This is a genomic window from Streptomyces niphimycinicus, assembly GCF_018883605.1.
Lineage (GTDB): Bacteria > Actinomycetota > Actinomycetes > Streptomycetales > Streptomycetaceae > Streptomyces > Streptomyces niphimycinicus.
On the sequence record NZ_JAHLEM010000070.1, the window covers coordinates 1 to 54248 of the forward strand.

The 54248-nt window shown below is 69.4% G+C and carries 60 protein-coding genes and 2 pseudogenes (1 of these 62 running past the window's edge); 34 read left to right on the forward strand and 28 right to left on the reverse strand.

The features are described from left to right. A partial coding sequence (locus KN815_RS08555; protein WP_216341146.1) for an electron transfer flavoprotein subunit alpha/FixB family protein occupies positions 1 to 199 on the forward strand: 199 nt, incomplete at its 5' end. 158 nt (positions 200 to 357) lie between these two features. Beyond that, positions 358 to 1026: a class I SAM-dependent methyltransferase gene (locus KN815_RS08560; protein WP_216341147.1), complete on the forward strand. Its 669-nt coding sequence runs from the start codon at positions 358 to 360 to the stop codon at positions 1024 to 1026. Positions 1027 to 1035: 9 nt separating this feature from the next. On the opposite strand, the gene KN815_RS08565 is transcribed toward KN815_RS08560, so the two are convergent. Beyond that, positions 1036 to 1992: an alpha/beta fold hydrolase gene (locus KN815_RS08565; protein ID WP_216341148.1), complete on the reverse strand. Its 957-nt coding sequence runs from the start codon at positions 1990 to 1992 to the stop codon at positions 1036 to 1038. 223 nt (positions 1993 to 2215) lie between these two features. On the opposite strand from KN815_RS08565, the gene KN815_RS08570 reads away from it, so the two are divergent. Then, positions 2216 to 3514 (forward strand): methyltransferase domain-containing protein, encoded by a 1299-nt coding sequence (locus tag KN815_RS08570; RefSeq protein ID WP_216341149.1) that lies wholly within the window; start codon positions 2216 to 2218, stop codon positions 3512 to 3514. Positions 3515 to 3816: 302 nt separating this feature from the next. After that, entirely contained in the window at positions 3817 to 4785 is a 969-nt protein-coding gene (locus tag KN815_RS08575; RefSeq protein ID WP_216341150.1) for an SMP-30/gluconolactonase/LRE family protein, read from the forward strand. Between the two features lie 78 nt (positions 4786 to 4863). Here KN815_RS08575 and KN815_RS08580 read toward each other — a convergent pair whose 3' ends face one another. After that, positions 4864 to 5778: an NADP-dependent oxidoreductase gene (locus KN815_RS08580; RefSeq protein ID WP_216341151.1), complete on the reverse strand. Its 915-nt coding sequence runs from the start codon at positions 5776 to 5778 to the stop codon at positions 4864 to 4866. Positions 5779 to 6132: 354 nt separating this feature from the next. Between KN815_RS08580 and KN815_RS08585 the strand changes: the two genes are divergently transcribed. Next, a complete protein-coding gene (locus tag KN815_RS08585; protein ID WP_216341152.1) occupies positions 6133 to 6984 on the forward strand; it encodes a helix-turn-helix domain-containing protein in 852 nt (283 codons plus the stop codon). Between the two features lie 47 nt (positions 6985 to 7031). Here the strand turns inward: KN815_RS08585 and KN815_RS08590 are convergent, their stop codons facing one another. Next, positions 7032 to 7721, reverse strand: a complete 690-nt coding sequence (locus tag KN815_RS08590; RefSeq protein ID WP_253208835.1) for a TetR/AcrR family transcriptional regulator C-terminal domain-containing protein — start codon at positions 7719 to 7721, stop codon at positions 7032 to 7034. Positions 7722 to 7826: 105 nt separating this feature from the next. Here KN815_RS08590 and KN815_RS08595 point away from each other — a divergent pair, with 105 nt between their 5' ends. After that, on the forward strand, positions 7827 to 9299 hold the full coding sequence (locus KN815_RS08595; RefSeq protein WP_216341153.1) for an FAD-dependent monooxygenase: 1473 nt from the start codon (positions 7827 to 7829) through the stop codon (positions 9297 to 9299). 27 nt (positions 9300 to 9326) lie between these two features. Here KN815_RS08595 and KN815_RS08600 read toward each other — a convergent pair whose 3' ends face one another. The 4 genes from KN815_RS08600 to KN815_RS08615 form a co-directional block, all read right to left on the reverse strand. Beyond that, positions 9327 to 10160: an alpha/beta fold hydrolase gene (locus KN815_RS08600; protein ID WP_216341154.1), complete on the reverse strand. Its 834-nt coding sequence runs from the start codon at positions 10158 to 10160 to the stop codon at positions 9327 to 9329. 141 nt (positions 10161 to 10301) lie between these two features. Continuing rightward, positions 10302 to 11099 carry a maleylpyruvate isomerase family mycothiol-dependent enzyme gene (locus KN815_RS08605; protein WP_216341155.1) on the reverse strand — a complete coding sequence of 266 codons (798 nt, stop codon included), beginning with the start codon at positions 11097 to 11099 and terminating at the stop codon, positions 10302 to 10304. A 102-nt stretch (positions 11100 to 11201) separates the two neighbouring features. Further along, complete coding sequence (locus KN815_RS08610; protein WP_216341156.1) at positions 11202 to 12584, reverse strand: NADP-dependent succinic semialdehyde dehydrogenase; 1383 nt, start codon at positions 12582 to 12584, stop codon at positions 11202 to 11204. Between the two features lie 105 nt (positions 12585 to 12689). Beyond that, positions 12690 to 13427, reverse strand: a complete 738-nt coding sequence (locus tag KN815_RS08615) for an SDR family NAD(P)-dependent oxidoreductase (RefSeq protein ID WP_216341202.1) — start codon at positions 13425 to 13427, stop codon at positions 12690 to 12692. A 92-nt stretch (positions 13428 to 13519) separates the two neighbouring features. Between KN815_RS08615 and KN815_RS08620 the strand changes: the two genes are divergently transcribed. Together KN815_RS08620 and tatA are read left to right on the forward strand one after the other, a co-directional pair. Beyond that, positions 13520 to 14359, forward strand: coding sequence for a LysR family transcriptional regulator (locus KN815_RS08620; RefSeq protein ID WP_216341157.1), 840 nt, complete (start codon positions 13520 to 13522; stop codon positions 14357 to 14359). A gap of 207 nt (positions 14360 to 14566) precedes the next feature. After that, positions 14567 to 14830, forward strand: a complete 264-nt coding sequence (gene tatA / locus KN815_RS08625; RefSeq protein WP_216341158.1) for a Sec-independent protein translocase subunit TatA — start codon at positions 14567 to 14569, stop codon at positions 14828 to 14830. On the opposite strand, the gene KN815_RS08630 is transcribed toward tatA, so the two are convergent. Together KN815_RS08630 and KN815_RS08635 are read right to left on the reverse strand one after the other, a co-directional pair. Next, positions 14769 to 15716, reverse strand: a complete 948-nt coding sequence (locus KN815_RS08630) for an ion transporter (protein WP_216341159.1) — start codon at positions 15714 to 15716, stop codon at positions 14769 to 14771. The two genes, tatA and KN815_RS08630, sit on opposite strands and share 62 nt — an antisense overlap. Before the next feature lie 55 nt (positions 15717 to 15771). Continuing rightward, positions 15772 to 16458 (reverse strand): AAA family ATPase, encoded by a 687-nt coding sequence (locus tag KN815_RS08635; RefSeq protein WP_216341160.1) that lies wholly within the window; start codon positions 16456 to 16458, stop codon positions 15772 to 15774. Positions 16459 to 16805: 347 nt separating this feature from the next. Between KN815_RS08635 and KN815_RS50145 the strand changes: the two are divergent. Further along, positions 16806 to 17258 (forward strand): annotated as a pseudogene (locus tag KN815_RS50145) (tellurite resistance TerB family protein); the annotation flags it as partial. Between the two features lie 54 nt (positions 17259 to 17312). Further along, positions 17313 to 17699 (forward strand): ArsR/SmtB family transcription factor, encoded by a 387-nt coding sequence (locus KN815_RS50150; protein ID WP_253208841.1) that lies wholly within the window; start codon positions 17313 to 17315, stop codon positions 17697 to 17699. Positions 17700 to 17788: 89 nt separating this feature from the next. Here the strand turns inward: KN815_RS50150 and KN815_RS08645 are convergent, their stop codons facing one another. Continuing rightward, the gene (locus KN815_RS08645; RefSeq protein WP_216341162.1) at positions 17789 to 18211 is read right to left on the reverse strand and encodes a RidA family protein; all 423 of its coding nucleotides are present in this window, start codon (positions 18209 to 18211) and stop codon (positions 17789 to 17791) included. Between the two features lie 48 nt (positions 18212 to 18259). After that, complete coding sequence (locus KN815_RS08650) at positions 18260 to 18934, reverse strand: HD domain-containing protein (RefSeq protein ID WP_216341163.1); 675 nt, start codon at positions 18932 to 18934, stop codon at positions 18260 to 18262. A gap of 71 nt (positions 18935 to 19005) precedes the next feature. Between KN815_RS08650 and KN815_RS08655 the strand changes: the two genes are divergently transcribed. Continuing rightward, a complete protein-coding gene (locus KN815_RS08655) occupies positions 19006 to 19986 on the forward strand; it encodes a GlxA family transcriptional regulator (protein ID WP_216341164.1) in 981 nt (326 codons plus the stop codon). 48 nt (positions 19987 to 20034) lie between these two features. Here KN815_RS08655 and KN815_RS08660 read toward each other — a convergent pair whose 3' ends face one another. Continuing rightward, entirely contained in the window at positions 20035 to 20508 is a 474-nt protein-coding gene (locus KN815_RS08660) for an Lrp/AsnC family transcriptional regulator (RefSeq protein ID WP_216341165.1), read from the reverse strand. Positions 20509 to 20614: 106 nt separating this feature from the next. Here KN815_RS08660 and KN815_RS08665 point away from each other — a divergent pair, with 106 nt between their 5' ends. Both KN815_RS08665 and KN815_RS08670 read left to right on the forward strand, forming a co-directional pair. Continuing rightward, entirely contained in the window at positions 20615 to 21646 is a 1032-nt protein-coding gene (locus tag KN815_RS08665) for a Glu/Leu/Phe/Val dehydrogenase dimerization domain-containing protein (protein WP_253208836.1), read from the forward strand. 526 nt (positions 21647 to 22172) lie between these two features. Beyond that, positions 22173 to 22466, forward strand: coding sequence for an ImmA/IrrE family metallo-endopeptidase (locus KN815_RS08670; protein WP_216341167.1), 294 nt, complete (start codon positions 22173 to 22175; stop codon positions 22464 to 22466). Positions 22467 to 22483: 17 nt separating this feature from the next. On the opposite strand, the pseudogene KN815_RS08675 reads toward KN815_RS08670, so the two are convergent. Beyond that, positions 22484 to 23063: pseudogene (locus tag KN815_RS08675) on the reverse strand (transposase family protein). Positions 23064 to 23192: 129 nt separating this feature from the next. Between KN815_RS08675 and KN815_RS08680 the strand changes: the two are divergent. Then, complete coding sequence (locus KN815_RS08680; protein ID WP_216341168.1) at positions 23193 to 23744, forward strand: AAA family ATPase; 552 nt, start codon at positions 23193 to 23195, stop codon at positions 23742 to 23744. A 263-nt stretch (positions 23745 to 24007) separates the two neighbouring features. Here the strand turns inward: KN815_RS08680 and KN815_RS08685 are convergent, their stop codons facing one another. The 3 genes from KN815_RS08685 to KN815_RS08695 form a co-directional block, all read right to left on the reverse strand. After that, positions 24008 to 24466, reverse strand: coding sequence for a hypothetical protein (locus KN815_RS08685; protein WP_253208837.1), 459 nt, complete (start codon positions 24464 to 24466; stop codon positions 24008 to 24010). 170 nt (positions 24467 to 24636) lie between these two features. Next, the gene (locus KN815_RS08690; RefSeq protein ID WP_216341169.1) at positions 24637 to 25212 is read right to left on the reverse strand and encodes an HD domain-containing protein; all 576 of its coding nucleotides are present in this window, start codon (positions 25210 to 25212) and stop codon (positions 24637 to 24639) included. Positions 25213 to 25234: 22 nt separating this feature from the next. Beyond that, positions 25235 to 26380, reverse strand: coding sequence for a helix-turn-helix domain-containing protein (locus KN815_RS08695; protein WP_216341170.1), 1146 nt, complete (start codon positions 26378 to 26380; stop codon positions 25235 to 25237). A gap of 530 nt (positions 26381 to 26910) precedes the next feature. Between KN815_RS08695 and KN815_RS08700 the strand changes: the two genes are divergently transcribed. Genes KN815_RS08700 through KN815_RS08725 form a run of 6 tightly spaced genes read left to right on the forward strand, consistent with a single transcriptional unit; the run spans position 26911 to position 31679 of the window. Next, positions 26911 to 27936, forward strand: coding sequence for a thymidylate synthase (locus tag KN815_RS08700; protein WP_216341171.1), 1026 nt, complete (start codon positions 26911 to 26913; stop codon positions 27934 to 27936). Then, positions 27933 to 28496 carry a nucleoside-diphosphate kinase gene (locus KN815_RS08705; protein ID WP_253208838.1) on the forward strand — a complete coding sequence of 188 codons (564 nt, stop codon included), beginning with the start codon at positions 27933 to 27935 and terminating at the stop codon, positions 28494 to 28496. Before KN815_RS08700 ends, KN815_RS08705 begins: the two co-directional genes overlap by 4 nt. A gap of 27 nt (positions 28497 to 28523) precedes the next feature. Next, positions 28524 to 29708: a radical SAM protein gene (locus KN815_RS08710; protein ID WP_216341173.1), complete on the forward strand. Its 1185-nt coding sequence runs from the start codon at positions 28524 to 28526 to the stop codon at positions 29706 to 29708. Next, complete coding sequence (locus KN815_RS08715; RefSeq protein ID WP_216341174.1) at positions 29705 to 30307, forward strand: 3'-5' exonuclease; 603 nt, start codon at positions 29705 to 29707, stop codon at positions 30305 to 30307. The genes KN815_RS08710 and KN815_RS08715 overlap by 4 nt, the downstream gene beginning before the upstream one ends. After that, entirely contained in the window at positions 30304 to 30900 is a 597-nt protein-coding gene (locus KN815_RS08720; RefSeq protein ID WP_253208839.1) for an AAA family ATPase, read from the forward strand. Before KN815_RS08715 ends, KN815_RS08720 begins: the two co-directional genes overlap by 4 nt. Continuing rightward, positions 30897 to 31679 (forward strand): aldo/keto reductase, encoded by a 783-nt coding sequence (locus KN815_RS08725; RefSeq protein WP_253208840.1) that lies wholly within the window; start codon positions 30897 to 30899, stop codon positions 31677 to 31679. Before KN815_RS08720 ends, KN815_RS08725 begins: the two co-directional genes overlap by 4 nt. Before the next feature lie 569 nt (positions 31680 to 32248). Here KN815_RS08725 and KN815_RS08730 read toward each other — a convergent pair. Both KN815_RS08730 and KN815_RS08735 read right to left on the reverse strand, forming a co-directional pair. Next, complete coding sequence (locus KN815_RS08730; protein WP_216341176.1) at positions 32249 to 32890, reverse strand: hypothetical protein; 642 nt, start codon at positions 32888 to 32890, stop codon at positions 32249 to 32251. Further along, positions 32883 to 33101 (reverse strand): hypothetical protein, encoded by a 219-nt coding sequence (locus KN815_RS08735; protein ID WP_216341177.1) that lies wholly within the window; start codon positions 33099 to 33101, stop codon positions 32883 to 32885. Before KN815_RS08735 ends, KN815_RS08730 begins: the two co-directional genes overlap by 8 nt. 50 nt (positions 33102 to 33151) lie before the next feature. On the opposite strand from KN815_RS08735, the gene KN815_RS08740 reads away from it, so the two are divergent. Continuing rightward, entirely contained in the window at positions 33152 to 33772 is a 621-nt protein-coding gene (locus KN815_RS08740) for a flavin reductase family protein (protein ID WP_216341178.1), read from the forward strand. A 40-nt stretch (positions 33773 to 33812) separates the two neighbouring features. Then, the gene (locus tag KN815_RS08745; protein WP_216341179.1) at positions 33813 to 34460 is read left to right on the forward strand and encodes an HAD family hydrolase; all 648 of its coding nucleotides are present in this window, start codon (positions 33813 to 33815) and stop codon (positions 34458 to 34460) included. Positions 34461 to 34722: 262 nt separating this feature from the next. Here KN815_RS08745 and KN815_RS08750 read toward each other — a convergent pair whose 3' ends face one another. Continuing rightward, positions 34723 to 35595, reverse strand: coding sequence for an undecaprenyl-diphosphate phosphatase (locus tag KN815_RS08750; RefSeq protein WP_216341180.1), 873 nt, complete (start codon positions 35593 to 35595; stop codon positions 34723 to 34725). A 355-nt stretch (positions 35596 to 35950) separates the two neighbouring features. Here KN815_RS08750 and KN815_RS08755 point away from each other — a divergent pair, with 355 nt between their 5' ends. Beyond that, positions 35951 to 37471, forward strand: a complete 1521-nt coding sequence (locus tag KN815_RS08755) for an MFS transporter (protein ID WP_216341181.1) — start codon at positions 35951 to 35953, stop codon at positions 37469 to 37471. A 30-nt stretch (positions 37472 to 37501) separates the two neighbouring features. Here the strand turns inward: KN815_RS08755 and KN815_RS08760 are convergent, their stop codons facing one another. Next, a complete protein-coding gene (locus tag KN815_RS08760) occupies positions 37502 to 38260 on the reverse strand; it encodes a TVP38/TMEM64 family protein (RefSeq protein WP_216341182.1) in 759 nt (252 codons plus the stop codon). Between the two features lie 387 nt (positions 38261 to 38647). Here KN815_RS08760 and KN815_RS08765 point away from each other — a divergent pair, with 387 nt between their 5' ends. From KN815_RS08765 to KN815_RS08775, 3 genes are all read left to right on the forward strand, one after another. Further along, positions 38648 to 38800: a hypothetical protein gene (locus tag KN815_RS08765; RefSeq protein WP_216341183.1), complete on the forward strand. Its 153-nt coding sequence runs from the start codon at positions 38648 to 38650 to the stop codon at positions 38798 to 38800. Between the two features lie 97 nt (positions 38801 to 38897). Beyond that, positions 38898 to 40079 carry an elongation factor Tu gene (gene tuf / locus KN815_RS08770; protein WP_216341184.1) on the forward strand — a complete coding sequence of 394 codons (1182 nt, stop codon included), beginning with the start codon at positions 38898 to 38900 and terminating at the stop codon, positions 40077 to 40079. A gap of 108 nt (positions 40080 to 40187) precedes the next feature. Next, positions 40188 to 41033 (forward strand): spermidine synthase, encoded by an 846-nt coding sequence (locus KN815_RS08775; RefSeq protein WP_216341185.1) that lies wholly within the window; start codon positions 40188 to 40190, stop codon positions 41031 to 41033. Here KN815_RS08775 and KN815_RS08780 read toward each other — a convergent pair. Continuing rightward, positions 41020 to 42321 (reverse strand): MFS transporter, encoded by a 1302-nt coding sequence (locus KN815_RS08780; RefSeq protein ID WP_216341186.1) that lies wholly within the window; start codon positions 42319 to 42321, stop codon positions 41020 to 41022. The two genes, KN815_RS08775 and KN815_RS08780, sit on opposite strands and share 14 nt — an antisense overlap. Positions 42322 to 42408: 87 nt before the next feature. Continuing rightward, complete coding sequence (locus KN815_RS08785; protein WP_216341187.1) at positions 42409 to 43599, reverse strand: DUF8017 domain-containing protein; 1191 nt, start codon at positions 43597 to 43599, stop codon at positions 42409 to 42411. 118 nt (positions 43600 to 43717) lie between these two features. Here KN815_RS08785 and KN815_RS08790 point away from each other — a divergent pair, with 118 nt between their 5' ends. The 4 genes from KN815_RS08790 to KN815_RS08805 all read left to right on the forward strand — a co-directional run bounded on the left by KN815_RS08790 (position 43718) and on the right by KN815_RS08805 (position 46389). After that, a complete protein-coding gene (locus tag KN815_RS08790) occupies positions 43718 to 44170 on the forward strand; it encodes a DUF4442 domain-containing protein (RefSeq protein WP_216341188.1) in 453 nt (150 codons plus the stop codon). A 150-nt stretch (positions 44171 to 44320) separates the two neighbouring features. Further along, on the forward strand, positions 44321 to 44992 hold the full coding sequence (locus tag KN815_RS08795) for a DedA family protein (RefSeq protein ID WP_216341189.1): 672 nt from the start codon (positions 44321 to 44323) through the stop codon (positions 44990 to 44992). Between the two features lie 165 nt (positions 44993 to 45157). After that, on the forward strand, positions 45158 to 45673 hold the full coding sequence (locus KN815_RS08800) for a gamma carbonic anhydrase family protein (RefSeq protein ID WP_216341204.1): 516 nt from the start codon (positions 45158 to 45160) through the stop codon (positions 45671 to 45673). Positions 45674 to 45696: 23 nt separating this feature from the next. Beyond that, positions 45697 to 46389: a GAF and ANTAR domain-containing protein gene (locus tag KN815_RS08805; protein WP_216341190.1), complete on the forward strand. Its 693-nt coding sequence runs from the start codon at positions 45697 to 45699 to the stop codon at positions 46387 to 46389. Between the two features lie 224 nt (positions 46390 to 46613). On the opposite strand, the gene KN815_RS08810 is transcribed toward KN815_RS08805, so the two are convergent. From KN815_RS08810 to KN815_RS08830, 5 genes are all read right to left on the reverse strand, one after another. Continuing rightward, positions 46614 to 46898 (reverse strand): glutaredoxin domain-containing protein, encoded by a 285-nt coding sequence (locus KN815_RS08810; RefSeq protein ID WP_216341191.1) that lies wholly within the window; start codon positions 46896 to 46898, stop codon positions 46614 to 46616. Further along, entirely contained in the window at positions 46885 to 47778 is an 894-nt protein-coding gene (locus tag KN815_RS08815; RefSeq protein WP_216341192.1) for a cytochrome c oxidase assembly protein, read from the reverse strand. The genes KN815_RS08810 and KN815_RS08815 overlap by 14 nt, the downstream gene beginning before the upstream one ends. Next, positions 47778 to 48332 carry a DUF2243 domain-containing protein gene (locus KN815_RS08820; protein WP_216341193.1) on the reverse strand — a complete coding sequence of 185 codons (555 nt, stop codon included), beginning with the start codon at positions 48330 to 48332 and terminating at the stop codon, positions 47778 to 47780. Before KN815_RS08820 ends, KN815_RS08815 begins: the two co-directional genes overlap by 1 nt. A gap of 394 nt (positions 48333 to 48726) precedes the next feature. After that, on the reverse strand, positions 48727 to 49500 hold the full coding sequence (locus tag KN815_RS08825; protein WP_216341194.1) for a VOC family protein: 774 nt from the start codon (positions 49498 to 49500) through the stop codon (positions 48727 to 48729). 228 nt (positions 49501 to 49728) lie between these two features. Continuing rightward, positions 49729 to 50595, reverse strand: a complete 867-nt coding sequence (locus KN815_RS08830) for an EamA family transporter (protein WP_216341195.1) — start codon at positions 50593 to 50595, stop codon at positions 49729 to 49731. 99 nt (positions 50596 to 50694) lie between these two features. Here KN815_RS08830 and KN815_RS08835 point away from each other — a divergent pair, with 99 nt between their 5' ends. Both KN815_RS08835 and KN815_RS08840 read left to right on the forward strand, forming a co-directional pair. Further along, positions 50695 to 51267: a helix-turn-helix domain-containing protein gene (locus KN815_RS08835; RefSeq protein ID WP_216341196.1), complete on the forward strand. Its 573-nt coding sequence runs from the start codon at positions 50695 to 50697 to the stop codon at positions 51265 to 51267. A gap of 46 nt (positions 51268 to 51313) precedes the next feature. After that, positions 51314 to 51886 carry a YbaK/EbsC family protein gene (locus KN815_RS08840; RefSeq protein WP_216341197.1) on the forward strand — a complete coding sequence of 191 codons (573 nt, stop codon included), beginning with the start codon at positions 51314 to 51316 and terminating at the stop codon, positions 51884 to 51886. Positions 51887 to 51959: 73 nt separating this feature from the next. Here KN815_RS08840 and KN815_RS08845 read toward each other — a convergent pair whose 3' ends face one another. Then, the gene (locus KN815_RS08845) at positions 51960 to 53141 is read right to left on the reverse strand and encodes a helix-turn-helix domain-containing protein (protein WP_216341198.1); all 1182 of its coding nucleotides are present in this window, start codon (positions 53139 to 53141) and stop codon (positions 51960 to 51962) included. Between the two features lie 143 nt (positions 53142 to 53284). Between KN815_RS08845 and KN815_RS08850 the strand changes: the two genes are divergently transcribed. Beyond that, the gene (locus KN815_RS08850; RefSeq protein WP_216341199.1) at positions 53285 to 53704 is read left to right on the forward strand and encodes a recombinase family protein; all 420 of its coding nucleotides are present in this window, start codon (positions 53285 to 53287) and stop codon (positions 53702 to 53704) included. Positions 53705 to 53948: 244 nt separating this feature from the next. Further along, positions 53949 to 54248 carry the 5' portion of a glycine-rich domain-containing protein gene (locus KN815_RS08855; RefSeq protein WP_216341200.1) on the forward strand. The gene runs 162 nt beyond the window's last position, so only the first 300 of its 462 coding nucleotides appear in the window; its start codon is at positions 53949 to 53951; the stop codon falls past the right edge of the window.

Here is a 54248-nt window from a genome sequence, read left to right on the forward strand (position 1 = left end):
TTCGCCGCAGTTGTACGTGGCGGCGGGTATCTCGGGTGCGATCCAGCATCGGGCCGGTATGCAGACCTCGAAGACGATTGTGGCGGTCAACAAGGACGCCGAGGCTCCGATCTTCGATCTGGTCGACTATGGCGTGGTCGGTGACCTCTTCGAGGTCGTCCCGCAGTTGACCGAGGAGGTCAAGACCCGCAAGGGCTGATGCCGGACCGGCGGCCCCTTGCGCGGGGACTGGCACCGAACCGGACATCACGTCGTCCACAGTCGAGCCGACGACGCCGGAGTCGAGACCGGCAGCCAGGGACGAGCCGGGCCGGGAATCCGGGGGCAGGAGGCCGCCGAGGAACATATTGTTGGCCGATGCGCGCACACCGTATAGACAGCCCAGCCGATCTCGATGTGGTCCGTGAGTCCTATGACCGGGTGGCCGACAACTACGCCCACATGGTGGTGACGACGGGAATCGGCGACATCCGTCGCCATCCCTGGCTCAAGGCATCCATCGACGCCTTCGCCGACACCGTGGGCGACCTCGGGCCGGTCCTCGACGTCGGCTGCGGACCCGGAACGGTGACCGCCTACCTCGCCGAACGCGGACTCGACGTGTCCGGGGTCGATCTCTCCCCCCGCATGATCGAAAACGCGCGCCGTCTTCATCCGCGATGCCGCTTCAGCGTCGCCTCCGCCACCGACCTCGACCTCGCGGAGGCGTCCCTCGGCGGCGTACTCGGGTGGTGGTCGCTGTTCAACCTCCCTCGCGACGTCCTTCCCCAGGTCCTCGCCCTGTTCGTGCGCGCCCTGAAGCCAGGAGGACACTTCATCACCGGGACACACGTCGGCGACGAGGACCTGATGCGCACCGAGGCTTACGGAGGTGTGCCCGTGAACTGGACGACACACAAGTGGCGGCCCGAACAATTCGTCGACCTGATCGAGCAGGCCGGCCTGCACCCGGTCGCCGAACTTCGGCTCCCCGCGGATGAGCACACCGGGCCCGGCGTGGTCATCATGGCCAAGCGCCCCGCCTGAGGACCGGGCTCATGAGCGGGCCGTGAGGAATTCGATGAGCGCGGCATTCACCTCTGCCGGGCGTTCCTGCTGCGTCCAGTGTCCGCAGCCCGCCAGTTCGAGCGGCTCGCGCCGCAGGCTGGGCATCAGATCGGGCAGGCTCGCGATGAGTTCGGGCGTGCCGGGGAAAGCGGGAACGGGGTCGCGGTCGCCGTAGATGTACAGCGCGGGCACGGTGATGACGGCGCCTTGCCACGGCGCCGTCAGTTCCCAGTTGCGGTCGAGGTTGCGATACCAGTTGAGGGCTCCGGTGAACCCCTTGGAGAAGCTCTCGGTGAGCGTGTCGAGGTCGTCCTCGGTGAACCACCGCGGCAGTACGTCGGGGTCCGGCATGGTCGCCAGCCAGCCCCGCTCGGGGTCGACCAGCGGCAGCTCGACCGTGCCGGGAGCGTCGCCGGAAATCGCGTAGAAGATCTTCCGCAGCGAGGTGCGGGTGTCCCTCGCGAACTCGGCGTCGGCGACACCGGGGCGGTTGAAGTAGTTCCAGTAGAAGCGGCCACCGAACCTCTTCTCCATGGCGGCCAGCGGAGGCTGCGCACCGCGGAAGGGAGGTGGCACGCTCAGACCGGCCACCCCGAGCACCATGTCCGGCCGTAGCAGCGCGGTGTTCCACGCGACCGGCGCGCCCCAGTCGTGCCCGACCACATACGCCTTGTCCTCGCCCAGCGCCCGGATCAGGCCGACGACGTCGCCGACCAGATGGAGGATGCTGTACGCGTCGACGTCGTCGGGACGGTCGCTGCCCCCGTATCCACGCTGGTCGGGGGCGACGACCCGGAAGCCCGCCTCGACCAGGGGGCCGAACTGGTGGTGCCAGGAGTGCCAGGACTCGGGAAAGCCGTGCAGAAGCAGGACCAGGGGGCCTTCGCCCTCCTCGGCGATGTGCAGCCGGATCCCGTTCGTGTCGACCATACGATGCTCAACCATGTACACGAGCGTACGCGCCATGATCGTCGGCAACCGCTCACCATCGAAACGGGTCAGCCATACCCGCAGTTGCGAGGCAAAGGGCTTGCTTTATGTGGCATGAGCTGGTCCAGCAGCCAATCGGGCTGGCATCTGCATGTGCACCGGACGCGGGTTCGGGTACGGTCACCCGGGGAGGCGGTTGCCCGGGTGGACGGCGGCCGCCCCGGATGAGTGGAGCGTGATGAGTCCGGCGCGGGTCGCGGGTGTCCTGGTCGTGGAGCACATGCCGCACGAGGGCACGTACGCCCTGGGTACGGCGCTGGCGGCGGCCGGGCTTCCGGCGCGGGTGTGCCGGACGTGGGCGGGGGATCCGGTGCCGGACACGCCGGCCGATGCGGTCGCCCTGGTGGTGATGGGCGGGCCGATGGCGGCGTACGAGGACTTTCCCAGTCGTACGCGGGAGTTGGCGCTGTTGCGCGCCGCGCTCGATGCCGAGGTGCCGGTGCTCGGCGTGTGTCTGGGTGCCCAACTGCTGGCCGTGGCGGCGGGCGGCATGGGCCGTGCCGGTACCGCTGGTCCGCAAATCGGCTGGGGCGGGATACGGATGTCTCCGGCCGCGCACACCGACCCGCTCTTCACCGGCGTGCCCGAGCGGCTCCGCGTCCTGCATTGGCATGGCGACACCATGGACCTGCCGTCCGGTGCCACCCTGCTGGCCTCCTGCGACCGCTATCCGGTCCAGGCGTTCCGGATCGGCGGCTCGGCCTGGGGTCTTCAGTTCCACCTGGAAGTGGACGCGACGGCGGTCGGCGCCTTCGCCGAGGCGTTCCCGGACGAAGCGGCCCTCGCACCGGATCTCGTCGAGTCCGCCCCCGTTGAGCTGGCCGCCCTGGCACCACACCGTGACGGCGTGTTCCGCCGCTTCGCCGCCCTTGTCGCGGAGCGGGCGGCACTGACCGCGACCCGTACCTTCTTCACACCCCGCGCCGCCGTATGGGAAGAGCGATTCACCGCCCAAGGCCCGGTCTACGCGGCGGCCGTCTCCCGGATGGGGCTGCGTCCGGGGCAGTGCGCGCTGGACGTGGGCTGCGGCAGCGGCCGGGCGCTGCCCGCACTGCGTGCCGAGGTCGGTGAGGACGGTGTCGTTCTCGGCGTGGACGTCACCCCGGCGATGCTCACTGCCACCGCGAAGGAAGGCCGCGCCGGCCTCGCCCGGCTGCTGCTGGCCGATGCCTGCCGACTGCCGTTGCCGGCCGGGGCGGTGGACGGCATCTTCAGCGCGGGCCTGGTCAACCATGTGCCCGACCCGGCGGCGGCCCTGCGGGAGTGGGCCAGGGTCACCGCCCCCGGCGGTGTCCTGCTGCTCTTCCACCCCTCCGGCCGCGCCGAACGCGCCGCCCGCCACGGCCGTCCCCTCGACCCGGACGACCCGCTGGCCGAGGAGAACCTGCGCCCCGATCTCAGCGCGGCGGGCTGGGCGCCCACCTGCTACGAGGACGCGCCCCACCACTTCCTGGCCCGCGCCGTGCGCATCGGCTGACGGCCGCCGCGCCCTCCCGCGCTGTGCCCACCGCGGCTTTCATTCGAAGCGACCTCATGACCGGGGATGTAGGGGAAGGTCCACGGGGAACGGGCCCTTGCACCGGGGTGACGACGGCGCGCGATCCGGGCGACCGCAAGGGACCCGCGTTCCGCGTCGCCCGGGAGATCGAGAAGGGCAGCCTGCGTGGTCCTGCGATTCCGGGGATAAGCCGGGTACTGGTTGAGCCCCGCGGGTGCGCTGATGCTTCTTCCCACAGGCCGGCCCGCCTGTGAAGAAGCGCATCACCTTCGGAGGCGATCATGCCGAAACACCTTCTCTTCCACCTGGCGGCGACCACTGCCGGCGCCGTGATCGGACTTACCGCGGTCTCGTCAACGGCGGAAGCGGCCGCGCCGCCCCTCTCGCACCCGCGGATCGTCGCCCACTTCGACCGTCCGGCCGGGCAGGTGGCGGAGAGCGTCAGCGTGCGGCCGGACGGGTCGGCGGATGTCGGCCTCATCCTGTCCCGGCAGGTGGCTCACGTCGCGCTGGACGGACGTGTTGAGGTACTGGCGACCATGCCGCTCCCCGCGGATGGGGGCGTGAACACCCCCGGGCCCGGATCCGCCTCGGTGACGGGGATCGAACGAACGGGAGATGGAACCCTCTACTTCCTGTATTCGGCAGGGGACGAACACCTCACCGGTCTATGGAAACTGCGCCCGGGAGACAAGCCGGAGCGCGTCGCCGCCCTGCCGGCGTCGAGCTTCCTCAACGGACTTGCCAGGGACGACCGTACGGGGAACTTCTACCTCACCGACTCCACCCAGGGCGGAGTGTGGCAGGTCGGACCGCACGGCGGAACTGCCAAGCTCTGGGCCGCGGGGGAGGATCTCGCCCCGACTCACTTCTTCGGCGCCAACGGCGTGAAGGTGCACAACGGAGCTGTCTGGGTCTCCAACATCGATCGAGGAACAATCCTTCGGATACCGCTGACGGACAAGGGAACCGCGGGTCCCCATCAGGTCATGGCATCCGGACTCGACAGCGTCGATGATTTCGCCTTCACCGGCCGCGGTGATCAGCTACTGGCCGCACTCAATATCCCGAGCGAGCTGCTCCTCATCACTCCGGGCAAGCCCGACCGTACCGTCCTCGATGAGAGCGACGGTCTGGAGAACACCACATCGGTGGCGGTCGACGGCGATACGGTCTACGTCGCCAGCGGTGCGCTCACCACAGGCGGTGATGCGAATCTTCTGACGGCCCATCTCGGCCACCACGACTGACGACGGCTGAACAATGAGGTGGAGGGGCGCTGATCGCCCTGGCCGAGGCGGGAGTTGAGCGGGCGGTGCCCGGTCGGGTCAGGTTCGGGTGAGCACGATCTTCCTTCCGCCGGCCTGCCCGGCGACCACCCGGGCGAACGCGGCCGGTCCCTCACTCAGCGGCAGCGGTTCCGGTGCGAGTTTCAAGGTTCCCGCGGCGACCCGCTCCGCCAGATGGGCGAGCTGTGCGGCGTCGGGCTCGACGTAGAGGTCCCAACTCGTGATGCCTCGTTCCTCCGGAGGCGCGTCCGAGGTCAGGGAGCACAGTCGCCCGCCGTCCCGCACCAAGGGCAGGGCGTCGCCCGCCGTGCTGGTGGCGATGGTGAGGGCGGCGTGGAACCCGCCGCGTACCTTGGCCGACCAGTTCGGATCGTGGTAGTCGACGACCTCGGTCGCTCCCAGACCGAGCAGGCGCTCCGCGGCGGCACTGGAGGCGGTCGCGGTCACCTCGAAGCCCTCGGCCGCGGCGAGCTGGATGGCCAGGGCTCCGGTGGCCCCGCCTCCGTTGGTGATCAGGAGCCGCTGTCCTCGGCTGAGGTCCAGCTTCTCCAGGGCCTGCAACGCGGTGAGTCCGTTGACCGGCAGTGCCGCCGCCTGCACGGCGTCCAGCCCGGGTGGGCAGGCTGCCGTGTGATCCGCGGTGATCAGAACGCGTTCGGCCCAGAAGCCGCTTCCCCCGGGCAGTGGGGCCTCATGTGCGAGTACCCGATCGCCTACGGCCAACCCGGTGACACCCGCGCCCACGGCCAGCACCTCGCCCGCGCCCTCCACTCCCAGCGCCGCCGGTGGGCGCAACCCCACATCCCACCCGGCGCCGTTCAGCAGTTCGTCCCACGGGCCGACCCCGGCCGCCTCAACCGCCACCAGGATCTGACCGGGCCCGGGAGATGACGGTTCGGGCAATTCCAGCAGGGCGACTTCCTTCTCGGCCCCGGAAACTCCGCACGCCTTCACAGCAGATCTTGTCCTCTCACAAAGTCCGGCCGACCGGGAGGTATCGGCCGGAAACCCGAAGCAGGCACCAGTGTCGCCCTCGGGATCCCCTACAGAGGTCGCTTGTGGTCTCAGCCGCGTTGGTGTCGAGCCTATGCGGCCAGTGAGCCGGACATGTGGTCCATTTGAAGAGTGACCAACTGGGCCAATCGTGGAATCGATCGGCACCTGGACCTTGGGTCGGGCCGGGGCGTACGACACGGCGATCGGCGCCGATCCACCTCATCGTGTCAGCCGTTGTAAGGCGACCCAGCGGCTTTATCCCAGGAACGGCAGTACCATGCTACCGACCGCGGGGTCGGCAACAATGGGAACATGAGTCGTCCCGAGAACTCGCTGGGGAACGCGCTGCGTACCTGGCGTGCCCGAATCACGACGGAAGACGTGGGACTGCCGGCCACCCGCCGGCGACGCACCGCCGGCTTGCGCCGCGAGGAGCTTGCCCATCTGGCGGGAATATCCACGGATTACCTTCTCCGTCTTGAACAGGGCCGGTCCCAGCGCCCATCCCGCGACGTCGTGGCCTCACTCGCCCGCGCGCTGCGCCTCAGTACGGATGAAACCTGCCATCTGCACCTGGTGGCCAGGCTCCTTCCGCCGACGCCTCCCGAAATCCCGCAACTGATGCCGCCTGGTCTACAACGGCTCGTGAGCCGCTGGGGAAACATTCCGGTGGGAGTGTTCTCCGCCTCGTGGACCCTGCTGACATGGACATCCATGTGGACGGCGTTGCTGGGGGACCCGTCCCTTCGATCGCCGGAAGAACGAAACCTGGTGCGCGCGGTGTTCAACGAGCCATCGGACACGGGTCATCCGCTCTTTCCCGCCGAGCAGGGCACCGCGGAATTCAAAGCCGCTCTCGTCGTAGACCTTCGGATAACGCATGGAGCATATCCTCATGATGAGGACTTCAGAGTTCTGATCGATGAGGTCATGAGTAACAGCGAAGAGTTCCGGACCCTGTGGAGCACCCCAGCACTCGGCTCCCGCCTGGGCGGCCACAAACGCCTGCGGCATCCCCTTGTGGGGGAGATAAGTCTCGACAACGATGTGCTGAAGATGCCGGACCACGATATGCGGGTCGTCACCTACACGGCAGAGCCGGGCACGTCGGACGAGGAAAAACTGGAGTACTTGCGCATCGCCGCCGCCCGGGCCATCGTCTGACGGCAGGACGAATTTCGCGGTCTGCGGGAACGGAGTCGCGGGGCACCTCAGCCGGTCCCGCCAGGTCCGGACCGCGCATCGCGGGTGTCTTCGTCCGGTCCGCCCGCTGGTGTGGAAGCAGCGCTCTGGCCGGCCGGTCCCTCGGTTCGGGGAAGGCCGGTGATGATCAGGTCGAGGGCGAATTCGAAGCGTTGGTCGAAGTTGTCAGGGCCGACGTAGGGCAGGGCCGCGGTCAGGGCCGGGTAGGTGCCGGCCGGGACTTGGTCCGGGGGGAGGGCCGGTGCGGTCTCCTGGGCGGCCTGTTGTTCCTGGGTGAGGCCAAGGGTCAGGTAGAAGATCGACCAGTGGGTCCACGCGGCTGTGCATGGTGGATGGCCGGCCGCCAGCAAGGTGGCGATCACGGTGTCGGCGTAGCGCAGCGTGTGGGGCTCGGCGGCGAAGACGCCCGCGACCATCCTGGCGGCATCGCGGTGGGAGAGCAGCGCCGCGCGGCAGCGGCGGCTCAGCTCTTTGAGGCGGTCGGGGAACGCCTCGGGCAGCGGCTCGTCGAGACAGTGCGCGAGGAGTTCGTCGGCGGCCAGTTCGAGGAGGCGGCCCTTGCTGGAGGCGTGCCAGCGGACGGTGTTGTGTTGTACGCCGAGCCGGGCCGCGACGGTGCGCATGGTCACCCCGCCCAGTCCGTGTTCGTCGAGGACCGCCAGCGTGGCGGCGACGATCTCGTCCCGTGTCGTGCCCATCCGATGCGCCTTTCCGGTCGGCTTCCCCGCACCTGTTGTCCAGTGGACAATTCTAGGGCATGCTCACTCTTGTCCAACGGACAACAGTGAGAGGAAGTGGTTGTCATGCTCGACGTGCTCATCGCTGGGGCCGGCCCGGTGGGACTCTGGCTCGCCGCGGAGTTGCGCCTGCGCGGAGTGGAAGTGACCGTCGTGGAACGCCGCGCGGCACCGGACGGACGGTCGCGCGCGGTCGGCATGCAAGCAGGCACGCTGGACACCTTCGCCACCCGCGGACTCGCGGAGCGGTTCATCGAACGCGGCACGCCGGTGCCGACCGGCCACTTCGGCGCGGCCACCACCCGGCTGGACTTCTCCACGGTCGGGGCGGTGCACCCGTACATGCTGGCGCTCGGTCAGGCCGTCACCGAACAGCTCCTGGAGGAGCACGCGGTCTCCGTGGGCGCCCAGGTGCTGCGCCGGGAGGAAGTCGTCTCGCTCACCCAGGGGCCGGACGCCGTCGAGGTGGTGATCCGGGCCGGCGGCACCCACCGGACCGTGCGGGCCCGCTGGGTAGTGGGCTGCGACGGCACCCGCAGCGCGGTGCGCCAGGCGGCCGGCATCGACTTTCCCGGTCAGGACACCACGCTGACCGGGTGGCTCGCCGACGTCGAACTCGACGATCCGCCCACCGCGCCGCTCGCCGCCACCGGGCCGGCCGGTTCGTTCCTGGCGGCCCCGATCGGCGACGGTGTCCACCGGCTGGCGGGCCTGTCCACGGCCACCATGCACCGCGACACCGGCGATCCGCTGACCCTGGAGGAGGTGCGCGAGCAGACCCGCGCACTGCTGGGACGGGAGCTGGGCATCCGCAACCCCCGGTGGCTGTCGCGCTACGGCAATGCCACCCGCCAGGCCGCACGGTACCGGGCCGGACGGGTGCTGCTGGCCGGGGACGCGGCCCACATGTTCTTCCCGGCCGGTGGCCAGGGCATGAACGTCGGTATCCAGGACGCCACCAACCTGGGCTGGAAGCTCGCCGCAACCCTCCAGGGCCGGGCGCCCGACGGACTGCTCGACAGCTACGACACGGAGCGTCGGCCGGCCGCCCGCGCCGTCATCGACAACACCCGCGCGCAGCTCGCCCTGTTCGCCGCGGCGAGCCCGGAGCAGATCGCGCTGCGCGAGGTGTGGTCCGCCGCGCTGGCCGAACCGGAGACCAACCGCCTGTGGGCCCGCCGGATCGCCGGCTTCGGCGATCCGCTCACCGCCGACACCGCACCCGGCACGCACCCGCTGAACGGCACCCGCCTGGCCGGCCTCGTCCTGGACACGCCACAGGCACCCACCGCCCACCCCTTGATGCACCACGGCCGGCCATTGCTGCTGGACCTCGGCGGGACGCGGACGCCGTGCCCCGCGAGTGATCTGGAACAGCGGGCAGCCACCGTCAACACCGAAGCGGCGGACCCGATTTGGCGGGACGTCACCGCCGTCCTGATCCGGCCGGACGCCCGGATCGCCTGGGCCGGCACCGACACCGACCCGCGGCGCCGGGCCGCGGACTGCCGCACCACCCTGCACACCCTGTGCCGCTGAGCGCGCTCGGTGGCACAGGACGCGCGATCAGCCCGCCGTGACCGTCACCGCCTTCATGAAATCGTCCGCGACCTGCGCGGCCCACTCCGGGTTCTCGAATGGCGGGTAGTGCCCGATGTCAGGCACCCTCAGCAGCCGCGCCACCGAGCCCATCTCTGCGACCGTGTCATCGACCAGCTCATCCTGTACGAGGAAGTCGTCGGTGCCCTGCACGATCAGGACCGGGCATCGCACATCGCCGAGCCGACCACGCAGATCGTGGGAGGCCCACGCCTGGCCATCGAGCGTCCCCGCCTGTTGGGAGGTGCTGCGCTGTAGCCACCTCAGCTCAATTTCCTGCTCTGAGGTCAGCTTCTTGCTCGCCGAAGCCACCGCCGCATGCTCGAGGTGATCGGTCCAGCCGGCATCGGGCGCGGCCGTCCGACCTGCCAACAACGCGGCGGCCTCGGCCGACAGCGGTGTCCACGACGCTGCCTGCATCGAGATGACACCTCGATAGCGCTCACCGTGGTGAGCGGCGAGATCCAGTGCCGTCAGTCCCCCCACGGAGGCGCCGAGTACGAAGGGCGACTCTCCGCTCAGAACCGTCTTCACGAATGCGTCCACGAATTCTGCATGGTCATGTATGGACGTGCCGGGCTTCCACTGCGCGGGGTAGGAACGGCAGTGCCCGGGAAGATCGGGCGCGATCGCGCGATATCCGCGCTCGGCAAGCAGCGGCAGTAGATGTCTGTAGACCCTGGAGTCCGTGGCTCCCGGGTGAATCAACACGATCGGGGTGTCTTCCCCGGCCTCGTCGAAATAGGTGCGCGCGCCATTGACCGTGACATAGCGGCCCGTGATCGGTTCGAAGTTCGTCATTAGTTCAACTCCTTGCTCGGCCACGCGCAGGGAAGAAATCCCACCATGACACGTTAACCGGGCGGTAAGATATCACAGCACTATATCTGAGATCTCAGACGTGCCTCGACGACGAAGAGGTGCGGGCAATCGGCTCAGCGTCTAGATGATGTTGAGGCGGTCGAGGAACGGTGTCGCGGCGGATATGTCCCCCGTGATGTGGCAGTGGTCGCGCCAGGGATTGCGGGTGGTGGCCCAGGCGATGAAGTCGAGGGCCGTGCTGTGGGCCTGGGTGGTGGCGTCCGCGCCGGGTGCCACGGTCAGATCCCCGTCCGGCCCGGTCGCGGGGAGGATGGTGACGGTGGTGGCGCCCGGCCCGGTCAGATCGAGGACGAGGGGTTGGCTGACGGCGGCGGTGAGTTCGGGCCCCTGCATCTGGGGGAGGCCCGCGAGCATGAAGCCGATGGCGGGGGCGACCTGGTCGTCGGTCGGTTCGGGCAGGGTGAGGGGGAGCGGTCCGCCGGGGGCGAGCATGTCGTCGCGCAGGTGGCAGAAGACGTTGAACGCCATGGTGTTCGCGAGGAGATGGCGCGGATACGTCCCGAGTCCGGGCACCTCGACGGGCTCGTCGGCGCGGGGCGGTTCCTGGGCCGCTTCCAGGAGGTCCAGTTGCCGGGGGGTGCTGTGCCGCCACTCGTCGAGGACTTCGGTATGGCTCCGGCCACGGGGTTCGTCGACGCGCAGATCGTGGTAGCGCTCGCGGTTCTTCGGCAGGGAGGGGTCGGGTGGCGGCGGGTCCACCGCCTCGGAGGCGAGGGCCGCGAGGTGGGCCACCACGTCGATGACGCGCCAGCCGGCGCACGCGGACGGCAGCTCCCACTGCCCGTCGTCCACCTGGGGGACGATCTCGGCCAGTTGCGCCGTGCTCGAACGCGCGGCGGCGAGGCCGGCACGGGTCATCGTTCCTCCCTCGCCCTTCTCGAACCTCTCGCCGCTCTCAAATCTCTCGACTCGAAGGGGCGGTCCGGTCGGGGCGTGGCTTGGCGGGACGGGCGCCAGGGGTCAGGCGTCCTGGCCGATCCAGACGGTCTTGGCGTTCATGAACTCCCGCATGCCGAGGTCCGACAGTTCGCGTCCGTAGCCGCTGCGCTTGACGCCGCCGAAGGGGATCTCGGGGTAGCTGGTCGTGTTGCCGTTCACGAAGGCCATGCCCGACTGCACATCGCGGACGAACAGTTCGCGTTCGGCCTCGTCCTCGGTCCACAGGTTCGATCCGAGGCCGTACGGGTGCCCGTTGGCCTCGCCCAGGGCGTCCTCCAGTGAGGGGACCGCCCACACCTGCGCCACGGGGCCGAAGACCTCCTCGTGGTACATCCGCATCTGCGGTGTGACGCCGGTCAGCACGGTGGGCGGGTAGAACCAGCCGGGCCCGTCCGGGCGTTCGCCGCCCAGCAGCACCGTCGCGCCCTTGCCGACGGCATCGTCGACGTAACCCGCCACATCCTGCCGGCCGGACTCGGTGGCCAGCGGCCCGACATCGGTGGCCTCGTCCATCGGGTCACCCACCACCAGCGCCCCCATCTTCGCCACGAACATCTCGATGAAGGAGTCGGCGATGTCCTGGTGCACGTAGAACCGCTTGGCGTTGATGCACGACTGCCCGTTGTTCAGACACCGCGCCTTCACCGCGACATCGGTGGCCCGCTCCAGATCCGTGGAGGGCATGACGATGAACGGATCGGAGCCGCCGAGTTCGAGGACCACCTTCTTGATCTCATTGCCCGCGATGGTCGCCACCGACCGCCCTGCCGGTTCACTGCCGGTCAGCGTCGCGGCCGCCACCCGCGGGTCGCGCAGCACCTGCTCCACCCTCCCCGAGGAGATCAGCAGAGTCTGGAACACATCCTGGGGGAATCCGGCGTCACGGAAGAGTTCCTCCAGGTACAAGGCGCACTGCGGTACGTTCGAGGCGTGCTTGAGCAGGCCCACGTTCCCCGCCATCAGCGCGGGCGCGGCGAACCGCATGGCCTGCCACAACGGCAGATTCCACGGCATCACCGCGAGCACCACACCGATCGGCTGGTGTGAGACGAACGTCTGCTTCGCGCCCACGCGCCCGGCGTCGGCGTCCATGTCCCGCAGGAACGCGGGGCCCTCGGCGGCGTAGAAGCGGAGCCCGTGGACGCACTTGGCCACTTCCTCCTCCGCCGCCCGGAACGTCTTGCCCATCTCCGTGGTGATCATCCGGCTGACGCTCTCGATCTCCTTCTCCAGGCGTTCGGCCGCATGCTGTAGCCATGCCGCCCGTTCCTCGACGCTCGTCAGCCGGTACGAGGCGGCCGCGGCCGCCGCCCGGGCGAGCTTGTCCTCCAGTTCCTCCGGAGTCAGCTCTTCGTACCTCCTGAGGACCTCACCTGTCACAGGACTCGTCGTCGCAATAGCCATAATTCGACGGTAGGACGGTGGAATAGGGCTCGCAAATTCACCCATTTGCCTCAGATGGGATGCGAGGTGGCGGCCACCCCACCCGTCGCCGTGAACCTGGGCACATCACCAGGGCACCACTCCGTTGTCGTCGAAGAGCTGACCGGTGGGGCCGTCGTCGGGCAGCGCGGCCAGCCGGATGGCGATCGCCGCGCCCTGCTCAGCGGTCTGGGTGCCGCTGAACCCGTTGAGGTCGGTGGCCACGTAGCCGGGGCAGGCGTTGTTGATCAAGATATTGGTGCCGCTCAGCTCCTTGGCGTACTGGATGGTGACGGCGTTGAGGTAGGTCTTCGTCGGCGCGTAGCCCCCGCTGATCCCTCCGAGGTCGACGCCGGGCGTGGTCTGGAGGGCCAGCGAGCCGACATGGCTGGACTGATTGACGATCCGCGGGTGCGCCGAGTGGCGCAGCAGCGGCAGCATCGCGTTGGTGACCCGGATGACGCCGAAGACATTGGTCTCCACCAGCCGCCGCACGGTCTCCAGGTCGACGGTGGTCGGCTCCTGCGGCCAATCGCCCGCGATTCCGGCGTTGTTGACCAGCACATCAAGGCGTCCCGCCCGCTCCTCGATCAGCCGCGCCGCGCCGGTCACGCTCGCGTCGTCGGTGACATCCAAGGGCACGCCGAACGCGTCGGCACCCGCCGCGCGCAGTGCGGCCACGGCGTCCACCCTGCGTTGCTCGTCCCGCACGCCGACACCGACACTCCAGCCCAATGCGCCCAGCCCGGCCGCGATCGCGTACCCGATTCCCTTGTTCGCGCCGGTGACCAGCGCGATGGTCTTCTCGCTCATGACAGCGAGCATGGCCGCGCTTCGACCGGGCACCAACACCGTCTCGGTCATGCAGCGATACCCGGGCGGCATCGATCGAACTCCACCGGAGTTACGGTGCGTGGATGGAGATACGCGAGCTGCGGTACTTCGTCGCCATCGCCGAGGAACTGCACTTCGGCAAGGCCGCCGAACGGTTGGAGATAGCCCAGCCGCCCCTGTCCCGCGCCATCGCCGGGCTCGAACGACAGCTCGGGGTCACACTTCTGGAGCGCACCAGCCGCAAGGTCACGCTCACCGAGGCCGGGGCGGTGCTGCTGTCCGAGGGGCGCGCGATCCTCGGCGCGGTGGCCGCGGCCGAGCGGCGTACCCAGCAGGCCGCGCAAAGGTGCTCCCGCCTTGTCCTCGCCGTGAAATCCGGCACCGCCGGTGAATTGCTGGCCAAACTCCTCGACGCCTATCGCGCGGAGCCCGGCGCGGCCACCGTCGACCTGTTGCTCTGCGAAGCGCATCAGCAACAGAGACTGCTGCGGAATGGGCAAGCCGATGTGGCTCTGCTGCACTTGCCATTCGATTCGGTGGCCGGACTCGACACCGAAATTCTGCATACCGAGCGACAGGTGGCGATCGTGCCCGCCTCTCATTCACTCGCCGGGCGCGCACAGCTCCGGATGGTCGAGGTCACCGAATTGCCGGAACTTCCGATGGCTCGCTGGCCCGGTCCCGATGGCACCTATCCGCAGGGACCGGGGGCAGAGGTACGGAACCTGACACAGCTCTTCCAACTGATCGCGCTCGGCCGTGGCACCGTGATCATCCCCGAGTCCGCCGGTACCGACCTGCGCCGGGATCTCGCCGCCGTGCCGGTCCTGGATGCTCCGCCGGTGACCACGGTGATCGCTTGGCCCGCGCAGAGCCGGCTTCGCGCGGTCGCCGACCTGATCCGCGTAGCGACCAGTCTGTAACCGGCTGTTCATGCCGTCCGAGTTGCTCCGCGGCGCGACCGAAGCGGAGGGTCTGGGCGACGGCCAGGAAGTAGCGGGCCTGGCGGACCTCGATCGTCTGTCGCTCCAAGTCGCTCAGCATTCCCCGGTCTACGCGCCACGGCCATCTACAGTGCTGTAGATTTTCGACGCCACCACCCCACTCATCCATGGCGAAAGCAGGCACCCATGCTAGGGATAAGCGAGCTGGCCCTCCTCCTCATCGTGGTCATCGTCGTCGTCGGGGCCAAGAAGCTCCCCGATCTGGTCCGTTCCATGGGCAAGTCGGCCCGTATCTTCAAGAGCGAAGCCAAGGCGATGGCATCCGATGACGACGGTCGGCGGGACCCCTCCGTCCCGAGGGTCATCCAGGCCCAGCCCGGCGATGTGATCAGTTCCCGGACGACGGACCCCGAGCCGGGCAGCGGGAGCAGCGGCACCGGACCGCGCTGACGCCGCCGCCGCGAGGGGCGTGTGGCATGCCGCTCGTGGTGCCCAGGTCCGCTTCGAGGTCGTCCAGGGCCTGCCGGGCGGCCGCGATCCGTTGACGCAGCGGCTCCGGAGCGGGTCCGATGGGTGCGGGGCCCGGCGGTTCGGCCTGCTCCGCTTCCTCCATGGCGCGGGCTTCCTCGAGGGAGTTGATGACCACGCCGATGAGCAGGTTCACCAGGACGAATGAGCCCAGCAGTACGAACGAGGCGAAGTAGACGATGGTCCAGCGGGAGATCTCCAGTCCCGCCCGTACCGCGTCCCCCAGCCCGTCCAGGGTGATGAGCAGGAAGAGGGTCAGGACGGCCCGGCCGATCGAGCCGTAGTGCTCCGGGTCGTCATCGGCGAAGAACACCCAGCCGACCATGGCGTACACATACAGCACCAGCGTGCCGACCAGCAGGAAGCTCAGGGTGCCGGGAAGGCTCTTGCCGATGGCCGTGATCACCACCCGTATCTGTGGCAGGAACCGCGCGGCCCGCAGCACCCGTGCCAGGCGCAGCAGCCGCAGAACCGTCGCGTTCTCGCGTGTGATGGGCAGGAAGGCCAGCGCCACGACGGCGATGTCGAACAGGTTCCAGGGATCGCGGAAGAAGTCCCCGGGCCGGTCCCCGTGGGCCACCATCCGCAAGAGGATCTCGGCCGTGAAAATCGCCAGGAACCCGTGTTCCAGCGCCTTGAGTTCAGTGTGCCAGTCCGCCACCACACCGCTGTACGTCTCGACGCCGAGGACCGCGGCATTGGCCATGATGACGCTGAAGACCACCACACCGAACCAGCCCGAGTCGACGACCCGGCGGGAACCCTCCACGAGGGCGTGCACCTTGGGCGCGGCAGTACCGTTCACCATCTCGCTTCCATCAGTTCTGAGCCGCCACTCGCAGCCGAGGTTGCCCCGTATCCACCTATGGCAGCGGGCCGAACACCGCTGCCGCTACGTGCTTTCGCGATATCCGGTCGAGCAGGACGATGGAAGCCGCTTCCGCCACCGGTTCGGGGACCGGCCTCATGGCACCGTCCGGGTATGCCGTGTCGGCGCCGGGTAACGCGTGCAGCAGGCGGTCGATACCCCGCTGGTGCCGGGCGAAGATGCGTGGCGGAGCCCACCGGCCCCGCGCCTTCTGCCCCGCCAGCGCCTCGTCCGCCCCGACGTCCAGGAGCACCACGTGCAGCTCCCGTTGCTCCCGCCGGGTGTGCCGGGCCAGCCAGCGACGGAGCCAGGGCCGGCTGCCGCAGTCGTGCACCAGCAGGGGGGACATGCGGCGCATCCGCCGACGTAACCCCTGAAAATGTCTGAGTCGAGACCATGGCCGGTATACGCCGTACGGCAGCCAATCGGGCATGACCGCCTCGCAGGCGAGCCGGACCGCCCTGGGATCGACGGCGGGCGCCGCCTTGGACCAGCGTGCGATCAACGTGCTCTTCCCGCTGCCGGGCAGGCCGGAAACGACCACCACGGCATTGGCCGGATAGGCCAGGACGGCGGGGGCGTCGGCCCGCCCGCGCAGGTCGACCACGCCCCGCGGCCGAAGGCATCTGCCTGGCGGGCGGCTCGGCCGCGCCGCCGTGCCCACCTCGTCGATCGTGCTCACGGATGCCTCTTATTCCGCGGTCACACCACGAAGACGGCCGACTCCGTCTGAGGCGGGATTGCCGCCTTCGGACAGGCTCACAGTCACAGGGCACAGCTCCTGGGTTTCAGGTGACCAACACACGGGGGGCGGACGGGCGCGAAGGCTCGCAGAAGTAGATTTCCCCTGTCGCCGGGTGCCGGATCCGGCCGTAAATCTACAGCACTGTAGAAGCAGGGGTGTGCCGCAACCGATCATTTGAAGCCAAGGGAGGCGAGGGGCGCCGCGGTGGTACGCGAGGGGACTCTACAAACCTGTAGATTCTGTTTTCTCCTCACAATGGAGGTATTACTGAGAAGGAGATGCAGATGACGCTGTGGGACCGCCTCAAGGACACGGTCCAGACGATGCAGGCTCAGCTCACGGCGAAGAAGAACGACTTGCGGAGCGGGGCCTTCCGGGACGCGAGCATGGCGATGTGCGCCCTGGTGGCCGCGGCGGACGGCACGATCGATCTGTCCGAACGGCAGCGCGTCGCCCAGCTCATCGCCACCAACGACGTGCTCCAGAACTTCCCCCCGGACGAGCTGCACCGCCGCTTCGAGGACCACCTCGACGCGCTCACCACGGACTTCGCCCTCGGCATGGCGAGCGCCATGCGGGAGATCGGCAAGGCGAAGAGGAGGCCCGCCGAGGCCCGGGCCGTCATCCAGATCGGCATCGTCATCGGCTGCGCCGACGGCTACTTCGACGACAGCGAACGGGACGTCGTCCGCGAGGCTTGCTCGGCCCTCGACATCCCCCCGACCGAATTCGACCTCCACCGCCCCCTCCGCGTCCCCCGCCCGTACCGGGGCCCGGACGAACTCCCGCCGGTGGCCGGTGTCCAGGCGTCCGGGCGGGCCGACTCCGGTGCGGCACGGGGGATACGGCCCGGGGCCGCCGTACCCGGCGACGACCTCCAGGTCTTCCTCAAGGCGCTCACCAGCGGAACCCGGCAGCGGCTCTTCGCACACTTCATCGACGGCGAGGAGCTGACCGTCGGCGAGGTCGCCGAGCGCACCGGACTCGGCCCGTCGACCACCTCCGAGCACCTCGCGGTCCTCCGGCGCGGTGGCCTGCTCCAGTCGACGCGTAGCGGCAAACTGGTCCGCTACCGCGCCGACCGGGAAGGCATCGCCGAACTGCTCGGCCAGCTCCACGCCTACCTCCTGGCCCCCTCCGGTCCACAGGACCCCCCTCTCACCCGGGGTTGTGTATGACGCGCCCAGGATCACCGCCCACGGGCTCGTGGGCCCGGGAGCGGGCCCACGAGCGGCGGCGGAAGCGGGTGCGGGCCCACGAGCGGCGGCTACCGGGATGAGTCGGGATATGCGGCGGTCGCGCGGATTTCGACGAGGAGTCCCGGGCTGGCGAGGCCGCTGACCCCGATGATCGTCCAGGTCGGGTAGGGCGCTTCGACGAGGCGCCGCTTGGCCTCGACGAAGCCGGGCAGGTGCTGGCGGATGTCGACGTGGTAGCTGGTGACGTCGACGAGGGCGGACAGGTCGAGGTTCTCCAGCCGAAGGATCTCCTCGATCTTCGCGATGGCGATCTCGGTCTGTTCCTCGATGGTGTCCGGGATGGTTCCGTCGGCTCGGCGGCCGATCGTTCCCGCGATGAACAGAAGGCCGTGCGCGCGGACCGCGGCGGAATAGCCGAAGCCCGCGAAGGCGCTGGTGGTTTGCCCGAAGACTGCGTTGTCCTCGGGGATCTCGACGGTGTGGACGGTCATTGTGGTGCTTCCTTTTCCTTGTTGACGGAAGTTGTGGAGTCGGCGGAGTCAGTCGCCCCAGCGGGACGAACTACAGGCGTGCTCCATCCGGGTCCGGCCGTAGGTTTCGCGTTCGCGGAGGAATTCGCCGGGAATCGTGTACCGAGGTGCGTTCGCCGGGTTCTTCGCGGCCTGCGCGACGATCGCGTCGGTGAGTGAGCGGATCATGTCCAGCCGTGGATAGGCGGCGTGCACGGCGTCGGCCTGCTCATCGGTGACGGCGTCGATGTGGCCGCCCCCCAGCGGGCCGCCGAAGTCGAGGGCGACACCTTCGCGGACGAGTACGCACAGCGTGCCGTGGCGTTCCGCGATACCCGGCGAGGTGTGCAGGGCGATGGCCTGCCAGACCCGGTCGGCGTCGGCCGCGGGCACTCCGCGTTCGATGAGGAACGCGGCGGCCCGGTCGGCGCCTTCGACCTCGAACCGATGGCTGTGCGGGCCGTCCGACGCCACGCCGAGGTCATGCATCGCGCACGCGGCGAACAACAGGTCGTCGTGGTAGTCGTGGCCGACGGCCAGGCCGAGGCGGCCGGCCACCAGCCGGGCGAACAGATAGCTGCGGACGCTGTGGTTGAACACGGACGGCGTTTCCACCGGTCGGATGAGGTTCACGACGGCGTCGGCAAGCGGTGTGCCGGGCAGCGAGATCAGGTCGATGGCCGCCTCGTGGGGAGATCCGGTCATGTCCTCAGCCTCGCCGCGACCACCCTGACCTGGCGAGAGGCAAAATTTCCTCACTTCGATAGAATCTTGCCATGACAGTGCATCGAGTCGCGGTCCTGGCGCTGGACGGGGTCACCCCGCTCGACCTGGCGATCCCGACGCAGATCTTCACCACCCGGCCGGAAACGCCCTATGAGATGACCCTGTGCGCGCTGGACGCGAAGGTGGTCACCAGCGCGGGTTTCGCCCTGGTCGCCGACGGGGAGCTGGCGCAGGTGCGCACCGCCGACACCGTGGTCGTGCCGGGATTCGAACCGAACCTCCGGCTGCCGGACGCCGTGCTCGGCACGCTGGCCGAGGCCCGCGACCGAGGCACACGTGTGGTGTCGATCTGCACGGGCGCCTTCGCGCTTGCCGCGGCGGGCGTGCTGGACGGGCTGCACGCCACGACCCACTGGAAGCACATCGACGAGCTCGAGCGGGACTTCCCGGCCGTCAAGGTCGACCGCGATGTGCTCTACGTCGACGAGGGCGATGTGCTCACGTCGGCCGGGGTGTGCTGCGGCATCGACCTGTGCCTCCACCTCGTACGCCGTGACCTGGGCGCCGTGGTGGCCAACGAGATCGCCCGCGGTCTGGTGGCCGCCCCCCACCGGGACGGTGGACAGGCCCAGTACGTACCGGCTCCCGTCGCGGTGGCCGGTGAGGCGTCGCTGTCCGGTACCCGGGGATGGGCCCTGCAACGGCTCGGCGAGCCGCTCACGCTGCGCGTACTCGCCCGGCACGCGGGTGTCTCGCAGCGCACCTTCATGCGCCGGTTCACCGAGGAGACGGGCACGACCCCGTTGCAGTGGTTGCAGGGCGCCCGCCTCGGCAGGGCGCGGGAACTGCTGGAAACCACGGACCACCCGATGGATCGGGTGGCGCGGGACTGCGGACTGGGCACGGCAGCCAACCTGCGGCTGCACTTCCGGCGCGTACTGGGCACCACCCCCACCGCCTACCGCCGCACCTTCGGGCGCTCGAAGTCACCCAGTCCGGCCGGTTCAGCAGCAGCCATGCCCGCGGACTGAAAACGGGTCACCACGGCACTGACGGCCCGCTCCGGTGCCCGCGTGGCGTCACAGGCCCTCTGCCTGCGTGGGCAGCGGGTCGAGCACGGGGTTGGTGAGGTGCTGGTAGATGATCGAGGTGCGGAAGCCGACGATCTCCCGGCGGTTGGTGAACTGGTCCAGAAGGAAAGCGTGCAGGTGGTCGATGTCCGGGACCGTGACATGGACGAGGAAGTCGTCGCTGCCGGCCATCGTGTAGACGGAGACCACCTCTGGAAGCTGGGTCACCGACTGCTCGAAGGCGGCGACGACCTCCCGGCGCAGCGGCCGGACCTGGGTGAAGACCATCGCCTGCACGGAGCGGTTGAGCGCCCGCAGGGAGACTTGGGCCCGGTAGCCCTGGATGATGCCGCGCTTGTGCAGCAACCTGGTGCGTTCGAGGCAGGTGGAGGGGGCGATACCGAGCTTCTCCGCGAGGGCCCGGTTGGACTGCCGACCATCGGCCTGTAGATGGTGCACGATCGCCGAATCAAGTTCATCCATGACTGCCTCCTGGATCGCCATACCGAACTTACTTCGGCATCCCGTCAACCATTCCGTGCATCAGCCTAGCTTTGGGGGCATGAGCCGAGCGCTTGCACACGAAGACGTGACTATTCGACGTGGCCGCCGTTCCGGGCTGCCGCTGATCGTGGCCGTCCACTCCCGGGCCCTGGGCCCGGCGGTCGGCGGCTGCCGACTGCGCCGCTACGACACCTGGCAGCAGGGACTGGCCGACGCGCTGCGCCTGTCGGAGGCGATGACCTACAAGGCCGCGGTGGCCGGTCTGGACTTCGGCGGCGGCAAGAGCGTGGTCGCCCTCGACAACGACACCGCGCTCACCCCACAGTTGCGTGCGGCAGCGCTGGAGGATCTGGGCGAGCTGATCGCCTCCTTCCAGGGTTCCTACCGCACCGGCCCGGACGTCGGCACCGGCCCCGAGGACATGGTGGTCCTGCGGCGCTTCTCGCCGTACGCCTACTGCGCGCCCGAGGAGCACGGCGGTACCGGCAATTCCGGAGGCCCGACCGCCACCGGCGTCCTGGCGGCCCTGCGCGCCGGTGCGCGGCAGGTATTCGGCGATGCCTCCTGCGCCGGACGGACCGTGGTGATCAGCGGCTTCGGATCGGTGGGCAGCGGTATCGCCGCCGGCCTGGCCGCCGAGGGCGCGCAGGTCGTCGTGTCGGATCTGGAAGCCTCCCGCAAGGAGGCGGCCCTGGCGAGCGGGTACGGCTGGGTCGAGCCCGGTCGGGCTCTGTCCGCGCCGGCCGACATCCTGGTCCCGGCCGCCGTCGGCGGCGTACTCGATGACGTGACCGTCCCGCGGATCACCGCGCGCCTGGTCGTCGGCCCGGCGAACAACCAGCTCACCGAGGAGCGGGTGGCCGATGTCCTCGCGGAGCGGGGCATCGTCTGGGTGCCCGACTATGTCGCCAGTGCCGGCGGTATCGCCTACGCCCTGAGCCGGGAGTCGGAAGGCTACGGCCACGAGACCGCGCAGCAACGGGTGGAGGACATCGGCGACACCGTCACCCGCATCCTTGACCTGGCACACTCGACCGGCATCACCCCGCTGCGAGCGGCCCAGCAGATCGCCGAGCGCCGACTGGCGTCCTCGGCCTCGGAGTTCCGGGGCGCCTGATGGCCGGGGACAACACCACCCCGACCACGCTGAGCGCTTATGAGGGTGACGCGGCCGGTGCTGGCCTGGGGTGAGATGTCGAAGTCCTCGCAGGCGATGCCGCGATCCGTCGTTGGGGTGCGCCGCCGCATGCGCGGATGCTGGGGCGCATGCGTATTGATTTAGAGCCCGAGGCCATGGGGCCCACTCCGTTCTACAAGCTGTTGACCTCGGTGATCGTGCCTCGGCCGATTGCCTGGGTGTCGACGGTGGGCCGGCATGGCTCCGCGGATCTCGCTCTTGCGAAGTTCTGCGGAAAGTGGTGTCGGTCGGCTGGACGTTAGACCAGGTCAGAGGCGCTGAGCAACCGTAGCTTGGGTAGGAGACGGGCGCAGCCCGCTGTGAACCGTACTCACCCACGGACTCAACGGTGACGCAGACGGAAGGTCCCCTGCTGGCGTGGGTGTACAGGTACGGTTCGCTGGGTGGCGTGTACGGATGAAACCTCCATTTATGAGCGCAGTGTGTTGGCCGGTCAGCGGGATCCGTGGGGCACGCGGTCTGGGGCAGTGTGGATGATGGAGCGTTTCACGAGGATGTCCTCTGGGGTGAAGGAACGCCACAGCGTCACACGTGGTCTGGGTTGGCATGTCGGCTCCCCCACAAGACGTCCAGCGCGGCGACCGATCGTGAGGAGATCGAAGCGAACGCCTTCGCGGCGAGCCTGCTGATGCCTTCTGGCCTCGTCCGTTCGGAGCTGCAACGGCTCTCCGCTGCCGTAAGCCAAGACCCCGAACGCTGCACTACCGTGCTGGCCGCCATCTTCGATGTCAGCGACTGAGGTTTTCTCAACGTTGATCACTTCCAGACTCCGTTGAGGACGAGGGCGACGCGGGCGATATCGCCGATGCCGCTCGGGCTGAGGGTGACGTACTGCAAGCTGCGCCAGCGTTGATCGAGTTCAGCGGCAGCGCGTTCGCCCCGGGCGCGTACGTGCCGGATAAGCGCTTTGAATGTCCGGTTGTCGGGGTAGAGCGTCTGCTCGGACCGGCCTCTGGGGCGACGGTGCGGGACGCGGACGCCGATGCCCGCACCGGTGTAGCCCTTGTCCGCAAGTGTTGGCAGGCTATGGGCGGCCGCCTTGTATAGCGCGGGGAGCACGTGCCTGGTGCAGGTCCGGGGCCCGCTCGGCCAGGACATTGATGCCCTCGTGCAGGTAGCGGTAGCCGGTGGCCTGGGAGATCCCGGTGTCCCGGGCCAGTCAGTGCACGCAGTCGCGGGCGCGGAACCAGCGCGGTACCAACACCGCCTGGCGGAACGGCCCCAGAGCCCGAGAGTCCTTCGGCGTGCCGATCCGGCGGCGGTGGGCAGCCAACAGGCGGGCGAAGTACTGCGCCACATGGTGCGGAACGTCGAGCGTGGCAACATAGGTGGCCAACGTGGAGCCTCTGGTGGTTGCGGACATGCGGACATGGTCTTGTGGTGAGACCTGTCCTACCAGGGGCTTCACGCGTGCTCCCGAAGGGGGCTCGCGCATCCGGTATGCCGTCTGCACACGGAGGTCCACGTGGACACCGAACTGGGTTCCGCAGTCATCCTGATCACCGGCGTGATGGCGGCGGGGAAGTCCACCGTGGCCGAACTGCTGGCCGGGCAGCTACCCCGAGCCGCCCACGTGCGCGGCGACGTCTTCCGACGCATGGTGGTATCCGGCCGGGAGGAACTGCTGCCAGAAGAGACCGCCGAGGCCAGGGCCCAACTGGAACTGCGCTACCGGCTGTCCGCGCTGGTGGCCGACGAGTACGCACGCCACGGCTGGACCGCAGTCGTCCAGGACATCGTCCTGGGTCAAGCCCTGGGCCAGTATGTCGCCAGGGTGCATACACGACCCTTGTACATTGTCGTGCTGGCTCCCTCCACGGCAGCCGTGAAGAGCAGAGAGGACGAGCGCCTGAAGACCGGATACGGCCTCGCCTGGACACTCGACGCCCTCGACCACACTCTGCGCGAGGAGACGCCGCGCATCGGGCTCTGGCTGGACACGTCGGAGCAGACACCGGACCAGACGGTCTCAGCGATTCTCCACAACCTCCCCGCCGCCCGGGTACAGGCCGGCTGACTCCGGTCGAATGGGGCTTACCTCACTGAGAAAACCTCACTCGGCCATGGGATTCCGCCTCATCAACCTGGGCCTTGTGAGCTGACGCTGAATCCGACGGGATCGACACGAATGTCGTCGGAGGGGCGTCTGCCGCGATCGAGAAGGCTTCCTCGACGTGATCCCTCCGGCCCACAAGGCGAGGCGCGGGGTCCGTCGATAGGACTCTCGGAGCGCCATCGCCCTGCATGGGGCATCGTCTCGCGGGCGCCCCATCCGGCGGGTCATAGGTGTTCTGTCTCCGTGGGGAGCGAGTCGAGCACTGGGTTGGTGAGGAGCAAAAGCGTGTTGTCAGGCCGGAGCGCGGTCCGGGAGTAGGGAGTTGAACAGTGCGGCCGTCGTCGTGAGGTCCGTGGTGTGGTGGATCGTGCGAATTCCCAGAGCCTCGGCTGGCGGCAGGTTCTCGGGGTGATCGTCGACGAATACGCATTCCGGGCCTTCGAGCTCCAGGGCTCCAGCGCGCGCCGGTAGATGAGTGGCGACGGCTTCCGTACGCCCTCCAGCTCGGAAAGGATCACCGCGTCGAAAGAGTCACGCCACATGCCCTTGTCCTCGTAAGGGTTATACGAATCGATCCCGAACGAGCTGCTGAGCATCGCGACCTTGCTGCCAGCCGCGCGGGCGCGCTCCGCAGCGGCGACGATCTGCGGCTCGGCGTGGTGGTTGGCCAGGGCACGCCGCATGAGGTCAGTAGGGTCATTGCCGGTTGCGTCTGGTGCCGGAAGCGGCCCCCCGGTCGCTTCCGCGACGGCCGGGGGACCGGACCGTGATGCCCTGCTGCGAGGGCTGGCCCGCTGTCCGCCCGTCGACGGCACACGAACGCAGTTGTGCATGCTCGGATGCGGCGTGCTGGTCAGCTCAGGTAGATGTGCTTCCATTCGGCAGACGACATGCCCTGCGCCGCTTCGGCGAGCGTGAGCGCTGAGGGTGTCTTCAGCTTCGCCCGCGTGGTGTCCACCCATTCCTGGGCATTGCGGTAGCCCTGCTCCAGGTACTCCATACCTTGCAGCATGCACTCGAGCTTGTCCGCGTCGTGTGCCACGAGAACCTCCAGCGAGTCGCCGTTCTCGTACTCGTGGACCACGGCCTTGATCCCCTCCGCTACGGCTGGACGCGCCTTGGAGACCTGATCGGCGGTGACCTTCTCGTTCGACGCCGCTTCGAGATAGCGGCGCCCGATCCACGGGATGTCCCCGACGCGGGTCTCCTGGGTATCGTGGAAGGTGCACAGGAGGGCGACCTTCGCTGGATCAGCGCCTTCCATCATCGCCAGCACCGCGCCGATGATGGCGGTGCGGAATGAATGCTCGGCGATGGTCTCGGGGTCCTTGACGCCGGCGATCCACCAGCCGCTCCGCTTTCCTCGCTTGAGGGCACCCATCTCAAACAGGTAGCCGACCGTTCCCTTGTCGGCCTGGTCATCAGTCATGCAGATCGTCCCTTCGAGCGGATCACCGGCTGCTCAGCCTCAGACCGTAATGCACATTGTCCAGCTCACGCCTGGACTGGCGCGAGATGGCATCGCTGTCGAGCAGGCGGCGGACCCGGGCGGTCAAGTCGCGGTGCAGATCCAGGTCGGCTGACAGAACACCTGGCTTCGAGCTGATCAGCGCCCACACCGAGTGGATGTTCAAGTCCACGGCGCGCAGCGAGGGATCAAGCCGGTCGGCAAGGGCGCGAAGGAGCGGGAGGGCCTCCCAGGACTCGCCGTCGACATCGCTCATGAACGCGTCGCTCGCACGGGGCACCGAGTCGAGGCCCAGCCAGTGCGCCCAGTAATTGAGGTTGGCCATCTCGCTGGGGTCTTCTCCCATGCCTCGCTCGATGAATGCCTGAAGCGTCTCGATATCTCCATAGCGGATCAGCGACGTTGCCACCGACCTGGCGTCGGACCATGCCGGTGTCCACGATGCGTGACGAAGTGGCGTTGGACGGCGCCCCTGCATGTCAGCGAGCCAGGAGTGGGCGTCGGCGCTGGTGTCGTACGCACACAGGTAGAGCGCCTGCCGGCGCAGAAGCGAGCCACGCTCCCCGGCCCGATCAGCAATCTCCGCTGTGCGGCGGAGATTGGCGAACAGCCTTTCCCTATCAGGGGCTGGCAGCAGCGGTGAGTCAGGCGTGGGACCTCGCCGCCGAGGGGTCGAGGCCGGGGCTTTGGGGAGAACTGTGGGCTGCTCACCGGTCAGGGCCCAGATGATCATGTGAGTCGACGCTCGAGTGAAGACCCAGCTATGAAGGGGGTGCTGGGTGATGTCGTTACCGTCGAGCGAGTACTCGATCACGGCGTCGGCCTCGACTGCGAGATCCAGGAGAGGCAGAAGCGTTGCCTCGGCACCGCGTCCTAACAGGTGCCGCTTCAAGCGCAGGAATTGCGTCGAAGAGACGGCCGCCAGGGAACGACGGCCTGATTCCCAGCCCTGGACGGTCGTTGTGTCGATGCCGAGTCCTTCGGCCAGTCGGCACTGAGTCAGCGGAATGCGCTCGCGGATGATCTTCAGTAGATGACCGCAGACAATGCCACCCGCAGGGCGGGGCCGGGAACCCTGACCGCGAGTCAGTGTTTCTGTCCTGGAGCCCGATCGCTTCTGTGGTGCCATGCGTGCTCCCGCGTGGTTCGGCGTCTGCAACTCATACTTTGTGTCAGTTTTTTTGCCCGCTTGGTCACAGTAAGTTCATGCGTAGTCAGTGACCCAGCGCACACCCGGTCCAGCTTAGTCGCGTTGAGTGATCAAGTGGCTACGCAGGTGGTGACCGTGTATGCGCCCTACCAAGGAGCAGTGTCAGGGAGTTCGCGAACGCATGGCGTATGCGGAGCGAGGTCGCTGGCCGAGAGGGCGGCAATGAGCTCCAGAACCCACCCCGATGGCTTCCGACCGCGACCTGTCGGCGAGCAGCCTCCAGGAAGCCGCGTGCGGGTCGGACGGATCACTGGCTCTGGAGTGCACCTTTCGAGTAGGAGCGATGTGCAGCCCTTGAGGGAGCTGCCCTTCTACCCGCTCGTTCACCCGCGCCCGACTCCAATCCGAGGCCGTCGAACAGGCACCGCTCGGGCCCCGGTTGACGCAGATCCCGGGCCTCGAGCGGTAACGAAATCCCGGCACAAGATAGCTGGGACCGAAGGAGAGTTGTGCTCACACCCCTTAGCTTCATCGGTCTGGAAGAGGCATACCTGGCCTTGCTGAGGCTGGTATCCGAGGATCACGATCACCACATCTCTGCCCGTGGCAACGACGCCCGCGAGGTGATCGGCGCGAGCTTTCGCTTGCCGGACCCGCGTCAGCGCCTGCCTTTCCTGGCAGCGCGTAAGGCGAACCCTGTCTTCCACTTCGCCGAAGCACTCTGGTATCTGGCAGGCCGCAGGGACCTGGAAATGATCGGCTACTACGCGCCGTCCATGCGCTCCAGCTCCCGGGACGGCATCCATCTGGGCGGTTCCGCATACGGCCACACGATCTTCAACCCGGCTGACGGCGATACGGTGTCGCCCTTTGGCCGCGTCCTGGAGCTGCTCCGCGGCGAGCGGGACAGCAAGCGGGGTTACATTCCCGTCTTCGCCGCTGACGAGCTGGCGAGCAGTGACAACCCCGACATGGCGTGCCTCGCCGGGTTGCACTTCCTGGCGCGGGATGAGCGGCTGCACATGGTGTGCTACATGCGGGCCAACGATCTCGACTGTGGTCTGCTCTCGGACGTCTTCAGCTTCACCATGCTTCAGGAGTTCGCGGCCGTCCAGCTCGGCCTTGAGCTGGGCACCTACACCCACTTCATCGGCTCGGCCCACATTCGCGACCGCAACGCCGACCGCGTCCACCGAGTCCTTCTGGAAGCCGTCACCCGCTCGGCGCCGATCCAGTTCCCCTTCCCGGCGATGCCAGCCAGCACCACTGAAGCAACCGTGGCGCACGTTCTTGAACACGAGGAGGTGCTGCGTACGAACAAGGCCCACTACAGCGCGGCACACATCAAGGCATCGGGCCTTGATCCGTACTGGCAGCAGGCCCTGCTGCTGTTCGAGGTCTATCGGCAGATCCAGCACGACCACGCGGACACGGTGAACCCCGATGTCCTCGATGCTCTGGACCCGGGCCTGCGGTGGCTCGTCGGCCACCGCTGGTCGGCCTGCGCTGCCGCCCTGGACGGAGGAGAGGAGTGAGCCGGAAGCCACCGAGCGGCGCCGTGGTCGACGGCATCGACTTCGACCGGTGGGCGGTCATCCTGTGCAAGCCCGACGCGGTCGAGCGTGGCCTGGTGGACGCCGTCCTGGACCGGATCGGCGCAGTCCAGGTCGCGGTGTCGGGCCGGCTTGACCTGACCGTTCAGGCGTGGCAGGCGCACGTCCACTACTGGGACCTGCTGGTGGACGCCGACTGGTTCCCGGACCGTGACATCCCCGCCTGCCTGGACGCGGAGTACGCCAACCGCCCTGTCACGGTGGCACTGGCCCATGGAAATCCGGGAGTGCACTACCGCCTTCGTCAGCTCCTGGGGCACTTCGACCCCACCCGGGCCGCGCCCGGCACCATCCGTGGCGACTTGGGGGACGACAGTCTGGCCGCGGCGCTCGCCGAGCGGCGCCTGGTCCGCAACCTCGTGCACACCAGCGATGATCCGGACGCCGCTCGCCGCGACTTCGGCACCTGGTACGGCGCCCGTCGCCGCGCCCTGCTCTCCCCGCCGAGCCCCCCGCGCCAGCGCACGTCCGTCGACACCTGACGCCGTTTCCCTCGAATCGGAGGCATCATGAGCGAGCCGTACCAGCAACGCCCCTTACCGATCCTCGCCACGGAGGCGATAGGCGGGCTGAAGCCCGCCCTGGCGGACGTGATCCAGTACCGCAAGTCCGGCCTCTCCCTGAACTGGATCATCGGCTGCCCGCTGGACTGCGGTTACTGCATCCGGCACACCTTCAACAACTTCGAGATGAAGGTCCCCCGTCGGTTGATGAGCGACGAGGTGGCAGTCACCGCGCTCGTGGAGCATCGGTACTTCCGGCCGCACACCACGCCGCTCCAGCTCCTGAACCGGGCGACCGACCCCATGCTTCCGGCCGTCAAACCGCACCTGTTCACCGTGCTGCGGCACCTGGACGATCGGGGCCTGACCAACCACGTCCTGGTCATCACCCGCTGGCGCGTCTCCCCGGAGGACTGCGAGGTCCTCAACAGCTTCGAGAACCTACGCCTGACCGTGCTGGTCACCCACTCCGGCATCGACCACGAGGCCATCGAGCCGGTGGACTCCCAGATCGCCGCCGAGAGCCTGCGCACCCTCTACGAGCACGCCGAGCGGTACCGCACCATCCTGTACTGGCGGCCGATCGTTCCCGGGCTCAACGACTCCGACGCCCATCTGGAGCGGGCGCGCGAGTTGTCCCGGCACGCGCACGCCACGGTCTTCACCGGCCTGTTCTTCCGCCAGGAGATCGCCGCCTACTACCAGGCGCACGGGCTGCCCGTGCCGTACGAGGACACCGCCCGGCGCAAGATCCTTCCCGAGGTGGCCGAGCGGCGGGTGCTCGATGCCTTCCGCAGCCTCGAGGACATCTCCGCCCCGTGGGGAGCGTTGTTCCGCAAGACGAGCTGTGGCGTGGCCTACGCCCACGGAGAGGCCGACTACAACGGCCACTACGGCGTCCGCGAGCTGTGCGACATCTGTCCGGAAAAGCAGCTCGCGCTGTGCCACGCGGCCTGGGACAAACCCGATCTCGCGGACGTCACCGAAAGCGCCCGAACCCTTGGCGCGACCGGGCCCGTTGAGATCACCGACCGGGCGATCATCGTCGAGGGCCTGGACGAGCCGCCGCGCTACTACCTCCAGCACGGCTACGGCTACCAGTGCCACGACCGCGAGAAGCCTCACCACTACCGCCGGCATGGCCGTGCCCCCATCGGCTGGCCGACGGAGAACGGAATGCCCGCACCATGAACTTCGCCACCTGGCCCGCACTGTTCGTCGTGGACGTCGAAGGCAACGGCGCCAACCCGCCCGACCTGGTCGAGGTGGCCGCCCTTCCCATTCGCGACGGCGGGCCGGACACCAGCACGGCCGGGGCGTGGCTGATCCGCCCGCCCCGGCCTGTCACCCCCCGCGCCGCCAGCATCCACGGCCTGACCAACGGAGTTCTGGCGCAGTCCCCCGTATGGGGAGAGATCGCTAGCCAGGTCCACGCGCTCGTGGGCAAGGCGTGGATCTGCGCCCACAACGCACACACGGACTACCGAGTACTCAAGGCCCACCTGCCGGATTGGGAACCGTCCGGGGTCCTGGACACGCTCCGCCTGGCCAGGGCCACGTACAAGGACCTGCCCCGCTACACCCTCGACGCCCTGATCAAGCACACCGCGCCGGACCTGAGGGCCGCTCCCGCCCAGCGGCACCGTGCCACCTACGACGCCTACGCCACGGCACAGCTCCTCATTGCCATGGCCAGTCATTACGACACCTGGGACCAGCTCGTCGCCGCGGCCGTGCCGCCCGGCCTGCCAGGCGCCCCCGAACCAGAAGAGGACCCCACCCTGTGGTGACCGACCAGACACCCATCCGTATCGGCGTGCTCGGCACCCACTCCACCGGCAAGACGACACTGCTCAAGCGGATCCAGATGGAACTGCGTGGCCACGGGCTCACCGTGGCCCGCACAGGCCGACTCGCCAAACGCGCCGCCGCCATCGGCCTGCCGAAAATGCAGCACCACACCGCGGCCTCCACCGAGTGGATCATCACGCAGGGCATCGCCGACGACATCGCCGCCGCAGCACAAGGCGCCGACGTCGTCCTCGCCGACCGCGCCTCCTTCGACGCCCTCGCGTACTACCACGCGGCCCTTGAGTACCGCGGAGCGTGCTCTCACCGGCTGGAGAGGGAACGGTTGCGGCTCCTCGCCTCGACGCAGGCACCGAAGTACGGCCTCCTCCTGGCGACCGTGCTGGACCCGGACGTACCCGTCGACCAGAGCCACGACTACGACCACCGCTACCGCCTCCTGGTCGACCGCCACGTCCACGGTCTCCTGGCCGAAGACGGAATCCCGCACCAGCGCGTCACCAGCGACCACGAAAGTCACACCCGCGCCATCGACCGCGCCCTTCAGCTCTGCCTCCAGGAGGCCGCCGTATGACCATCATGCTGCCCGCGGGCACCATCACCATCGCCGGGAAGACCGTCTCCCGGCTCGGCTTCGGCACGATGCGCCTGACCGGCCCCGGCATCTGGGACGACCCCGCCGACCGCGCCACCGCATTCTCCGTGCTCCGCCAAGCCGTCCACACCTACGGCATCACCCACATCGACACCGCAGACGCCTACGGGCCCCACACCGTCGAACACCTCATCCACGATGCCTTACACCCGTACCCCGAGCACGTACTGATCGCGACCAAAGTGGGCCTGGCACGCCCCGCCCCGGACACGTGGGTCCCGCATGGCCACCCCGTCTACCTGCGCGCATGTGTCGAGGCGAGCCTACGGCGACTGGGCATGGACCGGCTCGAACTCTGCTACCTCCACCGCATCGACCCCCAAGTGCCCATCGCAGACCAGATCGGCACCTTCCAAGCCCTGAAAGACGAAGGCAAGATCGGGCACATCGGTCTGTCGAAGGTCACATCCGAGCAGATCCGCACAGTCACCAACGACATCACCGTCGCCGCCGTGCAGAACGTCCTCAACATGAGCAGCGACCGGCACGACCCGGTGCTCGAACTCTGCCGCGACCTCTCCATCCCCTATGTGCCATACCGGCCCCTCGACGCCGGTGCTCTCGCACGGCAGGGACAGATCGACGCAGCTCTCAACTGGCTGCTTCACCTCGGGAACCACGTCGCACCCATCCCCAGCACCAGCTCACCGGAACACCTCCGCCAACTCGCCGCCGCTGTGACGGGCGGGCGGTTATGACGCGAACACCCACGCCGACCACCGCGAATCCGGCTGCTCGCCAGCGCCACATACGGAAAACAGCTCCCTACGAGAACTGGCGGCCGCCGCTGGTAGGAGTGTCCGTACTCGTGCCCCTCGGGACCACTTGCTTACTCGTCGCCGAGCTACGCGGTGACCTGCTGGTGCCGTGTGGCCCCGTCCACGACGGGCAGACGCCGGAGGAGGCCGTCCAAAACGTCCTCCTGGGAGCGCCGAGCGGCATACCCGTCCTTCGACGGGTCGCCGTTGACTGGGCTCAGATGCGCCGTCGACAGATCTCCACGTATGTCGTAGCGACCAAGCCCCTTGTCCACGCCGACGCAGCTCGTCTCGCCTACCGTGACGGACGAGCGGACTTGCAGATGCTCCCCATCGCGCAAGCCACATCCGCTCTCCCCAGTCTGGCCCAAGCCCGGGTCCTTGCCGGGGTCAAGGCTCTCGCTGATGGGGAGATGGCCTATCTCGAAGCCGGTATCTTGAGCCGCACCGAGTCCGCCAGGTTCACCGGCTCCCGCCCACGGCGAGGCCAATGAGTTGTTGGACAACGCTCACCGCACGGGCGTCCGGGGGCGCGGCACGAAGTGGAAGGGGCGGCCGCCGTTGTCAACAGTGAGCGTCCCGTGACGGCCGGCACTCGACCACTCCAATTCAAGGTGCCACTCGATCTCGAAGGCCGAGGCGGCGGGGTAGACCTCGAATAGTTCAGGGTCACTGCTGGTGACGGTGAACGGAAAGTCCGGGCCGTCCAGGGGCCGGAGAACCGGGTGATCTGCGTCCAGGTCGGTGGTGAACCCCCGTTTCTCCAGGTGGCTCATGATCAGGCCCCAATGTTGTGCAGGACGCGGGGCTTTACGGGAGAGCACGACAGGACGCATTTCCCTGAGCACCACGGCCTGTGTAGCAAGCCCTTCCACGAGCACGCTGGCCCCATCTTCTGGAGTCCACGTGCCTGCCCACGTATGGGGGGCGGCTGGTTCGTCTGCCCACCGGTAGACGTCATTGGCCGTCCGGATGCCTGAACCGGTCGCCATACAGGGGGTCTCGAGTTTCCGCGACTCGTTGGTGTGGTGGATGGTGACGCCACCATGAATGACGCCCGCTTGGACAACCGGACCGGCCACGTGCGAATGGTCGGACAAGGAGTTCTCGGTGTGCGGTCGCTGCACTGGCTCTGTCGGTTCCTCAGGCACGCTCAACTCCCCCATGTGATCCCACCAGTGCCAACGGTTCCATCAGCGTGGCACAGGTCACCCGGGGCCGTCCGGATTTCTGTGTTTTCGTGCGCTTCTTGAACGCGGAGGTGTCGTTCTTGTAGATCTTGGCGAAGGGGTCCCGGTGCAGGCGACGGCGCGTATTCTCGGCGTCTTCGTGCCGACGGTCGACGCCCAGGGGCTGGACCATGCCGCGATCCGTCGTTGGGGTGTGCCGCCGCAAGCGCGGATACTGGGCGCATGCGTATTGACTTCGAGCCCGAGGCCATGGGGCCCACTCCGTTCTACAAGCTGCTGACCTCGGTGATCGTGCCTCGGCCGATTGCCTGGGTGTCGACGGTGGGCCGGGATGGCTCCGCGAACCTCGCCCCGCACTCGTTCTTCACCGTGGCGGCCGTGGCTCCGCCCATCGTGCAGTTCACCTCCGTGGGGCGTAAGGATTCGCTGCGGAACGTCGAGGACACCGGGGAGTTCGTGGTGAACCTCGCGCCGGAGGGGCTGTTCGAGCAGATCAACGCGACCGCGACGGACTTTCCGCACGGGGTGAGCGAGTTCGAGGCGGTGGGGGTGGCGCAGGAGGCGAGTGCGCGGGTGAAGCCGCCTCGGGTGGCGGGGTCGCCGGTGGCGTTGGAGTGTGTGGTGCACAGCACGATGGGGCTCGGCAACTCGACGGTGGTCTTCGGGCGGGTGGTGCATGCCGCGGTCGACGACGCGGTGATGGTCGACGGGCATGCGGAGATCAGCAGGCTGCGGCCGCTGTCCCGGCTGGGGAAGAACGAGTGGGGCACGGTCGGTGAGGTGCTGGATCTGGCCCGGATCCGTTACGCGGACTGGGAGGGCCAGGGGCCCGAGAAGGTGTGAGGCCAGGGGCCGGAGGAAGGGGCCGGAGGAAGGGGCCGCGGTGATCGGGAGCGTTGTGTTCGACATCGGCTCGACCCTGGTCCGTGAGGACCGCTACTGGGGTTCCTGGGCCGACTGGCTCGGGGTGCCGCGGCACACTCTGTCCGCGCTGGTGGGGGCCGTCGTCGCGCAGGGGCGGGACGACAAGGACGCGCTCCGTCTGGTGCGGCCGGGCGTGGACATCGACGCCGAGTGGCGGGCGCGGGAGGCGGCGGGTCGGGGGGAGTGGCTGGACGAGTCGGATGTGTACCCCGATGTGCGGTCCGCGCTCGGCGGGCTGCGGGAGTCGGGGCCGCGGGTGGTCCTGGCCGGGAATCAGACGCTGCGGGCGGGTGCGCTGCTGCGGGAGCTGGGGCTGCCGGTCGACGCCGTGGCGACGTCCAGTGAGTGGGGGGTCGCCAAGCCCGATCCGGAGTTCTTCCGGCGGGTGGTGGCGCTCGGCGGGGCCGCGCCGGGGGACACGCTGTACGTGGGTGACTATCCGGCCTTCGACATCCGGCCGGCGAAGGCCGCCGGGCTGCGGGCCGCGCATATCCGCCGGGGGCCGTGGGCGTATCTGTGGGCCGATACCGCCGACGCGGCGATGGCGGACTGGCGGATCGACTCGTTGAGTGAGCTGGTGGAGATCGTCGCCGAACGGTCGGTGTGATCGTCCTCGTGGCCCGCGGGCTCAGGGGAGGGGCGTGCGCTGGGTGAGGAATTCACACCCGGTGTGATGCGAGTGCTTGCATATATCTACCGCACACCCTTCCCGGGTGCCCCGCATGGCGATTGACTCGTCCCATGCCGCTCAGGGGGCGCCAGACCTGAGCGAAGGGGCCGCCGGACTCCTCCCTCCTCGGCCGGCGGCCCATCTCCCTGTCTGCGCGGATGCCTGTCTGTGCGGATCCCTGTCCGTACGGAGAAGCGCGTCAGCCCGCCGACTCGGCCGCATGGGCGCTCAGCACACCGAAGCCCACCAGCGCGAAGAGCACGAGGCCCAGCAGAATCCGGTAGATCACAAACGGCATGAAGCTCTTGCTGGAAATGAACTTCATAAACCACGCGATAACGGCATATCCGACAACGAAGGCGATGACGGTCGCGAAGATCGTCGGGCCCCATGCCGTATGCCCCTCGGACGCGTCCTTCAGCTCGAAGGCGCCCGAGGCCAGCACCGCCGGGACCGCGAGCAGGAAGGAGTAGCGGGCCGCCGCCTCGCGGGTGTAGCCCATGAGCAGTCCGCCGCTGATGGTCGCGCCGGACCGGGAAACGCCCGGCACCAGCGCCATCGCCTGGCAGACGCCGAATATGAGGCCGTCCCGGATGCTGAGTTCCTTCAGCGTCTTGCGCTGGTTGGCGACGCGATGCCGGCCGCCCGACTCATCGCGCGCCGCACGCCGGTCCGCGAAGCCCAGGACGAGGCCCATGACCACGAGGGTCGTTGCTATGAGCCGCAGATCGCGGAACGGGCCCTCGATCGCGTCCTGGAGGGTGAGCCCGAGCACACCGATGGGAAGCGAGCCGACGATCACCAGCCAGCCCATCTGGGCGTCGTGGTTGCCGCGCCACTCCTTGCTGAAGAGCGAGCGGAACCAGGCCGAGACGATATTGACGATGTCCTTGCGGAAGTAGATGAGCACCGCGAGCTCCGTGCCGATCTGGGTGATCGCGGTGAACGCGGGCCCAGGGTCGCTCCAGCCGGCGAACGCGGCCGTGAGCCGCAGATGGGCGCTGGAGGAGATCGGAAGAAACTCAGTCAACCCCTGGACCAGCCCGAGGATGAATGATTCAAACCACGACATTGAGTCTTCGCTATCCAGAGGCTGATCGTGCGCTGATCGGTTTCTGGCCAGAGATGGCCAGGCGTGACCGATTCAGGCGGGGTGGTCGGTGGGAAGCCGGCGGTCGAGGATCAACTGCCGGGTGTGGGCAGCGTAGCGTCCCCGGGTGCGCGGCCCATCAAGGGCCTGGTCGGACCATCGGTTCATCGCTTTGACCTTGGGTACTCGGCGCTCGGCCGCCCGGCCGCGGGCGCCCTGGTGAGGATCAGTCGTGGACGGCTGTGATCAGCCGTGGACAGCCCGGACAGCCGGACGGCCCGGACAGCCCAGTCAGCCCGGACAGCCGAGAGGCCGAGGAGCCGAGGAGCCGAACCGTATGACCGCGATCGGGCACGACGGAGGACAGGGAGGCCGAGGGAACGGGCCCGGCGGGACGATCAGCACCGAGGTCCCGGCACGGCTGGACCGGCTGCCCTGGTCGCGCTGGCACTGGATGATCGTGATCGGCCTTGGCACCGTATGGATCCTGGACGGTCTCGAAGTGACCGTCGTCGGCAATATCGCCAGCCGCCTCTCCGAGCCCGGCAGCGGGCTGCCCATCACCGACGCGCAGGTCATCGGGGTCGCGGCGGCCCTCTATGTGGCCGGGGCCTGCACCGGGGCGCTGGTCTTCGGCTGGCTCACCGACCGCTACGGCCGCAAGAGACTCTTCCTCATCACCCTCGGGGTCTATCTGGCCGCCACCGCGCTCACCGCCATCGCCTTTTCCGCCTGGTGGTTCTTCCTCTTCCGCTTCCTCACCGGCTTCGGCATCGGCGGGGAGTACGCGGCCATCAACTCCGCGATCGACGAGCTGATCCCCAGCAGATACCGGGGCCGCGTCGATCTGGTCATCAACGGGAGCTTCTGGCTCGGCGCGATGGGCGGCTCGCTGCTCTCCGTGCTGATGCTCAACACGGCGTTCTTCCCGCTGAACGTCGGCTGGCGGCTCACCTTCGCCCTCGGCGTCGTCCTCGGCCTGGTCATCCTGCTGGTGCGCCGGAACGTCCCGGAGAGCCCCCGCTGGATGTTCATCCACGGCCGGGCGGAGGGCGCCGAGGAACTGGTCGCGGCGGCCGAACGGCGGATCGAGGACGAGACCGGGCGGCGCCTCCCCGAGCCGGACAGGGCCATCACCATCAAGACGCGGAAGAGCACCGGCTTCATCGAGATCGCCCGGACGATCTTCCGGGCGTATCCCCGGCGCGCGGTCCTGGGGCTGGCCCTCTTCATCGGGCAGGCGTTCCTCTACAACGCCATCACCTTCGGCTTCGGCTCGATCCTGGTGCGGTTCTTCAATGTGCCCAGCGGCGACACCGGCTACTACTTCGCGGTCATCGCCTTCGGCAACTTTCTCGGTCCGGCCCTGCTGTGCAGGCTCTTCGACACGGTCGGCCGCCGCGTGATGATCTCGGGGACGTACCTCCTCTCCGGTGCGCTGCTGTTCATCACCGCCTGGATGTTCGGCAACGGCTGGCTCAGCGCGACCACGATGACCGCCTGCTGGTGTGTGGTCCTCTTCTTCGCCTCGGCCGGTGCGAGCTCCGCGTATCTGACGGTCAGCGAGGTCTTCCCGATGGAGACGCGCGCCTTGGCCATCGCCTTCTTCTACGCCATCGGCACGGCGGCCGGAGGCATCACCGGGCCGCTGATCTTCTCGAATCTGACGCAGAGCGGAGTCGTCGCCGACACCGCGCTGGCCTTCTCCATCGGGGCGGCGCTCATGGTCGCCGCCGGGCTCGTGGCCGCCTTCCTGGCCATCCCGGCCGAACAGCGCCCGCTCGAGGACGTCGCCGAGCCGCTGTCCGCCCGCGCGGCGGCCGCCTCCGCCTCCGCGCACGGACCGGCCGGGGGCTGAGCGCGACGCCCACCGCGGGTCCGCCGCTCGTCAGGCCGACGGTGGTGTCTGGCTCGCGGTCGCGTCCTCGCGGAGGCGCTCCCCGGGGCCCGTGAGCCGCAGTCGGCCACGTTTGCGCCAGGCCACCAGCGCCCCCGCGACGGCGGGCACCGTGATGAAGGCCATCGCGAGGAGGAAGACGGGCGAGGTGGGGGTGGTGGCGCGGCTGCCCGCGACCACGTACGCCGCGGTGTTCGGCACACTGCCCAGCCCCGTGGCCAGCAGAAAGGACGGCCAGCCCATCCGTGAGACGGCCGCGCAGTAGTTGGCGGCGGCGAACGGTACGCCGGGGAACAGCCGGATCGCCAGCATGGACCGGAACCCGTGGTGGCTCAGTTGCCGGTCCGCCGCCGTGAGCCAGCGGCCCCGCAGCAGCGGACGCAGCGCGTCCTGCCCCAGTAGCCGGCCGAGACCGAAGGCGATCCCGGCGCCGATCACCGTGCCGCCGACGGCCGTGAGCAGCCCGGCCTGGATGCCGAAGAGCGCACCGGCCGCCACGTTCAGCAGCGGCCGGGGCACCAGCGCCGCGGTGCCCACCCCATACGCGGCCGTGAACAGCAGCACGGCCGTCCCGCCCGACAGCTCCGGCCAGCCGTGGGTCAGCAGCCGCTGCGGCTGCCACAGCCAGACCGCGATCGCGGAACCGGTGAGCAGCGCGGCGAGCAGCCCCAGCCGCGACCACGGCGAGAGGAGCACGGCGCGGGCGCGGCGCGTGGCCGGTTTCGCGGGCGGTGCGGCGACATCGAGCATCGGTGGAGCGTAACCGACCAAGCCGGGCGGGCACCGTGATGTCGTCGCGTTGTCGTCCGATTGTCGGCAGACCGTCGACAGAGGGACGGCAGACCGTCTCAAACCAGTCGGCGTACGGCTCGAAACCAGCCGCCGGACGGCCCGAAATCAGCCGCCGGACGGCCCGAAATCAGCCGCCGGACGGCCCGAAACCGGTCGGCAGGCGGTCCGAGACCAGCCGCGGGGCCCGGGCCGGACCACCGGCAACGAGCAGGCCGGACGCCCGGTCAACCACCTCGTCAACCACCTCAGCGCCACGGGCGTTCGCTCCCGGACCACCGGTCCCACCAGCCCCGTACGCACCGAAAACCATTCGACGCGGACCGTACAGTGCGCGAAGATCACAGCATGTTCCGGCTCGCCTTCCTCACGCCGACGTCCGCGGTCGCGGACGCGCCGAAGGCTGCCGTCCCCTCTCTCGCTCCGGCCGCGGTCGCCGCCCTCACCACGGACCCGCCCGCCGCCGTTCCCGCCGTCCGCCTCCACGGCGCCCGAAGCTGACCCTCCTCGGACAACTCCGACGGATCCCCCAGGGGGAGGGTCGGCGAGGTTCTGGGGTCCGCGCTTCCCACCCCCGCTGACGAGGAGAGACCGTCGCATGTCCAAGCAGACCTATGTGCGCACCAAGCCGCATCTGAACATCGGCACCATGGGCCATGTCGACCACGGCAAGACCACGCTGACCGCCGCCATCACCAAGGTGCTGAGCGAGCGCGGCACCGGCGGCGCCTACGTACCGGCGGACCGCATCGACCGGGCGCCGGAGGAGGCCGCGCGCGGCATCACCATCAACATCGTGCATGTCGAGTACGAGACCGACACCCGCCACTACGCGCATGTCGACATGCCCGGCCACGCCGACTTCATCAAGAACATGGTGACCGGCGCCGCCCAGATCGACGGGGCGATCCTCGTCGTCTCCGCGCTCGACGGCGTGATGCCGCAGACCGCCGAGCATGTGCTGCTGGCCCGTCAGGTCGGCGTCGACCACATCGTGGTGGCCCTCAACAAGGCCGACGCGGGTGACCCCGAGCTGACCGACCTCGTCGAGCTGGAGGTGCGTGAACTGCTCTCCGCGCACGGCTATCCCGGCGACACCACGCCCGTCGTACGGGTCTCCGGGCTGCGGGCGCTGGAGGGCGACCCGCGGTGGACCGGGGCGATCGAGGCGCTGCTGGACGCCGTGGACATCTATGTGCCGACGCCCGTGCGCCACACCCAGGCCCCGTTCCTGCTACCGGTGGAGAACGTGCTGACCATCACCGGACGCGGCACCGTCGTCACCGGCGCCATCGAGCGCGGCACGGTCCGGGTCGGCGACCGGGTCGAGGTGCCCGGCACCGAAGTGGCCACGGTGGTCACCGGTGTGGAGACGTTCGGCAAGTCCATGGCGGCGGCCGAGGCGGGCGACAATGTCGCGCTGCTGCTGCGCGGGGTGGCGCGGGACGCGGTGCGCCGCGGCGATGTGGTGGCCGCGCCCGGCAGCCTCGCGCCGAGGCGGCGCTTCACCGCGCGGGTGTACGTGCTGTCGGCGGCCGAGGGCGGCCGGCGGACCCCGGTGACCACCGGCTACCGCCCGCAGTTCTACCTCCGCACGGCCGATGTGGTCGGCGCCGTGGACCTCGGGCCCCTCGCGGTGGCACGCCCCGGGGACACCGTCACCATGACGGTCGAGCTCGGCCGCGCCGTACCGCTGGAGCCGGGGCTCGGCTTCGCGATCCGCGAGGGCGGCCGGACGGTGGGCGCGGGCACGGTGACCACCGTGCTCGACCAGCCGTAACGACGACCGGTCCCGCTCGCCCGCCACCTCCGGCAGGAGGCGGGCGAGCGGGAGCCAAGGAGCCGGTGACGGCACGAAGCGCGAGCCCCGTGACGGCACAATGAGACGGTGAACGAGCCGATACCCGTAAGCCGCGCCGTGGACGGCGGCACCGCCAAGCTGATGCCGGACCTGGACCGCCCACACGCCTGGCTGCTCACGGTGGACGGCGCCCCGCAGTCGTATGTCGACCTCGACGATCCGGCCCATCTCGAATTCGAGTACGCGCGGCGGATCGCCCATGTCCTGGACGCGGCGGCCGACCCCGGCGCCCCGCTCGACGTTCTGCACCTGGGCGGCGGGGCGCTGATGCTGCCCCGCTATCTGGCCGCCACCCGCCCCGGCTCGCACCAAGTGGTGATCGAGGCCGACCGGGGGCTGCTGGAGCTGGTCACCGAGCATCTTCCGCTGCCGTCCGACGCGGGGATCACGGTGCGGCCGCAGGACGCCCGGACGGCGCTGGAGACCTCGTCCGAGGGGTCCGCCGATGTCATCGTGGCCGATGTCTTCGGCGGTTCCCGGGTGCCCGCGCATCTGACCTCCGTGGAGTACGCCCGCGCCGCGGCCCGGGCGCTGCGGCCGGGCGGGTGGTACGTGGCGAATCTGGCCGACGGGGCGCCGTTCGCCTTCCTCCGCTCCCAACTGGCCACCTATCGCACGGCGTTCGCGCATCTCGCCCTGATCGCGGAGCCGTCCGTGCTGCGCGGCCGCCGGTTCGGCAACGCCGTGCTGGTGGCCTCCCGGTCCGAACCGCCGGTCGCCGTGCTGGCCCGCCGCACGGCGGCCGACGCCTTCCCGGCCAGGGTCGAGTACGGGGCGGCGCTGGAGCGTTTCATGGGCGGCGCGGAGCCGGTACGGGACGCGGACGCCACACCGTCGCCCGAACCGCCGGACGGGGCGTTCAGCGTGGGCTGACCTGCTCCGGGGCGGTGCCCGTGGCGGCCGGTCCGCCCTCGGTGACGGGCGTGGTCCCGCGCCGGCGCAGCCGCCGTACGTCCGGGACCGCCAGCACCGCCAGCGTCAGCGCCAGGATCAGCGCCGAACAGCCCCACAGCGACGCCGACCGGCCGAACGTCTCCTCGGCCGGGCCCGCGAGCGCGGTGGCGACCGGCACCATGGCGACCGAGCCGAACCAGTCGTACGCCGAGACCCGCGACAGCTTGTCCTCGGGGATCTCCTGGTGCAGCGCGGTCATCCAGGACACCCCGAACACCTCGACCGAGACGCCGACCAGGAACATCACCACGACCAGTGCCGGAATCGCCACCGGGACGGCCAGCGCGGCGGATGGCAGGGCGAGCGGCAGGATGCTCAAGGAGCCCGCGAGCAGCAGCCGGTGTGGCCGCCAGCGCATCATCAGCAGACCGCCCAGGATGGTGCCCGCGCCGAACGCCGCGAGCGCGAACCCCCAGGGGCGCGCGCCACCCAGATGCTCCTCGGCGACCAGCGGGCCGAACACCGACTCGGCCGCCCCCACCACCGCGTTGACGACGGCGAACTGCACGATGATCGACCACAGCCAGGGCCGGGAGATGACCTCGTGCCAGCCCTCGCGCAGATCCCGCAGCATGCCGCCCCCGGGTTTTCGCCGGGCCACGGCGCTGACGTCGAGCAGGGCGCGCAGGGCGGCCGCGATCGCGAAGGCGGCGGAGTCGACGGCCAGCATCCAGCCGGGGCCGACCACCGCGATCAGCGCACCGCCGACCGCCGCCCCGCCGATCTGCGCACCGTTCATGCCCATCCGGAACAGCGCGAAGGCGCGGGCGGCCTGTTCGCCGGTGACGCTGGACAGCAGCATGCCCTCGGCGGCGGGGGAGAAGAACGCCTGCCCGGTGCCGCCGAGCGCGGAGAGCACGGCCATCTGCCACAGTCGCGCCTCGCCGGACAGGACGAGCACGGCGAAGAGAGCCTGCGAGGCGCAGTTGAGGCTGTTGGCGGCGACCATCACCCGGTGGCGGGGCAGCCGGTCCGCCAGCGCGCCGCCGATCAGCAGGAAGACGACCAGCGGAAGCGTGCGGGCCGCCGCCACGAGCCCGACGTCGCCGCCGTCACCACCCGCCTCCAGCACCGCGAACGCCGCCGCGATGAGGGCTCCGGCGTTTCCGAGGCCCGTCACCACGGCGGCGGTGGTCAGCAGTGTGTAGTTGCGGCCCGCCCACGCGGGGCGGCGCGGTCGGAGGCGCGGGGCCGGAGGAGTCGTCACATCGGGACTATCCCTGGGGGCGGGCCCCGGCGTCCAACCGTATTCCGGCCGCCGTCGGCGGGCGGTCAGACGGTGGTCAGGCGGTGGTCAGGAGACCTCCGACTTCACCGGCCGCAGCGAACTCATGATCTTCTTGATGGTGGAGTCCGGGACCTCTTCCTTGGTTCCCTTGACCGAGTAGAGGACCCACGTCGCGAAGTCACCGTTGGTGTCCGTGTAGGTCACCGTGACGGACTTGCCGTCGGTGGTGCACTTGTCGGTCTTCTTCACGCCGGTGACGGTGGCCGACGCGGTGTAGCCCTTGAGACCGTGGTCGCTGGTGAACTTCTTGGCCTCGGTGACCTTACGGGTCCCGGTCTGGTCCTGGTCGAAGGCGGCGAAGACCCAGTTCTCGGCCTCGATCTTGGCGGCCGACGCCTTGCTCTTGGCACCCTGCGCACCCTTGGAGCCCGCTCCGGCGGCGTGGCTCTTGTTGACGTAGCCGTCCTTGTCCTTGACCGAGCAGTAGTCCTTCTTGTACCTGGCCGGAGCGGACATGACAACGAGCGGCTTGCCCTTGTCGTCCTCGAAGCCCGTGCTCAGCCCCGGCGATTCGACCGTCCACTCCGGGGGGACGTCGAAGGCGTTGTGCCGCTTGGGGCTGACCACCGGCTTCCAGCCGGGTATGACCGCCTTGACGTCGGTGGCGTCACCGCCGGCGCGCGGGTTGTCCGCACCGCCGCCGGCCGGGTCCTCGGTCGTCGGTTCGTCGGAGGCCGGAACGGACGAGGGGGCGGTGGACGTCTTGTCCTTCCCCTTGGACTCGTCACCGCCGCCGCTGTCGTCCTTGCCCAGGACCAGCGCACCGGTGATGGCGGCGGCCGCGACGACCGCGATCGCCGCGACGATGGCGATGGTCGTCGTCCGCTTCTTGTTGTCGCGCGGCGGCTGCGGCGCGCCGGGCGGGCCGGACGGCGCGCCCCACTGCTGGCCGGTCGGCTGCGGCGGACCCTGCGGCGGGCCCTGCGGCGGACCCTGAGGTGGGCCGTAATCGGGCTGCTGCGGCTGGCCGTAGCCCGGCTGCTGCCCGTACCCCGGCTGCTGCGGCTGTCCCGGCTGGCCGGGCTGTCCCGGCTGCTGCTGGGGAGGCTGCTGATAGGGATTCGGCTGCTGGTATCCCGGCTGCTGATACGGGTTGGACTGGTCGTATCCCGGCTGCTGGTACCCCGGCTGCTGATAGGGGTTCTGACCTTGCGGGTTGTTCTGCTCGCCCCCGGGCGGCTGCTGTCCTGGCCACATGGCGAGTAACGATAGAGGGGGCCGACGACGGCTGCTACGGCTGCCCCGCGAACCGCCCTACGGCTGTCCCGCGAACCGCCCCTTCCACCGTTTGCTACTGGGTGGTAACTTCCGTGGCATGTCAGAAACCCAGCCTTCCGTCGGTGAGATGCTCGCCGCCACGGTTCCCATGGTGCGCACCCTGAACCTGGAGTTCCTCGAGGCGTCGCCCGAGCGCGCGGTGCTGCGCCTGCCGGACCAGCCCGACTTCCACAACCACGTCGGCGGCCCCCACGCGGGCGCGATGTTCACCCTGGCCGAGTCCGCGAGCGGCGCGATCGTGCTGGCGGCGTTCGGCGATCAGCTCGGCCGTGCCGTGCCGCTGGCCGTGCGCGCCGAGATCGGCTACAAGAAGCTCGCCAAGGGTCCCGTCACCGCGACCGCCACCCTCGGCCGGACCGCCGCCGAGGTGGTCGCCGAGCTGGACGCGGGAAAGCGCCCCGAATTCCCGGTGAACATCGCGATCACCCGGGAGGACGGCGCGGCCACGGGCGAGATGTCCATCGTATGGACGCTACGCCCTCAGTCCTGAGCGGTCATCCCTTCGCCGGAGTCGACGCGGGCGGGAGCACGACCTGGGGATGATGGCGACCGCGCGCCGATTGAGTAGTCTTCCCGGGGTGTGCCGCGCTCCCGTTCGGCGCACGCCGGGAAGCGATCGCCACATGGGGAGGAACCGGCGTTGCATATCGAGGAATGGCTTGAGACCGTACCCGCGGTCAGCGTGTATCTGCTGGTGGGTCTCGTCATCGGCCTGGAGAGCCTGGGAATCCCGCTTCCCGGTGAGATCGTCCTCGTCAGCGCGACGCTGCTGGCGGCCTCGCAGGACCACATCAACCCCTACGTCCTCGGCGCCAGCGCCATCGCGGGCGCGGTGATCGGCGACTCCATCGGCTATCTCATCGGCCGCAAGGGCGGACAGCCACTCCTCACCTGGCTGGGCCGTAAATTCCCGAAGCATTTCAGCGCCGAACATGTGGCGACCGCCGAGCGCTCCTTCCAGAAGTGGGGCATGTGGGCGGTCTTCGTCGGCCGCTTCATCGCGCTGCTGCGTATCTTCGCGGGCCCGCTCGCGGGTGTGCTTCAGATGCCGTACTGGAAGTTCCTCATCGCCAATGTGCTCGGCGGCATCATCTGGGCCGGTGGCACCACGGCGGTCATCTACTCCGTGGGCAAGGTCGCCGAGGACTGGCTCAAGCGCTTCTCCTGGCTCGGGCTCGTACTGGCCCTGCTCTTCGGGCTCGGCTCGATGCTCGTCATGAAGTGGCGCTCCAAGAAGGCCAAGCCCGCAACGGTCACGGCGGCCGACTCCGAGACGGCCGAGCCGCCGCAGCCGGTCCCGGCCGGCGACTAGGACGGCCCCGCCGGTCGAAGAGATCCGGCGACCAGAGCGGCCCCCGCCGGTCGAAGCGATCCGGCGACCAGGACGGCTGCCGCCGGTCGAAGCGATCGGACCGGCCAGGGCGAGGAACATGAACGGGACGACCAGGTGGGAGCAACGGTGCACGACGCCTTGATCATGGGAATCGGCGGCAAGGAGCCACAGATCGCCCCCGAGGCGTTCGTCGCCCCCACCTCGGTGGTGATCGGCGAGGTCGTGCTGGCCGCGGGATCGAGCCTCTGGTACCAGGCGGTGCTACGGGGCGACGGCGGCCCCATCGTCATCGGCGCCGACAGCAATATCCAGGACAACTGCACGGTGCACGTCGACCCCGGATTCCCCGTCTCGATCGGCGAGCGGGTCTCCGTCGGGCACAACGCGGTCGTGCACGGCTGCACGGTCGAGGACGATGTGCTGATCGGCATGGGGGCCACGGTCCTCAACGGCGCCCGGGTCGGTGCCGGATCGCTGGTCGCCGCCCAGGCCCTGGTGCTGCAGGGGATGGAGATACCCCCCGGCTCCCTGGTGGCCGGAGTGCCGGCGAAGGTCAAGCGCGCCCTCACCGACGAGGAACGGGAAGGCATCAAGCTCAACGCCCAGGTGTACGCGGACCGGGCGCAGCAGTACCGGGAAGCGCTCAGAGGCGGCGAATAGCTCGATGTGATCGGATGGTGGTCATGGACTGGGAAGCCTTCGCCGAGCACATGGCCACCATGGCGCGGGACCTGCTGGCGCAGGTATCCGTGGAGGCCACTCTCGAGCGGATCTCCGAGTACGCGGTGGACATCGTGGACGGCTGCGACGCGGCCGGCATTCTGATGCTCCACGGCAAGCGGGCCGAGTCCCTCGCCCCCACCGACGGTCTGGTGGTCCGCTCCGACCGGCTTCAGGAGCGGCTCGGCGAGGGGCCCTGCTACGACGCCGCCCGGCGGCTGGGCGGTGAGCGGGTCTTCCGGATCAGGGACTTCACCCAGCCCGAGGAGCGCTGGCCGGCCTTCGTCTGCCAGGCACGCGACCTCGGCATCGGCAGCATGATGGGATTCCTGCTCTACACCGAGCAGGAGGACCTCGGCGCCCTGAACCTCTACTCGGCGCGCCCCGCCGCCTTCACCAAGGCCAGCGAGACGGCCGGCTGGCTGCTCGCCTCGCACGCCGCGGTCGCCTTCTCCAGCGCCCGTACCGCAGACCAGCTCCAACGGGCGATCGAGACCCGGCACACCATCGGGGAGGCCATGGGCATCCTCATGGAACGGCTGAAGATCACCGAGGATGACGCCTTCGCGCTGATGCGGCGGGTGTCCCAGGAGCGGAACGTCAAGCTGCGCGACCTCGCCCGGCAGATCTGCGAGAGCGGCGGTATCGACGGCTGACGGGCGGTGCGACGGCTGACGCATCGGGACGGGCGGTATGCGGTATCGACGGCTGACGCATCGGCCGGAGCCGACGCATCAGCCGAACGGCTCTTCCGACCCGTGGTCTGGACCGGAGGGGCCTGGCCACCGAGTTCCCCCGGGGGTACGCCGACGGCTTGCGGGGCGGGTACCCGGCCCGCCGGGTGCGACACCCTCATCCGTCCACCCTCATCCGTCCACCCTCATCCGTCCTTGGACAGGACGTGCGGGGCGTGGGTCCTGACCGCCTCCATCAGCTCGCCCATCGACGGGTTCACCATGGGCCGGCCGGCCACCGTCACGGTCGGCACGGTCTCGTTCCCGTCCGCGACCGATCGGACGAACGCGGCCGCCTCCGGATCCCGCCAGATGTTCACCTCGGTGTGCCGCAGCTTGGCGAGGCGCAGCCGCGTACGCAGGTGCATGCAGAACGGGCACAGCGGCCGCCAGTACACCACCACTCCGTCTTGGTCCTCACGGTCCGCCATCACGAATCCCCTCGTCGAGCCGCCCGGTCGGGCGCCGCACCGAGCGTAGCCGTGTCCCGTACCCACTCCGAGGGGTCCGTACGGGGCGCCAGGTGGTGACGAGGGCCGCGGCCAGCAGCAGTTCGGCGACGTCGCCGCCGTAGTACATGATCTCCGCGCCGCCCTGGACCTCGGCGATCGGGGCGTGGACCTCGACCCAGAAGCCCCCGTACATCAGTTGGGCGATGGTGGCGTGGGCCGCGATGGCGAGGCCGAGGACCACCAGCCGGGCCGGCACACCGGGCCGGGCGGGGGCCGGGTCGGGACCGGCGATGACATACGCGAACAGCCAGCCGGAGAGCAGGAAATGGGCGTGCGTAAGCCAGTGCCACCCGGGTCGGCCCATGGCGGTGTCGTAGAGGGGGGTGAAGTACAGCAGCACCAGCCCGCCGGTGGTCAGCAGCAGGGCGGTGACGGGGTGGGCGAGCAGCCGCGCGGGGTGGGAGCGCAGCACGGCGGTCAGCCGTCGACCCCGGTGCGAGGGCAGGACGCGCAGCAGCAGGGTGACCGGGGCCGCGAGCACCAGCGCGAGGGGTGCGTACATCCCGAGCAGCAGATGCTGGGCCATATGGCCGCGGAAGTCCCGATGGGCGAACGGTGCGAGTGGGGGAAGCAGCGCCACGGCCATGAGAACGAGCCCGGCCGCGAAGCTCATCGATCGCGTGGGCGGCCAGCCCTGGGCGGGGTTGCGGCGACGGACGCGGCGGACGGCCAGTGCGTAGGCGGCGGCACACACCAGCAGGGCGAGGACCGGCAGCCATACGTCCAGGGGGCCGCCGCCCCCGCTACCCCCACCGCCCCCGCCGTGCGTATGGGCGGGGTGCGCCGTGCCGCCACCCATCACACGTGTCCGGTGGCGCGGGGCGCCTCGGGGTCGGGGGCCGCCCCGCCGCGTTGCAGCAGATGGCCACCGGCCACCAGAAGGGCGCCCAGGATCAGGAAACCGGCGTCCCACCACGGCTGCTCCGGGCCGGTGCGGACATGGTGGATGCCGAGGATCTGGTGATCCAGCACCCCCTCGACCAGGTTGAACAGGCCCCAGCCGACCAGGATCCAGCCCCATAGGACGCGCGAGCCCCACACCCGGCGGCGGTCGTGGGTGACCCGGGCGTAGAGCAGGGCCAGCCCCAGCAGGACCGCGATCCAGCACACGGCGTGGAAGATCCCGTCCCACACGGTGTTCATCTCCAGCCCGGAGACGGTGTGCGGGTTGTAGTACCTGACCCCGATGCGGTCGTGATTGGTGCTGCTGAGCATGTGATGCCACTGAAGCAGTTGGTGCAGCAGGATCCCGTCGAGGAATCCGCCGAGCCCCACGCCCAGCACGATCCCCGGCAGCCGGATGGTGTGCGGTGTGGGCAGACCGGCCCGGGTTTCGTCCGCCGTGGTGGCCATCACCGCTCTCCGTCCTGACGACAGTCCTGACGACGGTCCTGACGGCAGGGTGTTCCCGCGCGCCCGTCGCCACCACGGCTTCCCGGCCGGACGCGCTTCGTCACCGGTCCGCGCCGTCTTTCCGCCATACGCCGAGCCGGGGCGGGGTGGGGCGAGCCCGGATGGGGGCGGGCGGCGTGGGCTCAGTGGGGCCGGGGTGGGGCGGGGTGGCGTGGCGTGGGCTTGGCCGAGCCGAGCGGGAGCGGGCCGAGCCGAGTCGAGCCGGGCTGGGGCGGGGTGGCGTGGGCTCAGCGGGGCCGGGGCGGGGCGGAACGGTGCAGGCTCAGCCGAGCCGGAGCGGGGTGGGCTCAGCCGGGCTGAGCCAGTTCAAGGTGAAGCCGGGGCGGGTCGTCCGTCAGGCGGCGGTGACGGTGAACAGCCCGCCGTCCGGGTCGCGCAGGATCGCCTGACGGCCCGTGGGGGAGGCGGTCGGCGCGAGGGCGACGGTGCCTCCGGCGGCGCGGGCCGCCGCCACCGCGGCCGTCACATCGGGGACGCGGAAGTGGACGTACCAGCGCGGCCGGACCTCCGGGTCGGGGGCCTGCTCGACGGCGCCGCCGTGGACCACAGCCAGCTTGCGCCCCGCCTCGCGCACGATCACCTCGTCGTTCTCGTACTCGATCGAGCAGTCGCCCGCGGGGGACGCCCAGCCGAAGACCTCGCCGTAGAAGAGGGCGGCCGCGAACGCGTCACGGGTGCGCAGCTCCAGCCAGGGCGGGGCGCCGTCCGGGCCCGAAGGCCAGCCGGGCAGCGCCTCGCCCGCCCAGAAGCCGAAGACGGCGCCGTCGCGGTCGGCGGCCAGCGCGGCGCGGCGGCCCGGGCCGAAGGGGAGCGGGCCGACACCGACGGTGCCGCCCCGCTCATGGATCCGTGCCGCGGTGGCGTCCGCGTCCGCCACGGCGAAGAACGGCGTCCAGGCGGCCGCGCTCCTGAGGCTGCTCGCGAGTGCTCGGACCCCGGCCACCGGAGCGCCGCCGAACAGCGCCGTACGGAACTCCTCACCCCGCCCGGTGGGACGCCAGGTCCATCCGAGCACCGCGGTGTAGAACTCCTGCGCCGCCTGGAGGCTGGGGGCGGCGAGACTCACCCAGCAGGGGAATCCCGGCCGTGCGTGGCCGATCGGCTGCATGGGCACCACTCCTCACACTCCGCCCCGACACCACCGCGGGGACTGGAGCGGTGTACCCCGACGGCGGGGTGCTATGCCCTCTCCACGGCCGAGGAAGCGGCCGAGGCGCGGGGCGCGGGGCCAGGCGTCCGGGGTGATGTCATGCCAGATGTTCCGGGCCCGGATCAGCAGGGTGCCCAGGACAGCGGTCCGTGGTCCGCAGTCCGCGGTCCGCAGTCCGCGGCCCGCTCAGCCCGTGGCCAGCAGCAGCGTCCCGACCAGGGCGAGTCCGGCGCCCGTCGCCTGGACCACGCGCAGCCGCTCGCCGAGCAGTCCGCGGGCGGCGAGTGCGGTCACCACGGGGTAGAGGGAGGCGAGCACCGCGGCGACGGTGACCGGGCCATGGTGGGCGGCGAGGTTGTACATGCCGTTCGCGGCCACGTCGGCGAGGCCCACGAAGGCGAGCGCGGGCAGCGACGCCCACACCACGCCCATCCCGCCCTCGGGCAGCCCGGGGTTTCCGCGCCGTACGGAGAACAGGAGCGCGGTGCCGCCGACCGCCACATTGCACACCCGCTGGACGAACAGCGCGAGGAAGAGCCCGGTCAGCGTGGACGATGCTTCGGCGATCAGTGCCATCACCGAGCCGAAGCCCAGTGCGGCGACCAGGGTGAGCAGCAGCGTCTGCCGCTGGACGGGCGCACCGCCGGTCTGCGGACCGCTCGCCAGGACCACGCCCGCGACCGCCACCACGACCCCCGAGACCTGGAGCAGCCCGGGCCGCTCGCCGAGCACCAGCGCGACGCCGAGGGGCACGATGACCCCGCCGAGCGCGCCGAGCGGGGAGACGACGCCCATCGGGCCGAGCGCGAGGGCCCGGTAGAAGGACAGCATCGCGGCCGGGCCGACCACACCGGCCGCCGCCGCGAACCACAACTGCGGGCCCGCCTCGGACCAGCCGCCGGTGGCCACCACGATGGCGCCGAGGACGGTCACCGCGATGATCTGGGAGGCGACGACCACGGTGAGCGCGGGTGTGCGCCGGGTGAGCAGCCCTCCGCCGAAGTCGGCCAGCCCCCAGAGCAGGCTGGTGGCAAGAGCGAAGAGCGCGGACATGGTGAAACCTCGCCGTACAGTGTGGTGGACGTGGGAGTACAGCCCACAGTAGTTCACTGCACTCGACTACGCCATTCACTATTTTGGACGGACCGGATCGTGACGGACCTCGATCAGCTCACGCAGTCGCTCGCCCGCAACCTCAAGCGGTGGCGCAACGAACGCGGCTTCACCCTCGATGCCCTCGCGGCCCGCGCCGGGGTCAGCCGGGGCATGATCATCCAGATCGAGCAGGCCCGGACGAATCCGAGCGTGGGCACCACGGTCAAGCTCGCGGACGCGCTCGGCGTGAGCATCACCACCCTGCTCGACTACGAGCACGGGCCGCGGGTGACCTTCGTCCCGCCCGAGCAGGCGGTGCGGATGTGGTCCACCGAAGCGGGCAGCTACACCGCCCTGCTCGTCGGCACCGAGGCGGGCGGTCCGCTGGAGATGTGGGGATGGCGGCTGATGCCCGGCGACGAGAGCGCCTCCGATCCGCATCCGTCCGGCACGGTCGAGCTGATCCATGTGACGGCGGGCGAGCTCACCCTGGTGCTCGGCGGCGAGGCGCACACCGTCCCGGCCGGCACCTCCGCGGCGTTCGAGGCGAACACCCCGCACACCTACCGCAACGAGGGTGCGGCGCCGGTGGAGATGACCATGGCCGTGTCGGTACCGCCCGCCCGCTGACGCCATCCGGCCCTTCGTACCCGGCCCGGCCTGCTAGTTTGACGGCATGAGTACGCCGATGGATGCCTTCGACGAGGTCCGGCCCGCCGTCGAGTGCCTGGACCTGCTGACCGCCCCCGTCGCCGAGGCGCTGCGCGACTGGCGTGGCTCGGAGCCGGTGGAGCAGGTGCTGTTCGTGGACACGGACCCGGACAAGGCCGACACCGCCACGCTCGTCGAGAACTACGGCCCCTGGCTGCTGGAGCAGTCCGCCAACTGCGTCGTCGTCGCGGGCAAGCGCGGCGGTGAGACCACCCTCGCCGCCTGTCTGGTCCTGGCCCACACCCGCGCGGACGTCAATGGCGTCGTACGCCGCCATCTCGGCGCACGCAAGGCGTCGTTCGCCCCGATGGACACGGCGACGGGCGAAAGCGGCATGGAGTTCGGCGGCATCACCCCGATCGGCCTGCCCGCCACCTGGCCGCTCCTCGTGGACTCCGCCGTCGCCGACATCCCCTACGCGCTCATCGGCAGCGGCAGCCGACGCGGCAAACTCATCGTCCCGGGCAAGCTGCTGGGCGCCCTGCCGGGCGCGGTGGTCCTGGAGGGCCTGGGCGCCCCTGGCGCCGTCGGCGCCTGAACCCGCCCATGCTGCGACGCCCGGCGTAGCTCACTTGCCCGCGGGACGGTCATGCGGGCGCTGTTTGCGTGGGTCAGGACGCTAACCCTGACCGCTTCGCCATGGCCAGGAGGTCCCGTCGGCTGCGCTGGTGCATGGTCCACAGAACGCGCAGCACCTCCCGCGCCATCGGGTGGATCTCCGCCATCTGCGGGGCGACGCGGAAGGCTTGCTTCAGCGCCTCCTCCGCGCCGACGAGATCCTTCGTCGCGAGACGAGCGCGGGCGGCGTCGATGGCCAGTCGGCCGATGCGCGACGGTTTGAGACCCGAGGGAGGCGTCGTCAGCAGCGGTGTCGCGACCTCCGCCGCCTTGTCCGGCTGGCCGAGTTCGATGCGGGCGGCCAACTCGTACAGCGCTGTGTTGCCGGGGCCGAACGTCAGATTGTGCTGAAGGACGTCAGGGCCGGTGATCCGCTCGGCGAGTGCCGTTGCCCGACGGACATGGTCCGCGGTGGCCGCCTTGTCCTCATGTCTGGAGGCCAGGACGACGCCGCGCAGATGCAGCGAGCCCAGATGGACGACCCGCTCCAGGTCGTCACCCGGAGCCATCTCGTAGCGAACGATGGCACGTTCAATGATCGCCAACCCGTCGGAGTACTCACCGGCCGACTGGTACGTCCCCGCTTCATTCCACGCCGCTGCCGCTTCGGCCGACGGGTTCCACGTCTGATGAGCCGCCCACTGCTGACGGCTGACGATCATGTCCGCCAGGTCAGGCTGGCGAAACCGATGGGCGCAGGCGTACGCGCAGCTATAGACGTCAGCAACTTGCCCCCACGCCGTGGCGTCGCCGTCGCTCTCCATGGCCGTCGCGGTGACCTGGCCGAGCAGCCTCGGGAGGAGCTGGAGCAACTCCAGGTAGTTCGTGTCCGCCCGAAGCCGGGCGGCTCGCTGGAGCGAGGCAGCGAGTTCACTGGGTGGCGGAACGTCCTCGCGCGGCAAGGTGTGGCGGCGGACGACGGTGCGAAGAGCGTCCATCAGTTCGTGTTGCTGCGATGGATCGCTGAACGGATCGCCGTAGACCCTGGCCGTTGTGACGCGCAGCGCGGAGGCAGCGGAGGCGACGAGGGGCGGAGTCGCCGGGCGCAACCCTGTCTCGATCTTGCTCAGATACGACAGGGAGATGCCCATCTGTCGGGCCAGGCTCGCTTGACTCGTCCCGCGGACTTTCCGGAGTACCGCGATGTTCTCACCGGCTGACGGCGCGCTGTGCATAGGTTCACTGTCGCACGCCAATTCGTCTGCGTCCTTACTCCGAACCGCTTCTGACGGTCTGTTGTGCAAGCTTTGTGTCAACTGATCACGGGCCACCCGTAGTTATCTGGTCACACAGGGGAAACAAGTGACCGGGAGCCGCGATGACCACTCACGACGAGCCAAGGACCCTCGTATTCATCTACGACCGGGAGGAGACGACGCAGACGGATCGGCTGAACACGCGCATTGCCCTCTGCCGAGCCTTCGCCGCCCAGATGAATTGGGAGGTGGTCGGCCAGTGGGTTGATCGCGGAGATGCTGCCGTATCCGAACGTCGCCCGTTCTGGCAAGGCATGATCGCCGCGATGCGCCATGAAGGCCGGGGTCGGCGCTTCGTATGTCTCGTGGCGAGCTGGGAGCGCATCGCCTACGACCCGGTCACCAGTGACAGGCTGCGGCAGCTCGTGAGCAACATCGACGGGGTGTGCGTAGCGGTCAACGACGCGGCCTGCGAGGTGCAGCCCGGGTTGGAACCTGCGGCCATCCGTGGCGTCGACGCGAACGGCAAGCCCCGTACCTGACTGGTTTCCTCGTCCCTCATCCACCGAGGCCCCTGCCTGTCGTGGTGCTGGAACGCCAGGGCAGGCAGGAAGTGGTCCGGGAGCGCCTTGGTCGGCTCCGTCCCGGGCCGTGGCCCCCGCTCCGATGTCCGTTGTGCGGCGAGTGGAGGAGTGGGGGCCGCACACAGCCTCGCCCCAGTCGCGTGCTTGGAGGCCAGTGACCAGGGCGGGGACAGCGCACCACGCACAGAGAAGAGGCACGCGCATGAATCACGGTACGGCTCTGCTGTCCGCCGAGGACCGAGCGGCCGTCGTCGACACGGTCATGACCAACAACCCCGATATGCCGCCGACTCTCGCCGGTCGCATCGTCGACGAGGCCACGAAATTTGTGATCGCCGCGTCGTGCTCGTCGGAGCAGAGCCTCACCCCGTCCAGAATCGTGGATGAGGGCTGGCATGCCCTCATTCTGCACACGCACCTGTATATGGGTCTGTGTGACCGACGGGGCGATTACGTTCACCACTCGCCCGGGTACGACCCGAAGAATTACGATCCGGAGGTC

Excerpts from the sequence above, each read along its gene's own strand:
- KN815_RS08560 (WP_216341147.1), top strand. The coding sequence starts at position 358 with ATGCGCGCACACCGTATAGACAGCCCAGCCGATCTCGATGTGGTCCGT.
- KN815_RS08565 (WP_216341148.1), bottom strand. The coding sequence starts at position 1,992 with ATGGTTGAGCATCGTATGGTCGACACGAACGGGATCCGGCTGCACATC.
- KN815_RS08570 (WP_216341149.1), top strand. The coding sequence starts at position 2,216 with ATGAGTCCGGCGCGGGTCGCGGGTGTCCTGGTCGTGGAGCACATGCCG.
- KN815_RS08575 (WP_216341150.1), top strand. The coding sequence starts at position 3,817 with ATGCCGAAACACCTTCTCTTCCACCTGGCGGCGACCACTGCCGGCGCC.
- KN815_RS08585 (WP_216341152.1), top strand. The coding sequence starts at position 6,133 with ATGAGTCGTCCCGAGAACTCGCTGGGGAACGCGCTGCGTACCTGGCGT.
- KN815_RS08590 (WP_253208835.1), bottom strand. The coding sequence starts at position 7,721 with ATGGGCACGACACGGGACGAGATCGTCGCCGCCACGCTGGCGGTCCTC.
- KN815_RS08595 (WP_216341153.1), top strand. The coding sequence starts at position 7,827 with ATGCTCGACGTGCTCATCGCTGGGGCCGGCCCGGTGGGACTCTGGCTC.
- KN815_RS08600 (WP_216341154.1), bottom strand. The coding sequence starts at position 10,160 with ATGACGAACTTCGAACCGATCACGGGCCGCTATGTCACGGTCAATGGC.
- KN815_RS08605 (WP_216341155.1), bottom strand. The coding sequence starts at position 11,099 with ATGACCCGTGCCGGCCTCGCCGCCGCGCGTTCGAGCACGGCGCAACTG.
- KN815_RS08610 (WP_216341156.1), bottom strand. The coding sequence starts at position 12,584 with ATGGCTATTGCGACGACGAGTCCTGTGACAGGTGAGGTCCTCAGGAGG.
- KN815_RS08615 (WP_216341202.1), bottom strand. The coding sequence starts at position 13,427 with ATGCTCGCTGTCATGAGCGAGAAGACCATCGCGCTGGTCACCGGCGCG.
- KN815_RS08620 (WP_216341157.1), top strand. The coding sequence starts at position 13,520 with ATGGAGATACGCGAGCTGCGGTACTTCGTCGCCATCGCCGAGGAACTG.
- tatA (WP_216341158.1), top strand. The coding sequence starts at position 14,567 with ATGCTAGGGATAAGCGAGCTGGCCCTCCTCCTCATCGTGGTCATCGTC.
- KN815_RS08630 (WP_216341159.1), bottom strand. The coding sequence starts at position 15,716 with ATGGTGAACGGTACTGCCGCGCCCAAGGTGCACGCCCTCGTGGAGGGT.
- KN815_RS08645 (WP_216341162.1), bottom strand. The coding sequence starts at position 18,211 with ATGACCGTCCACACCGTCGAGATCCCCGAGGACAACGCAGTCTTCGGG.
- KN815_RS08650 (WP_216341163.1), bottom strand. The coding sequence starts at position 18,934 with ATGACCGGATCTCCCCACGAGGCGGCCATCGACCTGATCTCGCTGCCC.
- KN815_RS08655 (WP_216341164.1), top strand. The coding sequence starts at position 19,006 with ATGACAGTGCATCGAGTCGCGGTCCTGGCGCTGGACGGGGTCACCCCG.
- KN815_RS08660 (WP_216341165.1), bottom strand. The coding sequence starts at position 20,508 with ATGGATGAACTTGATTCGGCGATCGTGCACCATCTACAGGCCGATGGT.
- KN815_RS08685 (WP_253208837.1), bottom strand. The coding sequence starts at position 24,466 with ATGCGGCGTGCCCTGGCCAACCACCACGCCGAGCCGCAGATCGTCGCC.
- KN815_RS08690 (WP_216341169.1), bottom strand. The coding sequence starts at position 25,212 with ATGACTGATGACCAGGCCGACAAGGGAACGGTCGGCTACCTGTTTGAG.
- KN815_RS08695 (WP_216341170.1), bottom strand. The coding sequence starts at position 26,380 with ATGGCACCACAGAAGCGATCGGGCTCCAGGACAGAAACACTGACTCGC.
- KN815_RS08710 (WP_216341173.1), top strand. The coding sequence starts at position 28,524 with ATGAGCGAGCCGTACCAGCAACGCCCCTTACCGATCCTCGCCACGGAG.
- KN815_RS08715 (WP_216341174.1), top strand. The coding sequence starts at position 29,705 with ATGAACTTCGCCACCTGGCCCGCACTGTTCGTCGTGGACGTCGAAGGC.
- KN815_RS08725 (WP_253208840.1), top strand. The coding sequence starts at position 30,897 with ATGACCATCATGCTGCCCGCGGGCACCATCACCATCGCCGGGAAGACC.
- KN815_RS08735 (WP_216341177.1), bottom strand. The coding sequence starts at position 33,101 with ATGGTCCAGCCCCTGGGCGTCGACCGTCGGCACGAAGACGCCGAGAAT.
- KN815_RS08740 (WP_216341178.1), top strand. The coding sequence starts at position 33,152 with ATGCGTATTGACTTCGAGCCCGAGGCCATGGGGCCCACTCCGTTCTAC.
- KN815_RS08750 (WP_216341180.1), bottom strand. The coding sequence starts at position 35,595 with ATGTCGTGGTTTGAATCATTCATCCTCGGGCTGGTCCAGGGGTTGACT.
- KN815_RS08755 (WP_216341181.1), top strand. The coding sequence starts at position 35,951 with ATGACCGCGATCGGGCACGACGGAGGACAGGGAGGCCGAGGGAACGGG.
- KN815_RS08760 (WP_216341182.1), bottom strand. The coding sequence starts at position 38,260 with ATGCTCGATGTCGCCGCACCGCCCGCGAAACCGGCCACGCGCCGCGCC.
- KN815_RS08765 (WP_216341183.1), top strand. The coding sequence starts at position 38,648 with ATGTTCCGGCTCGCCTTCCTCACGCCGACGTCCGCGGTCGCGGACGCG.
- tuf (WP_216341184.1), top strand. The coding sequence starts at position 38,898 with ATGTCCAAGCAGACCTATGTGCGCACCAAGCCGCATCTGAACATCGGC.
- KN815_RS08785 (WP_216341187.1), bottom strand. The coding sequence starts at position 43,599 with ATGTGGCCAGGACAGCAGCCGCCCGGGGGCGAGCAGAACAACCCGCAA.
- KN815_RS08790 (WP_216341188.1), top strand. The coding sequence starts at position 43,718 with ATGTCAGAAACCCAGCCTTCCGTCGGTGAGATGCTCGCCGCCACGGTT.
- KN815_RS08800 (WP_216341204.1), top strand. The coding sequence starts at position 45,158 with ATGGGAATCGGCGGCAAGGAGCCACAGATCGCCCCCGAGGCGTTCGTC.
- KN815_RS08805 (WP_216341190.1), top strand. The coding sequence starts at position 45,697 with ATGGACTGGGAAGCCTTCGCCGAGCACATGGCCACCATGGCGCGGGAC.
- KN815_RS08810 (WP_216341191.1), bottom strand. The coding sequence starts at position 46,898 with ATGGCGGACCGTGAGGACCAAGACGGAGTGGTGGTGTACTGGCGGCCG.
- KN815_RS08815 (WP_216341192.1), bottom strand. The coding sequence starts at position 47,778 with ATGGGTGGCGGCACGGCGCACCCCGCCCATACGCACGGCGGGGGCGGT.
- KN815_RS08820 (WP_216341193.1), bottom strand. The coding sequence starts at position 48,332 with ATGGCCACCACGGCGGACGAAACCCGGGCCGGTCTGCCCACACCGCAC.
- KN815_RS08825 (WP_216341194.1), bottom strand. The coding sequence starts at position 49,500 with ATGCAGCCGATCGGCCACGCACGGCCGGGATTCCCCTGCTGGGTGAGT.
- KN815_RS08830 (WP_216341195.1), bottom strand. The coding sequence starts at position 50,595 with ATGTCCGCGCTCTTCGCTCTTGCCACCAGCCTGCTCTGGGGGCTGGCC.
- KN815_RS08840 (WP_216341197.1), top strand. The coding sequence starts at position 51,314 with ATGAGTACGCCGATGGATGCCTTCGACGAGGTCCGGCCCGCCGTCGAG.
- KN815_RS08845 (WP_216341198.1), bottom strand. The coding sequence starts at position 53,141 with ATGCACAGCGCGCCGTCAGCCGGTGAGAACATCGCGGTACTCCGGAAA.
- KN815_RS08850 (WP_216341199.1), top strand. The coding sequence starts at position 53,285 with ATGACCACTCACGACGAGCCAAGGACCCTCGTATTCATCTACGACCGG.